The sequence below is a fragment of the Pseudomonas cichorii genome, assembly GCF_019719005.1.
Classification (GTDB): Bacteria; Pseudomonadota; Gammaproteobacteria; order Pseudomonadales; family Pseudomonadaceae; genus Aquipseudomonas; species Aquipseudomonas cichorii_E.
In genome coordinates this window covers 1-52,580 of the sequence record NZ_JAIGPJ010000039.1, presented here as the reverse complement: position 1 = coordinate 52,580, position 52,580 = coordinate 1, and the positions used below count along the sequence as shown (strand labels likewise).

47 protein-coding genes are annotated in these 52,580 nt (G+C 58.7%); 36 read left to right on the top strand and 11 right to left on the bottom strand.

The window, feature by feature from the left end; translation table 11 throughout:
• Window positions 1–114 precede the first annotated feature (114 nt).
• Entirely contained in the window at window positions 115–1,167 is a 1,053-nt protein-coding gene (locus K5D32_RS22110) for an NAD(P)-dependent alcohol dehydrogenase (protein WP_221601828.1), read from the bottom strand.
• Window positions 1,168–1,344: 177 nt separating this feature from the next.
• Between K5D32_RS22110 and K5D32_RS22105 the strand changes: the two genes are divergently transcribed.
• Window positions 1,345–2,250, top strand: coding sequence for an AraC family transcriptional regulator (locus K5D32_RS22105; protein WP_221601827.1), 906 nt, complete (start codon window positions 1,345–1,347; stop codon window positions 2,248–2,250).
• 86 nt (window positions 2,251–2,336) lie between these two features.
• Here K5D32_RS22105 and K5D32_RS22100 read toward each other — a convergent pair whose 3' ends face one another.
• Window positions 2,337–3,992 (bottom strand): electron transfer flavoprotein-ubiquinone oxidoreductase, encoded by a 1,656-nt coding sequence (locus tag K5D32_RS22100; protein ID WP_221594539.1) that lies wholly within the window; start codon window positions 3,990–3,992, stop codon window positions 2,337–2,339.
• Window positions 3,993–4,511: 519 nt separating this feature from the next.
• Between K5D32_RS22100 and K5D32_RS22095 the strand changes: the two genes are divergently transcribed.
• The 9 genes from K5D32_RS22095 (at window position 4,512) to K5D32_RS22055 (ending at window position 11,750) form a co-directional block, all read left to right on the top strand.
• Window positions 4,512–5,261: an electron transfer flavoprotein subunit beta/FixA family protein gene (locus K5D32_RS22095; RefSeq protein WP_221575978.1), complete on the top strand. Its 750-nt coding sequence runs from the start codon at window positions 4,512–4,514 to the stop codon at window positions 5,259–5,261.
• Complete coding sequence (locus tag K5D32_RS22090) at window positions 5,262–6,191, top strand: electron transfer flavoprotein subunit alpha/FixB family protein (protein WP_221575977.1); 930 nt, start codon at window positions 5,262–5,264, stop codon at window positions 6,189–6,191. It begins immediately after the preceding gene.
• Between the two features lie 104 nt (window positions 6,192–6,295).
• Complete coding sequence (locus tag K5D32_RS22085) at window positions 6,296–7,126, top strand: ABC transporter substrate-binding protein (protein WP_221575976.1); 831 nt, start codon at window positions 6,296–6,298, stop codon at window positions 7,124–7,126.
• 10 nt (window positions 7,127–7,136) lie between these two features.
• Window positions 7,137–7,490, top strand: coding sequence for a DUF4398 domain-containing protein (locus K5D32_RS22080; RefSeq protein WP_221575975.1), 354 nt, complete (start codon window positions 7,137–7,139; stop codon window positions 7,488–7,490).
• A complete protein-coding gene (locus K5D32_RS22075; RefSeq protein WP_025260642.1) occupies window positions 7,487–8,302 on the top strand; it encodes an OmpA family protein in 816 nt (271 codons plus the stop codon). The genes K5D32_RS22080 and K5D32_RS22075 overlap by 4 nt, the downstream gene beginning before the upstream one ends.
• Before the next feature lie 219 nt (window positions 8,303–8,521).
• Window positions 8,522–9,961, top strand: coding sequence for a PLP-dependent aminotransferase family protein (locus tag K5D32_RS22070; RefSeq protein WP_025260641.1), 1,440 nt, complete (start codon window positions 8,522–8,524; stop codon window positions 9,959–9,961).
• A 99-nt stretch (window positions 9,962–10,060) separates the two neighbouring features.
• On the top strand, window positions 10,061–10,711 hold the full coding sequence (locus K5D32_RS22065; RefSeq protein WP_221601826.1) for a translation initiation factor 2: 651 nt from the start codon (window positions 10,061–10,063) through the stop codon (window positions 10,709–10,711).
• Window positions 10,712–10,801: 90 nt separating this feature from the next.
• Window positions 10,802–11,059: a YkgJ family cysteine cluster protein gene (locus tag K5D32_RS22060; RefSeq protein WP_221575974.1), complete on the top strand. Its 258-nt coding sequence runs from the start codon at window positions 10,802–10,804 to the stop codon at window positions 11,057–11,059.
• An 85-nt stretch (window positions 11,060–11,144) separates the two neighbouring features.
• Window positions 11,145–11,750: an START domain-containing protein gene (locus K5D32_RS22055; protein WP_025260638.1), complete on the top strand. Its 606-nt coding sequence runs from the start codon at window positions 11,145–11,147 to the stop codon at window positions 11,748–11,750.
• Window positions 11,751–11,814: 64 nt separating this feature from the next.
• On the opposite strand, the gene gltA is transcribed toward K5D32_RS22055, so the two are convergent.
• A complete protein-coding gene (gene gltA / locus K5D32_RS22050; RefSeq protein WP_025260637.1) occupies window positions 11,815–13,104 on the bottom strand; it encodes a citrate synthase in 1,290 nt (429 codons plus the stop codon).
• Between the two features lie 364 nt (window positions 13,105–13,468).
• On the opposite strand from gltA, the gene sdhC reads away from it, so the two are divergent.
• The 10 genes from sdhC to brnQ all read left to right on the top strand — a co-directional run bounded on the left by sdhC (window position 13,469) and on the right by brnQ (window position 26,684).
• On the top strand, window positions 13,469–13,843 hold the full coding sequence (sdhC, locus tag K5D32_RS22045) for a succinate dehydrogenase, cytochrome b556 subunit (protein WP_025260636.1): 375 nt from the start codon (window positions 13,469–13,471) through the stop codon (window positions 13,841–13,843).
• The gene (gene sdhD, locus K5D32_RS22040; protein WP_025260635.1) at window positions 13,837–14,205 is read left to right on the top strand and encodes a succinate dehydrogenase, hydrophobic membrane anchor protein; all 369 of its coding nucleotides are present in this window, start codon (window positions 13,837–13,839) and stop codon (window positions 14,203–14,205) included. Before sdhC ends, sdhD begins: the two co-directional genes overlap by 7 nt.
• Before the next feature lie 3 nt (window positions 14,206–14,208).
• Window positions 14,209–15,981, top strand: coding sequence for a succinate dehydrogenase flavoprotein subunit (gene sdhA / locus K5D32_RS22035; protein WP_221575973.1), 1,773 nt, complete (start codon window positions 14,209–14,211; stop codon window positions 15,979–15,981).
• A gap of 11 nt (window positions 15,982–15,992) precedes the next feature.
• On the top strand, window positions 15,993–16,697 hold the full coding sequence (locus K5D32_RS22030; RefSeq protein ID WP_117164259.1) for a succinate dehydrogenase iron-sulfur subunit: 705 nt from the start codon (window positions 15,993–15,995) through the stop codon (window positions 16,695–16,697).
• A 259-nt stretch (window positions 16,698–16,956) separates the two neighbouring features.
• A complete protein-coding gene (locus K5D32_RS22025) occupies window positions 16,957–19,788 on the top strand; it encodes a 2-oxoglutarate dehydrogenase E1 component (protein WP_221575972.1) in 2,832 nt (943 codons plus the stop codon).
• Window positions 19,789–19,829: 41 nt separating this feature from the next.
• Window positions 19,830–21,062 (top strand): 2-oxoglutarate dehydrogenase complex dihydrolipoyllysine-residue succinyltransferase, encoded by a 1,233-nt coding sequence (gene odhB / locus K5D32_RS22020; RefSeq protein WP_221575971.1) that lies wholly within the window; start codon window positions 19,830–19,832, stop codon window positions 21,060–21,062.
• 169 nt (window positions 21,063–21,231) lie between these two features.
• Entirely contained in the window at window positions 21,232–22,668 is a 1,437-nt protein-coding gene (lpdA, locus tag K5D32_RS22015) for a dihydrolipoyl dehydrogenase (protein WP_221575970.1), read from the top strand.
• 208 nt (window positions 22,669–22,876) lie between these two features.
• Window positions 22,877–24,043, top strand: a complete 1,167-nt coding sequence (gene sucC / locus K5D32_RS22010) for an ADP-forming succinate--CoA ligase subunit beta (protein WP_025260629.1) — start codon at window positions 22,877–22,879, stop codon at window positions 24,041–24,043.
• Window positions 24,043–24,927 carry a succinate--CoA ligase subunit alpha gene (gene sucD, locus K5D32_RS22005; protein WP_221575968.1) on the top strand — a complete coding sequence of 295 codons (885 nt, stop codon included), beginning with the start codon at window positions 24,043–24,045 and terminating at the stop codon, window positions 24,925–24,927. Before sucC ends, sucD begins: the two co-directional genes overlap by 1 nt.
• Window positions 24,928–25,370: 443 nt before the next feature.
• A complete protein-coding gene (gene brnQ, locus K5D32_RS22000) occupies window positions 25,371–26,684 on the top strand; it encodes a branched-chain amino acid transport system II carrier protein (protein WP_221575967.1) in 1,314 nt (437 codons plus the stop codon).
• A gap of 109 nt (window positions 26,685–26,793) precedes the next feature.
• Here the strand turns inward: brnQ and K5D32_RS21995 are convergent, their stop codons facing one another.
• Window positions 26,794–27,051, bottom strand: coding sequence for a hypothetical protein (locus K5D32_RS21995; RefSeq protein WP_200995080.1), 258 nt, complete (start codon window positions 27,049–27,051; stop codon window positions 26,794–26,796).
• A gap of 356 nt (window positions 27,052–27,407) precedes the next feature.
• Between K5D32_RS21995 and htpG the strand changes: the two genes are divergently transcribed.
• Both htpG and K5D32_RS21985 read left to right on the top strand, forming a co-directional pair.
• Window positions 27,408–29,315, top strand: coding sequence for a molecular chaperone HtpG (htpG, locus tag K5D32_RS21990; protein ID WP_221575966.1), 1,908 nt, complete (start codon window positions 27,408–27,410; stop codon window positions 29,313–29,315).
• A gap of 82 nt (window positions 29,316–29,397) precedes the next feature.
• Window positions 29,398–30,126 carry a dienelactone hydrolase family protein gene (locus K5D32_RS21985; protein ID WP_221601824.1) on the top strand — a complete coding sequence of 243 codons (729 nt, stop codon included), beginning with the start codon at window positions 29,398–29,400 and terminating at the stop codon, window positions 30,124–30,126.
• 63 nt (window positions 30,127–30,189) lie between these two features.
• On the opposite strand, the gene K5D32_RS21980 is transcribed toward K5D32_RS21985, so the two are convergent.
• The 4 genes from K5D32_RS21980 to K5D32_RS21965 all read right to left on the bottom strand — a co-directional run bounded on the left by K5D32_RS21980 (window position 30,190) and on the right by K5D32_RS21965 (window position 35,014).
• Window positions 30,190–31,044: a pirin family protein gene (locus K5D32_RS21980; protein ID WP_221601823.1), complete on the bottom strand. Its 855-nt coding sequence runs from the start codon at window positions 31,042–31,044 to the stop codon at window positions 30,190–30,192.
• Window positions 31,045–31,143: 99 nt separating this feature from the next.
• Window positions 31,144–32,364: a beta-ketoacyl-ACP synthase I gene (gene fabB, locus K5D32_RS21975; RefSeq protein WP_198725206.1), complete on the bottom strand. Its 1,221-nt coding sequence runs from the start codon at window positions 32,362–32,364 to the stop codon at window positions 31,144–31,146.
• A 10-nt stretch (window positions 32,365–32,374) separates the two neighbouring features.
• The gene (gene fabA / locus K5D32_RS21970) at window positions 32,375–32,890 is read right to left on the bottom strand and encodes a 3-hydroxyacyl-[acyl-carrier-protein] dehydratase FabA (RefSeq protein ID WP_198725204.1); all 516 of its coding nucleotides are present in this window, start codon (window positions 32,888–32,890) and stop codon (window positions 32,375–32,377) included.
• A 222-nt stretch (window positions 32,891–33,112) separates the two neighbouring features.
• Entirely contained in the window at window positions 33,113–35,014 is a 1,902-nt protein-coding gene (locus K5D32_RS21965) for an ATP-binding protein (RefSeq protein ID WP_221601822.1), read from the bottom strand.
• 305 nt (window positions 35,015–35,319) lie between these two features.
• Between K5D32_RS21965 and K5D32_RS21960 the strand changes: the two genes are divergently transcribed.
• From K5D32_RS21960 to K5D32_RS21925, 8 genes are all read left to right on the top strand, one after another.
• Entirely contained in the window at window positions 35,320–36,345 is a 1,026-nt protein-coding gene (locus K5D32_RS21960; protein WP_221601821.1) for an NAD(P)H-dependent glycerol-3-phosphate dehydrogenase, read from the top strand.
• Between the two features lie 25 nt (window positions 36,346–36,370).
• Entirely contained in the window at window positions 36,371–36,715 is a 345-nt protein-coding gene (locus K5D32_RS21955) for a DUF4389 domain-containing protein (RefSeq protein ID WP_025260617.1), read from the top strand.
• Complete coding sequence (sixA, locus tag K5D32_RS21950; RefSeq protein WP_221575961.1) at window positions 36,712–37,167, top strand: phosphohistidine phosphatase SixA; 456 nt, start codon at window positions 36,712–36,714, stop codon at window positions 37,165–37,167. The genes K5D32_RS21955 and sixA overlap by 4 nt, the downstream gene beginning before the upstream one ends.
• A gap of 100 nt (window positions 37,168–37,267) precedes the next feature.
• Window positions 37,268–37,711 (top strand): hotdog fold thioesterase, encoded by a 444-nt coding sequence (locus K5D32_RS21945; RefSeq protein ID WP_221575960.1) that lies wholly within the window; start codon window positions 37,268–37,270, stop codon window positions 37,709–37,711.
• 121 nt (window positions 37,712–37,832) lie between these two features.
• A complete protein-coding gene (locus K5D32_RS21940; protein ID WP_221601829.1) occupies window positions 37,833–38,642 on the top strand; it encodes an alpha/beta fold hydrolase in 810 nt (269 codons plus the stop codon).
• On the top strand, window positions 38,639–39,493 hold the full coding sequence (locus K5D32_RS21935; RefSeq protein WP_221601820.1) for an alpha/beta hydrolase: 855 nt from the start codon (window positions 38,639–38,641) through the stop codon (window positions 39,491–39,493). Before K5D32_RS21940 ends, K5D32_RS21935 begins: the two co-directional genes overlap by 4 nt.
• A gap of 139 nt (window positions 39,494–39,632) precedes the next feature.
• On the top strand, window positions 39,633–40,451 hold the full coding sequence (locus K5D32_RS21930; protein ID WP_221601819.1) for a DUF4892 domain-containing protein: 819 nt from the start codon (window positions 39,633–39,635) through the stop codon (window positions 40,449–40,451).
• Between the two features lie 47 nt (window positions 40,452–40,498).
• The gene (locus K5D32_RS21925; protein ID WP_198725193.1) at window positions 40,499–41,551 is read left to right on the top strand and encodes an AI-2E family transporter; all 1,053 of its coding nucleotides are present in this window, start codon (window positions 40,499–40,501) and stop codon (window positions 41,549–41,551) included.
• Window positions 41,552–41,592: 41 nt separating this feature from the next.
• Here the strand turns inward: K5D32_RS21925 and xopAW are convergent, their stop codons facing one another.
• From xopAW to K5D32_RS21910, 3 genes are all read right to left on the bottom strand, one after another.
• Window positions 41,593–42,249, bottom strand: a complete 657-nt coding sequence (gene xopAW / locus K5D32_RS21920; RefSeq protein ID WP_221601818.1) for a XopAW family type III secretion system calcium-binding effector — start codon at window positions 42,247–42,249, stop codon at window positions 41,593–41,595.
• Window positions 42,250–42,362: 113 nt separating this feature from the next.
• Window positions 42,363–43,403 carry a cell wall metabolism sensor histidine kinase WalK gene (locus tag K5D32_RS21915; protein ID WP_221575956.1) on the bottom strand — a complete coding sequence of 347 codons (1,041 nt, stop codon included), beginning with the start codon at window positions 43,401–43,403 and terminating at the stop codon, window positions 42,363–42,365.
• Window positions 43,400–44,149: a response regulator gene (locus K5D32_RS21910; protein ID WP_221575955.1), complete on the bottom strand. Its 750-nt coding sequence runs from the start codon at window positions 44,147–44,149 to the stop codon at window positions 43,400–43,402. The genes K5D32_RS21915 and K5D32_RS21910 overlap by 4 nt, the downstream gene beginning before the upstream one ends.
• A gap of 370 nt (window positions 44,150–44,519) precedes the next feature.
• Here K5D32_RS21910 and kdpF point away from each other — a divergent pair, with 370 nt between their 5' ends.
• The 6 genes from kdpF to K5D32_RS21880 are packed head-to-tail and all read left to right on the top strand — an operon-like array spanning window position 44,520 to window position 52,420.
• Window positions 44,520–44,609 carry a K(+)-transporting ATPase subunit F gene (gene kdpF, locus K5D32_RS21905; protein ID WP_074569008.1) on the top strand — a complete coding sequence of 30 codons (90 nt, stop codon included), beginning with the start codon at window positions 44,520–44,522 and terminating at the stop codon, window positions 44,607–44,609.
• An 8-nt stretch (window positions 44,610–44,617) separates the two neighbouring features.
• Window positions 44,618–46,312, top strand: coding sequence for a potassium-transporting ATPase subunit KdpA (gene kdpA / locus K5D32_RS21900; protein ID WP_221575954.1), 1,695 nt, complete (start codon window positions 44,618–44,620; stop codon window positions 46,310–46,312).
• A gap of 10 nt (window positions 46,313–46,322) precedes the next feature.
• The gene (gene kdpB / locus K5D32_RS21895; protein ID WP_221601817.1) at window positions 46,323–48,389 is read left to right on the top strand and encodes a potassium-transporting ATPase subunit KdpB; all 2,067 of its coding nucleotides are present in this window, start codon (window positions 46,323–46,325) and stop codon (window positions 48,387–48,389) included.
• Window positions 48,390–48,431: 42 nt separating this feature from the next.
• Window positions 48,432–49,004 (top strand): potassium-transporting ATPase subunit KdpC, encoded by a 573-nt coding sequence (kdpC, locus tag K5D32_RS21890; protein ID WP_221575952.1) that lies wholly within the window; start codon window positions 48,432–48,434, stop codon window positions 49,002–49,004.
• 16 nt (window positions 49,005–49,020) lie between these two features.
• Window positions 49,021–51,675 carry a sensor histidine kinase KdpD gene (locus K5D32_RS21885; protein ID WP_221601815.1) on the top strand — a complete coding sequence of 885 codons (2,655 nt, stop codon included), beginning with the start codon at window positions 49,021–49,023 and terminating at the stop codon, window positions 51,673–51,675.
• A 55-nt stretch (window positions 51,676–51,730) separates the two neighbouring features.
• Window positions 51,731–52,420, top strand: a complete 690-nt coding sequence (locus K5D32_RS21880; RefSeq protein ID WP_221575950.1) for a response regulator — start codon at window positions 51,731–51,733, stop codon at window positions 52,418–52,420.
• Window positions 52,421–52,580 lie beyond the last annotated feature (160 nt).

Here is a 52,580-nt window from a genome sequence, read left to right as displayed (position 1 = left end):
GCAACCGGGTAGCGGTGTTCAAAAGCAAAGCGGGTTGACAGTGGGGGCGAGTCCATACATAGGAGCGAATTTATTCGCGAATAGGGTTCGCGAATGAATTCGCTCCTACGGGGGTTACGCTTTCAGGGTCGCCATATCAATCACGAAGCGGTACTTCACGTCACCCGCCAGCATGCGCTCGTAGGCCTCGTTGATATTGCGGATATCCAGCATTTCGATATCGCAGGTAATGTCGTTTGCCGCGCAGAAGTCCAGCACTTCCTGGGTTTCTGCTATTCCGCCGATCAGCGAGCCTGCGATCACGCGACGTTTCATGACCAGATGGGCGGCGTGGATTGGCGGCTCTACCGGCTCGATCAGGCCGACCAGAATATGCACGCCGTCAAAGCTCAGGGTTTCCAGGTAGGGGTTCAGGTCGTGCTGCACAGGAATGGTGTCCAGCAGGAAGTCGAAGCGACCTGCGGCGGCTTTCATCTGTTCGGCGTCGGTGGAGACGATCACATGATCGGCACCCTGACGGCGAGCTTCCTGGGCTTTTGAGGCCGAGCGGGTGAAGAGGGTGACTTCAGCGCCCATGGCCTTGGCGAACTTGATGCCCATATGGCCCAGGCCGCCCATGCCGAGAATCCCGACCTTGTCGCCGGCCTTGACGCCATAGTGCTTGAGGGGCGAGTAGGTGGTGATACCGGCGCAGAGAATCGGTGCGGCAGCAGCCAGGTCGAGTTTTTCCGGGATGCTGACCACGAACTCTTCGCGAACCACAATGCTGTTGGAATAGCCGCCCATGGTGTTGCTGCCGTCCACGCGATCAGGAGTGGCGTAGGTCATGGTCGGACCTTCCAGGCAATACTGCTCCAGATTCGACTGACAGGCCGAGCACTGTTGGCAGGAGTCGACCATACAGCCGACGCCCACCAGATCGCCCACTTTGTATTTGCCAGCGTTCGGGCCGGTGGCCGTGACCTTGCCGACAATCTCGTGGCCCGGCATCAGCGGGTAAACAGCGATGCCCCACTCGTTGCGTGCCTGGTGAATGTCGGAGTGGCAGACGCCGCAATAAAGGATCTCGATGGCGACGTCGTTGGCCCGCAGGCTGCGACGTTCAAAGGTCATGGGGGCGAGGGGCGCGGTGGCTGACTGGGCGGCGTAACCGATGGCTTTGTACATGGTGTTCCTCGCGGATCAAGGGTGAATAGTGGTGGCTATTTTCCGGGGACGGGCCGCTGAAGGCCATGAGCATTCCTCCGCGAGTCGTGCCTATTCCTCCGGATATGTTGGATCAGGCATGGCTGCAACGCTGATATCTGCGATGATGCGCATGTCTGATTCTCTACCCGGTGCTTCATGTCGCTACCTCATCCAGCAGATACCAATGCCACCCTTGTTTCCCTGATAAAGCCTCTGGCTACGCGCCCCGGATTCGTGCCGACGCTGTTGCCGGAGGTCAAGGTCGTCTCGGCTTATGAGTATGTGGCCAGCAGCCCGCAGATTTATGAGCCGAGCCTGATGATCGTCGCTCAGGGCGGCAAATTGGCCAGCCTGGGGTCGCGCACGCTGGATTACGGTGCCGGGCATTATCTGGTGCAGGCGCTTTCCGTGCCGTTCATGTGTGAAACCTTTGCCACGCCGCAAGCGCCGTTGCTCGGCGTTTCGGTGGCGATTGACCGGGTTGTGCTGGGCGAACTGGTGCAGTTGATGGGGCCGGTGCCTGATCACACCATCGAGGCGCAAACGCCGGAGTCCATGACCTCCGCGGTGCTGGATGCGTCAATGCGCGAGAGTGTCGAGCGATTGCTGCGCTGCCTGCATGATCCGCTGGATTGCCACGTCATGGGGCAGTCACGGTTACGGGAAGTGCTCTATGCGGCCCTGCGCGGCCCTCAGGCGGGTGTGTTGCGGGCGCTGGTTGCGCAGCAGAGCCATTTCGCCCGTGTCGCAGCGTCTCTGGCTTATCTGCACAGCCATTATGCCGAGCCTTTGAATATCGACATCCTGGCACGTCAGGCAAACATGAGCGCCTCGACCTTTCATGAGCATTTCAAGCGCAGCACCTTGCTGTCGCCAGTGCAGTACCTCAAACGCCTGCGCCTGCTCAAGGCCCAGCACATGCTGGTCGCCCAGGGCATGGGCGTGGCCCAGGTCGCGCACGCTGTCGGCTACCAGAGCACATCCCAGTTCAGCCGCGAATACAAACGCTACTTCGAGCGCAGCCCCGTCGAAGAAAGCACCTACCTGCGCATCCCCGCATAAACAAAAAAGCCCCCGAAGGGGGCTCTCTTGCAGCTTACCGCTTACAACTTGCAGCTTACCGCTTACAACTTGCAGCTTGTTGTTCCCTACATATTAGGATAAGTCGGCCCGCCAGCCCCTTCCGGCGTCACCCAGGTAATGTTCTGTGCAGGGTCCTTGATGTCGCAGGTCTTGCAGTGAACACAGTTCTGGGCGTTGATCTGGAAGCGTTTCTCGCCATCTTCCTGGGTAATCACTTCATAGACGCCAGCCGGGCAGTAGCGCTGGGCAGGTTCGTCATAGAGCGGCAGGTTGCTGGTGATCGGGATGCTCGGATCGGTCAGCTTCAGGTGGCAAGGTTGTTCCTCTTCATGGTTGGTGCTGGAGAGGAATACCGAGCTGAGCTTGTCGAAGCTGAGCTTGCCGTCGGGTTTCGGGTAGTCGATCTTCTTCGAGTCGGCAGCCAGCTTGAGGCAGGCGTAGTCCGGCTTGGTATCGTGCAGGGTGAACGGGATCTTGCCGCCGAAAATATTCTGGTCGATGAAGTTGAACGCGCCACCCACGACTGTGCCGAACTTGTGCAGCGCCGCGCCGAAGTTGCGGCTGGCGAACAGTTCTTCATGCAGCCAGCTGGCCTTGAAGGCGTCGACGTAAGAGGTCAGCACATCGCCGCCTTCCTTGCCGGCGAGCAGGGCGTCGGCTACGGATTCCGCAGCCAGCATGCCGGACTTCATGGCGGTGTGGCTGCCCTTGATCTTGGCGAAGTTCAGGGTGCCGAGGTCGCAACCGATCAGTGCGCCGCCTGCGAAAACCATCTTCGGCAGGGAGTTCAGGCCGCCCTTGCAGATGGCGCGGGCGCCGTAGCTGATGCGTTTGCCGCCTTCCAGGTACTGCTTGATGACCGGATGGTGCTTGTAACGCTGGAATTCGTCGAAAGGCGACAGGTAAGGGTTGCTGTAGGACAGGTCGACGATCAGGCCGACGACCACCTGATTGTTTTCCAGGTGATACAGGAAAGAGCCGCCCATGTTCTCGTCGTCCAGCGGCCAGCCAGCGGTATGCACCACCAGGCCTTGCTCGTGCTTCGCCGGATCGACTTCCCAGATTTCCTTCAGGCCGATGCCGTAGTGCTGGGCATCGGCTTCGCTGTCGAGGTTGAAGCGTTCGATCAGTTGCTTGCCGATATGGCCGCGGCAGCCTTCGGCGAACAGGGTGTACTTGCCGCGCAGTTCCATGCCGGGCGTGTACAGGCCTTCTTTCGGATTGCCTTCGCGATCAACACCCAGGTCGCCGGTCACGATCCCGCGCACTACGCCGTTTTCGTCGATCAAGGCTTCCTGGGCGGCAAAGCCCGGATAGATCTCGACACCCAGGTTTTCGGCCTGCTGGGCGAGCCAGCGGCACAGGTTGCCCAGGGAAATGATGTAGTTGCCCTGGTTGTGCATGGTCTTGGGCACGAACAGGTCCGGTACTTTCACGGACTTTTCGGCGCTGCGCAGCATATAGATGTCATCACGCTTGACCGGCGTGTTGAGCGGCGCGCCAAGTTCTTGCCAGTTCGGGAAGAGCTCGTTCAGGGCGCGAGGTTCGAATACCGCGCCGGACAGAATATGTGCGCCGACTTCGGAGCCTTTTTCTACCACGCAGACGCTGATTTCCTGGCCCGCTTCGGCTGCCTTCTGTTTAAGGCGGCACGCGGCAGAAAGCCCGGAAGGGCCGGCTCCGACGATGACGACGTCGAATTCCATGTATTCGCGTTCCACAGGCTATCTCCTACTCTCAAGGCTCACGGTATTTTTTTATATGAAGCGTACAGGCCGACGTGCGGAGGCGTGAGATGCCTGCCCGTCTTTATTAAGGAGCGCATTATATCTACACCACTTTGCAGGTCCAATACAAACGTTCGTTTGAATTGGCCGCAGGCCAGATAAATCAAAGACGCGAGACTCAGGACTGGCCGATCTGTCGTATTGACCGGAAAAGGCGTTGCGGTCAAGATACGGGCGGTTTTGCGCTCGCCGTAGGCTGAAGCGAGGTTCAATGAAACCTCCGAAAAGGTATCAGGTGAGCGTAGTGCAGGCAGTCCGGCCATCGCGCGCGGCGCATTTTACACACCCTTGAGGCGCTTGATGGGTGTGATCTGGCCTTGTATACGGTTTTTTGGCGGCTGTTCTGATAAACAGCCCCGATGCCTGCACTGAAGCGATTGCTTGTTGAGGACACACCTATCGATCGCCTGGTCATGCCGGGCGACTTTCTTTTCACCGGAGAGTGAGGAATCCATGAAGGTTCTTGTAGCTGTCAAACGAGTGGTCGACTACAACGTCAAGGTTCGCGTCAAGGCGGACAACTCCGGCGTCGATCTTGCCAACGTCAAAATGTCCATGAACCCCTTCTGCGAAATTGCTGTGGAAGAGGCTGTCCGCCTGAAAGAAAAGGGCGTGGCCAGCGAAATCGTCGTGGTCACCATCGGCCCGACCACGGCCCAGGAGCAACTGCGTACTGCCTTGGCGCTGGGTGCCGACCGTGCCGTGCTGGTCGAGTCCGCCGAGGACCTGACTTCCCTGGCCGTGGCCAAGCTGCTCAAGGCTGTGGTCGACAAGGAGCAGCCACAACTGGTGATCCTGGGCAAGCAGGCCATCGACAGCGATAACAATCAGACTGGCCAGATGCTGGCTGCCCTGAGCGGTTACCCGCAAGGCACCTTTGCTTCCAAGGTCGAAGTGTCGGGCGACAAGGTTGCCGTGACCCGCGAAATCGACGGTGGTCTGCAAACCGTATCCCTGAGCCTGCCGGCTATCGTGACCACAGACCTGCGTCTGAACGAGCCACGTTATGCTTCGCTGCCCAACATCATGAAGGCCAAGAAAAAGCCGCTTGAAACGCTGACCCCGGATGTACTGGGCGTCTCCACGGCCTCGACCAACAAGACTGTCAAGGTTGAAGCGCCGGCAGCACGTAGCGCCGGTATCAAAGTGAAGTCGGTGGCCGAACTGGTCGAAAAACTGAAAACCGAAGCGAAGGTAATCTAAATGACGATCCTGGTTATCGCTGAACATGACAATGCAGCTGTGGCTCCAGCCACGCTGAACACCATTGCCGCTGCCCAGAAGATCGGTGGCGATATCAATGTCCTGGTGGCCGGTTCCGGCGTGAGCGCTGTCGCCGCAGCTGCTGCCAGAATCGCGGGCGTTGCCAAGGTACTGGTTGCCGACAATGCTGCCTACGCGCATCAGTTGCCGGAAAACGTAGCACCGCTGGTTGTCGAGCTGGCAGCTGGTTATAGCCATGTTCTGGCGGCCGCGACCTCCAATGGCAAAAACATCCTGCCTCGCGTTGCAGCACAGCTGGATGTGGATCAGATTTCCGAAATCGTTTCGGTTGAATCGGCTGACACCTTCAAGCGTCCGATCTATGCCGGTAACGCCATCGCCACTGTGCAGTCGAGTGCGTCGGTCAAGGTCATCACCGTCCGTGCGACCGGTTTCGATCCGGTTGCTGCAGAAGGTGGTTCGGCTGCGGTCGAAGCGGTCTCCGCTGCTCATGATGCAGGCAAATCGTCCTTCGTTGGCGAAGAGCTGGCCAAGTCCGATCGCCCAGAATTGACCGCTGCCAAAATCGTCGTTTCCGGCGGTCGCGGCATGCAGAACGGCGACAACTTCAAGCACCTGTATGCCCTGGCGGACAAGCTGGGTGCAGCAGTGGGCGCATCCCGCGCTGCGGTCGATGCCGGTTTCGTGCCCAACGACATGCAGGTCGGCCAGACCGGCAAGATCGTTGCCCCTCAGTTGTACATCGCGGTGGGTATTTCCGGCGCGATCCAGCATCTGGCTGGCATGAAAGACTCCAAAGTGATCGTCGCGATCAACAAGGACGAAGAGGCACCGATCTTCCAGGTAGCCGATTACGGTCTGGTTGCGGATCTGTTCGAAGCTGTTCCTGAGCTGGAAAAGCTGGTTTAAACCGGCTGTCGAGAACCCGTTCAATCCGGCTGTGCACGCCTGTCTGTGACAGGGCGCGTGGCTTGAGTGAACGGGTTTTTTGTTGTGTTGAAAAAGGATTATCCATGGGTCAGCCAAGGCTGTGTGTGGCTTCGCTTCTTCTGGGGTTGATGGTGCTGCCGTCGTTTGTATCTGCAGCGGGCAAGTGCGAGCGACTGATCGTCACCGGCAGCCCGGATGCGCCGCCTTACCTGTGGCGCGATCCGCAGGACCCAAGGCACTTGATGGGTGCCAATGCCGACCTGCTCAGGCAGGCGGCCGATTCTCTGGATCTGGATGTCGAGTTTCTGTATGCGGGCAAGCGCAGCCAGGCGCTGGAAGAGGCGCGTACCGGTCGCATGGACATGCTGGTCGATGCGCCGCTGAATCAGGCTCAGCTTGATTCGTTCGACTATATCCAGCCGCCAATCACCCACAATGAAATCCTGGTCTGGACCCGTCACGATCGTGCCTTGCCCTTCAGTTCTCTCACCGACCTGCACGGGCGGTCGGGCGCTATCCCTGAAAGGACTCGTCTGACCCAGTCATTCGAGGCAGCGACTAAAGAGCACCTGACGCTGGAGCGCTTGCCCAATCTGACCCTGGCCTTTCAGAAACTGGCGTTGGGGCAGGTCGAATATGTACTGGCTGGACGCTATGCAGGCATGGTCATGATGCAGACGCTTGGCTTGTCGTCCGATCTTGTCGCTCAGCCTGAACCCCTTGATAAACCGGGTCTGTATCTGGCGTTATCGGCGAATTCGGCCTGCAACGATCCATGGTTGCGCGGACAGTTGGTGAAAAAGATGACAGAATTGGCGGCTTCGGGCCTTGCGGGTGAAGCCATCCAGCGCAATCTGGATGTGTGGAAAGCCCAGTTGCTGCAACCTGCCAGCACCAGCGCCCCAAACAAGTAGGAATGTTTTTGTGAGTATTCGCCCTTTAATTGCATTCATGGCTATCGCCACGTTGGTCGGTTGTGCCAGCGATCCGGCACCGACCGAACAGTTCAAGCTGACCGAGCAGGCTCTGGAGCAGGCCAAGGCCGTCGGCGCCAACGATGAGCAGCCCGAGCTGGTCAATGCGCAATCCGCATTTGCCCAGGCACGTGCCGACATGGCCGATAAATCCTACAAGGATGCGCGCATGAACGCCGAGCGTGCCGAGCTTGATGCGCGCCTGGCGGAAGCGCGGGTATTGACCCTGAAAAGTCAGGAGCAGATCAATCAGTTGAATGTTCGCCTCAATCGTCTGCGCAAACAGTTGGGGGAAGCTCAATGAACCGTGTTACCCGTGTATTGAGCGGATGCCTTTTGCTGGGCGTTGCAGGCTTGTCTGGTTGTGCGAGTCATCAGGACAGTGAGCAGGCGCTGCGTCAGGCCGGTACAGATTTTCAGAAAGTGAAAGAAGACCCGAATGTACTGCGCAGTGCGCCCAAGGACGTGATCCGTTCAGGTGAATCGCTGGCGAGGGCAGAGCGCCTGTCGAGTTATCTTGGCAGCGGAGCCGATGTCAGTCATTACGCTTACCTGAGTACCCGGTACAGCGAGATTGCCCGTGAGCACAGCAACCTGATGCTGGCCCAGGAACAACTGGCCAAACTGGAGATGGAGCGTCAACGCCTGCAACTGGCGTTGCGCGAGGCCAAGCTGGCCAGTGCGCAGCAGCATGGCAAGTGGCTGGAAGATCAGATACTCAGCCTTGCGACCACTCAGACCGACCGTGGTCTGGTCATGACCCTGGGCGATGTGCTGTTCGATCCGGGTCATGCCGAACTGAAAAGCTCTGCCAATCGCACGGTGCTCAAAGTCGTACAGTTCCTGTTGCTCAATCCTCGCCGCACGGTAAGGATCGAAGGCTACACCGACAGTACCGGTGACCGGCAGGAAAACCTGAAACTGTCCCGTGATCGCGCACAGTCGGTCGCCGATGTGCTGATCGACCTGGGTGTTGACGACAAGCGCATTCAGGTGGAGGGTTATGGTCAGCAATATCCGGTCGATGTGAATGCCTCCGAGCGTGGGCGAGCACAAAATCGTCGTGTAGAAATCGTCTTTTCCGACGACAAGGGCCAGCTAGGCGCTGCCCGGTAAGCAAAAATCTGAAAAAAAGCCCGGCGTCGGAAACGGCTCCGGGTTTTTTTTGGCTTAAAAAGCCGTGAACTTGGCATCTTTACCTGACAATATTTCTTGTCAGAGCGCACAATGATGGGCCTGAAGAGAAACTGTCCCCGTACACTTTTCGACTGTTCCGGTCTTTAGGCTATCATCTCCCCTACAAAAACAAATTGCGGGTCGGTTCGAGGCTGTGTCATGACCAATCTTTTGCTTTATCAACGCATCGCTCAGCAGTTGGCGGAAGACATCCGTCGGGGCGTCTATCAGCCCGGCGAGCGTGTGCCATCGGTCCGCAAAATGAGCTCGCAGCTCAATGTCAGCCATGCAACGGTATTGCAGGCCTACGCCAATCTTGAAGATCAAGGCCTGATCCGGGCTCGCCCGCAATCCGGGTATTACGTGCATCAGACACCTGCGCTGACGGCATCGACGCCGGATATTGCGCGAGTGGAGCGTCCAGGTCTGGTGACCCGTAGCAGCATCATCCAGCAGGTGCTTGAAGAATCTCGTCGTGAAGGTGTGTTTGCCCTCGGGGCGGCGGTGCCGCACGTGGATTATCTGCCGGTCCGCGCCCTGCATCAGCAATTGGCCAAAGTGACGCGCTTTCACAGCCCTCGTGCATTCAGTTACATGTTCAGCCCCGGTTTTGAGCCATTGCGCAGACAGGTTGCCATCCGCATGCGTGATGCGGGCGTTGTGGTAGATCCTTATGAAGTGGTGATTACCCACGGTTGCGTCGATGCTCTGCAAATGGCCCTGCGGGTGCTGACGCAGCCTGGCGACCTGATCGCGGCCGAGTCACCGGCTTATTACGGCCTGCTGCAACTGGCGGATCTGCTGGGGCTCAAGGTCATCGAGATTCCCAGTGACCCATCGACGGGCATCAGTCTGGAAGCTCTGCAGTTGGCAGCCAACCAGTGGTCGATCAAGGCTCTGGTGCTGACCGCCCGCTTGAGTAATCCGCTGGGTGGCACCATGCCGGAAGAGCGGCAGAAGAATCTGCTGCGACTGGCATCGGACTTTGATATCCAGATCGTCGAAGACGATGTGTACGGCGAACTGATGTTTGAAGTAGGGCGTACCAAGGCCTTGAAAGCCTTCGATCGCCTGGGTCGAGTGATTTATTGCTCCAGTTTTTCCAAGACCCTGTCGCCGGGTGTGCGCATCGGCTGGATGATTGCCGGGAAGTATCAGGCGGAAATCCAGCGCCTGCAGACCTTCAGTACTCATTCAGCCTGTAGCGTGACGCAGATGGCTATCGCGGCTTACCTGGAAAACGGTGGTTATGACCGGCATTTGCGTTTTATTCGTCTGGAGTATCGCAAGAATCTGAGTGCTTTCCAGTTGGCGGTGCAGCAGTTCTTCCCCGAGGGGACTCAGATGAGTCGTCCCGTGGGTGGCTTTATTCTCTGGGTCAGCCTGCCGGGGCGCGTCAATACCCAGGAATTGCATGTGCGGGCGCTGGAGCAGGGGATCAGTATCGCGCCGGGTCTTATTTTCAGTAATACAGAACAGTTCAATCACTGTATTCGTCTGAACTGTGGCATGCCCTGGAACCGTGAAGCGGAGCGTGCGCTGATGACATTGGGCATGCTGGCCAAACAATTGTGTCAAGAAACTGTGCCGGCTTATTGAGCGCACATGTTTTTTTGTCTGATCGCTGGAACTCTTGTCTTGTCAGGTGTGCCTCAAAGGGACAGCATGTGACCTCTATGCCTCAGCCATTTACTTATTATGAATAATGCGTTTCGTTGTCTCGGATTGTTCGTCGTTGTGTTGTTGAGCGCTTGCGACTCTCAAGACGCGCCGGTTCCAAAGCCGAAGGTTGAGGCTAGCGTGGCTGCGCCTGCTGCTCCCGCTATTCAGCCGCCAGCTGCCGCCGTCGAGCCGGCAGCGGCCAAACCTGCTGCGCCAGTGCATGAGTTGAAGCCTGGCGTCCCGGTTGTTCCTGTGGTTGCGGGTAAGGGGGAAGTAACGCCGCCGCGCCCTGTTTCTGTCGCTAAATCGCCTGCTTCCAGGGAGGCTGCGAAGGCTCCAGTGGCCAAGGCTGCTCCTGCTAAAGAGAAGGCCGTTGCTGCTACCGCCAGTCGCGAAAAGAGCAAGACGGCTAAAACTTCGGTCAAGGATGTCCGGCTGCCTCAGCCCAAGCTTGATTTGAGCCTGCCGCCAGAAATGGTCAAAGAGCTTTCTCCTCCTGCCAATGTCATCACTGCCAAGCGCAAGCCTTTGCTACCGCAGATGTTTGGCAGCAAGGGTTCATCATCTGATCCCAGTCCTTTCGAGCTCAATGGGCGCCTGCTGAGCAATGAAATGCAACTGCAAATGCGCAACGAAAGTCGTCGCGATATCGAAGGGGCCGCGCTGGATTTCAAATTCAAGCAGTAAGGCCCTCTTTCTCGTCTGATATGGCATTTTGAAACGTCCGTTTTAGCCGCTAAAATCTTCCTTTTAATATTCAGCAAGGGTGTCTTGGTCATGGACTGCCGCTCCGGTTGTGGTGCTTGCTGCATCGCTCCCTCCATTACTTCTCCCATTCCGGGCATGCCAGATGGCAAGCCGGCCGGAGAGCGTTGCCTGCATTTGTCTATCGAGTTGCTCTGTGGCCTGTTTGGCATGGCCGAGCGGCCTGCTGTGTGCAGTCAGTTCAAGGCGGCGGAAGATGTTTGTGGCGTGGATCAGGCCGAGGCTATTCGTCTGATTGGCTGGTGGGAAAAAGCAACTGCGGTTGCATGAGCTGCAACTGAGTCAGATGCAGTTGAATCAAGAGTGTCGCTGGGCGGAATTGCTTTATCAGAATATCAACAACAAGGAATAAACAATGAATACGCTGCATCGCATGGCTGTTGTCTGTGGGTTGACTGTGTTGCTGACAGGTGTGGCCCAGGCTGAAGATTGGCAGGTGGCCAAGGACGAGGAGGGGATCAAGGTCTCCCTGAGTGATGTGCCGGGCTCCAAATACAAGGCTTATCGCGGTGTGACGACCATCAATGCCAGTGTGGCCAAGCTGCGCGCCCTGCAGGAGGATGTTGTGGGGGCCTGCGCCTGGATTCATGAATGCCAGTCACAGAAGTTGCTCAAGCATGAAGGCAACAAGGCCTGGACCTACACGCGATTCAACACGCCATGGCCCGTAACGCCCCGTGATTCGATTCTGCTGATTACCAGCGAGGAGGGCGCAGATGGCAGCCTGACCCGCAATATCGATGAACAATCAAGCTATTTGCCTGAGGAAAAGGGCTTTGTGCGGGTCGCCGAGGTCAAGGGTTTCTGGAAGCTGGTGCCCAAAGGCCCGAATCTGACAGAAGTCACCTATCAGGTGCATACCGACCCGGGCGGCAGTGTACCGTCCTGGGTGGCCAACAAGTTTGTCGTGGATGCGCCGTTCAATACGCTGAAGGCGCTGAAGGAAAGGTCGCAGAAGTAGATTTTCTTTTGATCGCGCAATAAAAAAGGGCTGCCATTGGCAGCCCTTTTCATTGGCCGGTCGCTTACTTGCGATCTTCCAGTGGAACGATGTCGCGTGTCACGTTGCCGGTGTACAGCTGGCGTGGGCGGCCAATCTTGTACGGGCTGGAGAGCATTTCTTTCCAGTGCGAGATCCAGCCGACAGTCCGTGCCAGGGCGAAGATCACGGTGAACATGCTGGTTGGAATGCCGATGGCCTTCAGGATAATGCCCGAGTAAAAGTCGACGTTCGGGTACAGCGAGCGCTCGATGAAGTACGGATCGGTGAGGGCGATCTCTTCCAGGCGCATGGCCAGTTCGAGTTGTGGGTCATTGGTGATGCCCAGTTCGCGAAGTACTTCGTCACAGGTCTTTTTCATGACCGTAGCGCGTGGATCGCGGTTTTTATAGACGCGATGTCCGAAGCCCATCAGCTTGAACGGATCGTTCTTGTCCTTGGCCTTGGCGATGAACTTGTCGATGTTGGAAACATCGCCGATTTCATCGAGCATGGTCAGTACGGCTTCGTTGGCACCGCCGTGAGCCGGGCCCCAGAGTGCAGCGATACCGGCTGCGATACAGGCGAACGGGTTTGCACCCGACGAGCCGGCCATGCGCACGGTAGAGGTCGAAGCGTTCTGCTCGTGATCGGCATGCAGGATGAAGATCTTGTCCATGGCCTTGGCCAGCACCGGGCTGATCGGTTTGATCTCGCAAGGTGTGTTGAACATCATGTGCAGGAAGTTTTCGGCGTAGCTGAGGTCGTTACGCGGGTACATCATGGGTTGGCCCATGGAGTACTTGTAAACCATCGCTGCCAGGGTTGGCATCTTGGCGACCAGGCGTACTGCCGAGATTTCGCGGTGCTGCGGGTTATTGATGTCCAGCGAGTCGTGGTAGAACGCGGACAGGGCACCGACTACGCCACACATGACGGCCATCGGGTGGGCGTCGCGGCGGAATCCGTTGAAGAAGCTCTTGAGCTGCTCGTGGACCATGGTGTGGTTCTTGACCACGGCAACGAACTGGGCTTTCTGTTCGCTGGTTGGCAGTTCGCCGTTGAGCAGAAGGTAGCAGGTTTCCAGATAATCGGACTGTTCGGCCAGTTGCTCGATCGGATAACCGCGGTGCAGCAGAATGCCGTTATCACCATCAATGTAGGTGATCTTCGACTCGCAAGAGGCGGTCGACATGAATCCAGGGTCGAATGTGAAGCGGCCGGTGGCGGTAAGTCCGCGCACGTCGATCACGTCAGGACCCACGGTGCCGGTCAGTATGGGCAGCTCGACGGGGGCTGTGCCCTCGATGATCAACTGCGCTTTTTTGTCAGCCATGTGGCCTCCTATTTATGCTTCAAATCATCAGACAGGCCCCCCACGCAGGGCCCGCACCACTATAGTTAGATAAATTCTAAAGTCAATTTGCCTAAAGTCGTGTTCCGCAAGGCCTTTATGTCGATGTTTCTTCAAGCCATTGCTGCCGTTTACGCCTTTTATTCAATCCGCGCAATCCGCTATTGGCTGCAAGTATGCGCGTTGTCATTAGTTCCCTAACTGTCTATACTCGGCGTCCGACCGCCAAGGGCTTTTTGGCCCGTTTTGAGGGGGTTGTCACTTCCTGGGTGGTGGGTACCTGACCAGTGCACTTCCCAACAACTTGCCCTGATTGTTAGGGGCTCTTCAGTGTGAAAAAAAAGCCGTGAAAAGCCAACGACCTGTAAATCTAGACCTAAGGACCATCAAGCTCCCAGTCACTGCTTACACGTCCATCCTTCACCGTATCTCCGGTGTCATCCTCTTTGTCGGTATTGCAATCATGCTGTATGCAATGGACAAGTCGCTGGCCTCCGAAGAAACCTTCGGTGAAGTAAAAGCGTGTCTGACCAGCCCGCTGGCCAAGTTTGTAATCTGGGCGCTGCTGTCTGCCCTGCTGTATCACCTGGTGGCGGGTGTTCGTCACCTGATCATGGACGCGGGTGTCGGTGAAACGCTGGAAGGCGGGAAACTGGGCTCGAAAATCGTTATCGCCGTCTCCGTGGTGGTGATCATCCTGGCGGGAGTATGGATATGGTAACCAACGTCACTAACCTGTCGCGTTCGGGCCTCTATGACTGGATGGCGCAGCGCGTTTCAGCGGTCGTTCTCGCGGCTTATTTCATTTTCCTGATCGGCTACCTCGTCGCTCACCCTGGCCTGACCTATGCCCAGTGGCATGAGCTGTTCTCGCACAACGGGATGCGTATCTTCAGTCTGTTGGCCTTCGTTGCCCTTGGCGCTCACGCCTGGGTCGGCATGTGGACCATCGCGACCGACTACCTGACGCCAATGGCGCTGGGCAAGTCCGCGACTGCAGTTCGTTTTCTCTTCCAGGCAGTCAGCGGCGTTGCGATGTTCGCTTACTTCGTCTGGGGCGTGCAGATTCTTTGGGGTATCTGATTCATGGCTAACACAAATACACTTTCCTTCGACGCCATCATCATCGGTGGCGGCGGCGCTGGCATGCGCGCTGCCTTGCAGCTGGCTCAAGGTGGTCACAAGACCGCTGTTGTCACCAAGGTATTCCCGACTCGCTCGCACACCGTTTCGGCACAGGGCGGCATCACCTGCGCAATCGCTTCGGCCGATCCGAACGATGACTGGCGCTGGCACATGTACGATACCGTCAAGGGTTCCGACTACATCGGTGACCAGGACGCTATCGAATACATGTGTTCCGTAGGTCCGGAAGCGGTCTTCGAGCTCGAGCACATGGGCCTGCCATTCTCCCGTACCGAACAGGGTCGCATCTACCAGCGTCCTTTCGGTGGTCAGTCCAAGGACTTCGGTAAAGGTGGTCAGGCTGCACGTACCTGCGCCGCTGCCGACCGTACCGGTCACGCTCTGCTGCACACCCTGTATCAGGCCAACCTGAAGGCTGGCACCGTATTCCTGAACGAATACTATGCAGTGGATCTGGTGAAAAACCAGGATGGCGCCTTTGTCGGCATCATCGCTATCTGCATCGAAACAGGTGAAACCTCCTACATCCGCGCCAATGCAACCGTACTGGCGACCGGTGGTGCAGGTCGTATCTACTCGTCCACCACCAACGCCCTGATCAACACCGGTGACGGTGTCGGCATGGCCCTGCGTGCCGGTGTTCCTGTCCAGGACATCGAAATGTGGCAGTTCCACCCGACCGGTATCGCCGGCGCAGGTGTACTGGTTACCGAAGGTTGCCGTGGTGAAGGTGGTTACCTGATCAACAAGCACGGCGAGCGTTTCATGGAGCGTTATGCTCCGAACGCCAAGGACCTTGCCGGTCGTGACGTTGTTGCCCGTTCCATGGTTAAAGAGATCATCGCCGGTAACGGTTGTGGTCCGGATGGCGACCACGTGATGCTCAAGCTCGATCACCTGGGTGAGGAAGTGTTGCACAGCCGCCTGCCGGGCATCATGGAGCTGTCCAAGACCTTTGCTCACGTCGATCCTGCTCTGGCTCCGATCCCGGTTGTTCCGACCTGCCACTACATGATGGGCGGCATCGCCACCAACATTCATGGTCAGGCGATCACCCAGGACGCTGCTGGCACTGATCAGATCATTCCTGGTCTGTTCGCTGTGGGTGAAGTGGCTTGCGTATCCGTGCACGGTGCCAACCGTCTGGGTGGCAACTCGCTGCTCGACCTGGTGGTCTTCGGTCGTGCTGCCGGCCTGCACCTTGAGCAGAGCCTGCGTGAAGGCGTCGACTACCGTCGTGCATCCGAGTCCGACGTTGATGCTGCCCTGGCGCGTCTGTCCGGTCTCAATGAGCGCACCACCGGTGAAGACGTTGCTTCGCTGCGTAAAGAACTGCAAAGCTGCATGCAGAACTACTTCGGTGTATTCCGTACCGGCGAATACATGCAGAAGGGTATTGCCCAGCTGGCTGGCCTGCGTGAGCGCATCGCCAACGTCAAGATCAACGACAAGAGCCAGGCGTTCAACACTGCCCGTATCGAAGCGCTTGAACTGCAAAACCTGCTGGAAGTTGCCGAAGCCACGGCGATTGCTGCAGAACATCGTAAGGAATCGCGCGGCGCCCACGCCCGTGAAGACTTTGAAGATCGCGATGACGAAAACTGGCTGTGCCACACCCTGTACTTCCCGGGTGACAAGCGCGTAGCCAAGCGTGCCGTGAACTTCTCGCCAAAAACTGTTCCGACTTTTGAGCCTAAGATTCGGACTTATTAAGGGTGACCGATATGTTGCAAGTCAGTGTTTATCGTTACAACCCTGATCAGGACGCTGCGCCGTTCATGCAGGAGTTCCAGGTCGATACCGGTGGCAAGGACCTGATGGTTCTTGACGTGCTGGCTCTGGTCAAGGAACAGGATGAAGGTTTCTCGTACCGTCGCTCCTGCCGCGAAGGCGTGTGTGGTTCCGACGGCATGAACATCAACGGCAAGAACGGTCTTGCCTGCATCACTCCACTGTCTTCCGTGGTCAAGAATAACAAGCTGGTAGTGCGTCCATTGCCTGGTTTGCCGGTTATTCGTGACTTGGTAGTGGATATGAGCATCTTCTACAAGCAATACGAGAAGGTGAAGCCTTTCCTGCAGAACGATACTCCGGCTCCGGCCATCGAGCGTCTGCAGTCTCCGGAAGAGCGCGAAAAGCTGGATGGTCTGTACGAGTGTATTCTGTGCGCTTGCTGCTCGACTTCCTGCCCGTCCTTCTGGTGGAACCCGGACAAGTTCCTCGGTCCAGCTGCACTGCTGCAAGCCTATCGCTTCCTGGCTGACAGCCGTGACACCCGGACTTCAGAGCGTCTGGCTTCGCTTGATGACCCGTTCAGTGTTTTCCGCTGCCGCGGGATCATGAACTGCGTGAACGTTTGCCCTAAAGGTCTCAACCCGACCAAGGCAATCGGCCACGTACGTAACATGCTTCTGCAAAGCGGCGTCTGATTTATCGCAGTACCGCAACACCGTTGCACGTAAAGTAGCTGCGGCGCAGGCTTCAACCGGCGTCGTGGCTTTAACCTGAGCAGTGGCTCGCAAGGCTGCCGCTCTTATTTTGAAGAAATGAGACCAGCAGGGGCATCCGGGCTGGTACCCGGGCTATCTGCGTGATCCTTAGTGACTTGATATGGTCGCTGCACACGACTGTTTCATGTTTGCTATGGCGTCTTCGCCGGTGGTGTCCCCTTACCGAGGGTGACCAAGCATGCAAGAAAGCGTGATGCAGCGCATGTGGAACAGTGCCCACCTTTCCGGTGGTAACGCTGCCTATGTGGAAGAGCTTTATGAGCTCTACCTGCACGACCCTAACGCTGTGCCAGAAGAGTGGCGCACCTACTTTCAGAAGTTGCCAGCAGACGGCAACTCTGCCACCGATGTATCGCATTCCACGATTCGCGATCATTTCGTGTTGCTGGCCAAAAACCAGCGCCGCGCCCAGCCGGTATCTGCCGGAAGCGTGAGCAGCGAGCACGAGAAGAAGCAAGTTGAAGTATTGCGACTGATCCAGGCATATCGTATGCGCGGCCATCAGGTTGCCCAGCTCGATCCGCTGGGTCTGTGGCAGCGTCCTGCCCCGGCCGATCTGTCGATCAATCACTACGGCTTGACCAATGCCGATCTTGATACGACTTTCCGTGCCGGCGACCTGTTCATCGGCAAAGAGGAAGCGAGCCTACGCGAAATTCTCGAAGCGTTGCAGCAGACATATTGTCGCACCATCGGTTCGGAGTTCACGCACATCGTTGATTCCGAGCAACGCAACTGGTTCATGCAGCGTCTTGAAAGCGTGCGTGGCCGTCCTGCGTTCTCTGCTGAAATCCAGGGTCATCTGCTTGAGCGTGTTACGGCCGCTGAAGGTCTGGAAAAATACCTGGGCACCAAATACCCAGGCACCAAACGCTTTGGTCTGGAAGGCGGCGAAAGCCTGATTCCGATGCTGGACGAGCTGATCCAGCGCTCCGGCTCCTATGGCACCAAGGAAGTCGTGATCGGCATGGCCCACCGTGGCCGTCTGAACGTGCTGGTCAACACCTTCGGCAAGAACCCGCGCGAGCTGTTCGACGAGTTCGAAGGCAAGAAGAAAGTGGAGCTGGGCTCCGGTGACGTTAAATATCACCAGGGTTTCTCTTCCAACGTAATGACCGCAGGCGGTGAAGTTCACCTGGCCATGGCATTCAACCCGTCCCACCTGGAAATCGTTTCTCCGGTGGTCGAGGGTTCCGTGCGTGCGCGTCAGGATCGTCGCAACGATCCGAACGGTGACAAGGTTCTGCCGATTTCCCTCCACGGTGACGCTGCGTTCGCAGGTCAGGGCGTGGTCATGGAAACCTTCCAGATGTCGCAGACCCGCGGCTTCAAGACTGGCGGCACGATCCATATCGTCATCAACAACCAGGTTGGTTTCACCATCAGCAACCCGCTGGACTCGCGTTCCACCGAGTACGCCACCGACGTTGCCAAGATGATCCAGGCTCCGATTCTCCATGTGAATGGCGATGACCCGGAAGCCGTGGTGTTCGTGACCCAGCTGGCTATCGATTACCGCATGCAGTTCAAGCGTGACATCGTGATCGATCTGGTTTGCTACCGTCGTCGCGGTCACAACGAAGCGGACGAGCCTAGCGGTACCCAGCCGTTGATGTACCAGCAGATCACCAAGCAGCGCACGACTCGCGAGTTGTACGCCGAGCAGTTGATCAAGACCGGTGTTCTCACTGAAGAGCGTGTGCAGGCCAAGATCGACGACTATCGCAATGCGCTGGACAATGGTCAGCACGTTGTGAAAAGCCTGGTCAAGGAGCCGAACAAGGAACTGTTCGTCGACTGGCGTCCGTATCTGGGTCATGCCTGGACTGCGCGTCATGACACGCGTTTCGACCTCAAGACCTTGCAGGAACTGTCTGCCAAACTGATGGAGCTGCCAGAAGGCTTCGTCGTTCAGCGTCAGGTCCAGAAGATCTACGAAGACCGTCAGAAGATGCAAGCCGGCGGCCTGCCGATCAACTGGGGTTACGCCGAAACCATGGCGTATGCGACCCTGGCGTTCGAAGGTCACCCGATCCGCATGACGGGTCAGGACATCGGTCGCGGTACGTTCTCGCACCGTCATGCTGTCCTGCACAACCAGAAAGACGCAAGCACTTACATTCCTCTGAAGAACCTGTTCGCCGGTCAGCCGCGTTTTGACCTGTACGACTCGTTCCTCTCCGAGGAAGCGGTACTGGCTTACGAATACGGCTACTCGACCACTGAGCCTAACGCTCTGGTCATCTGGGAAGCCCAGTTCGGCGACTTCGCCAACGGCGCGCAAGTGGTCATCGACCAGTTCATCACCAGTGGCGAGCACAAGTGGGGCCGTCTGTGCGGTCTGACCATGCTGTTGCCTCACGGTTATGAAGGGCAGGGGCCTGAGCACTCGTCCGCACGTCTTGAGCGTTATCTGCAACTGTGTGCCGAGCACAACATTCAAGTGTGTGTGCCGACCACTCCAGCGCAGATCTACCACTTGCTGCGTCGTCAGGTCATCCGTCCGCTGCGCAAGCCGCTGATCGTGCTGACGCCAAAGTCGCTGCTGCGCCACAAACTGGCGATCTCGACCCTGGAAGAACTGGCTGAAGGCTCGTTCCAGACCGTGATCCCGGAAGTCGATGCGCTCGATCCGGCCAAAGTGACCCGTCTGGTTCTGTGTGGCGGCAAGGTTTACTACGACCTGCTGGAAAAACGCCGTGCCGAAGGCCGCGAAGACATCGCAATCGTACGTATCGAACAGCTGTATCCGTTCCCTGAAGACGATCTCATGGAAGCGATCGCGCCTTACACCAACCTGCAGAACGTAGTGTGGTGTCAGGAAGAACCGATGAACCAGGGTGCCTGGTACAGCAGTCAGCACCACTTGCGTCGCAGCATGAGCAACCATAACCGCAGCCTCGTTCTCGAGTATGCCGGTCGTGATGCTTCTGCAGCGCCAGCTTGTGGTTATGCTTCGATGCATGCCGAGCAGCAGGAAAAACTCCTGCAAGATGCCTTCACTGTTTAACGCCTTCGAGCATTAGAAACCGAATTAAGGAATTACAGATAATGGCTATCGAGATCAAAGCCCCCTCTTTCCCGGAATCCGTTGCCGACGGCACCATTTCCAAGTGGCACAAGCAACCGGGCGAAGCGGTAAAACGTGACGAGCTGCTGGTCGATATCGAGACTGACAAGGTTGTACTTGAAGTCCTGGCCGAAGCTGACGGCGTGCTGGCATCGATCGTGAAAGGCGAGGGCGACATCGTCCTGTCCAACGAAGTGATTGCGACCCTGGATGCCGGTGCTACCGCATCTGCTGCTCCTGCGCCTGCCGCCGCGGCTCCTGCTGCTGCACCGGCCCAGGCCGCTGCGTCGGCTGCTGACGAAGATGCAATCGCAGCACCTGCTGCTCGCAAGCTGGCTGAAGAAAACGGCATCAACCTGGCCAGCATCAAAGGCACTGGCAAGGACGGTCGCGTCACCAAGGAAGACGTGGTTGCCGCTGTTGAAGCCAAGAAATCCGCACCGGCCGCTGCTCCTGCTGCCAAGCCTGCTGCAGCCGCTGCTGCAGCTGCTCCTGTGCTGGCTGCTGGCGATCGCGTCGAGAAGCGTGTACCGATGACTCGTGTACGTGCCACCGTTGCCAAGCGTCTGGTTGAAGCCCAGTCGAACATGGCGATGCTGACCACGTTCAACGAAGTGGACATGACCGAAGTCATGGCCCTGCGCTCCAAGTACAAGGACCTGTTCGAGAAGTCTCACAATGGCGTGCGCCTGGGCTTCATGTCGTTCTTCGTCAAGGCAGCTACCGAAGCGCTGAAGCGCTTCCCGGCAGTCAACGCTTCGATTGATGGCAACGACATCGTTTACCACGGTTATTCCGACATCGGTGTTGCCGTTTCCAGCGATCGTGGTCTGGTCGTACCGGTTCTGCGTAACGCCGAGCTGATGAGCCTGGCTGAAATCGAAGGCGGCATCGCAACCTTCGGCAAGAAGGCCCGTGACGGCAAGCTGTCCCTGGACGAGATGACAGGTGGTACCTTCACCATCACCAACGGTGGTACCTTCGGTTCGATGATGTCGACTCCGATCGTCAACCCGCCACAGGCCGCGATTCTGGGCATGCACAACATTCTGCAGCGTCCTATGGCGGTCAATGGTCAGGTCGTGATTCGTCCGATGATGTATCTGGCTCTGTCGTACGATCACCGTTTGATCGACGGTAAAGAAGCGGTAACCTTCCTCGTTACCATCAAGAACCTGCTGGAAGATCCGGCTCGTCTGCTGCTGGATATCTGATGGAGCAGCTCCGGGCTGCAAGCGGCAAGCTGCAAGAAAAAGCAGTTTGGCGTATGGCCCGGGGCTCGCAGGTAGCATCTAATGAAGGGCTGCAAGCCGGTTTCGTGGAAAGCCACTGATCGGTTTGCAGCTTGCAGCTTGAAGCTCGCAGCTAAAAGGAATCTTTTTTATGTCCCAGAAATTCGACGTGGTAGTGATTGGCGCAGGCCCTGGCGGTTATGTTGCCGCCATCAAGGCTGCGCAACTTGGTTTCAAGACTGCCTGCATCGAGAAGTATCAGGACAAGGAAGGCAAACTGGCCTTGGGCGGTACCTGCCTGAACGTTGGTTGCATTCCTTCCAAGGCTCTGCTGGACAGCTCCTGGAAATTCTACGAAGCCAAGAACGGCTTCGGCGTTCACGGTATTTCGACTTCTGACGTCACCATCGACGTTCCTGCAATGGTTGGCCGCAAGTCCACCATCGTCAAGAACCTGACTGGCGGCGTTTCCAGCCTGTTCAAGGCCAACGGCGTGACCACTCTGCAAGGCCACGGCAAACTGCTGGCCGGCAAGAAAGTCGAGCTGACCGCTGCTGACGGCACCGTTGAAATCATCGAAGCCGAGCACGTGATCCTGGCTTCCGGTTCGCGTCCGATCGACATTCCACCGGCTCCGGTCGACCAGAAAGTCATCGTCGACTCCACCGGCGCCCTGGAATTCCAGGCAGTACCAAAGCGTCTGGGCGTGATCGGCGCTGGCGTTATCGGTCTGGAACTGGGCTCGGTATGGGCTCGTCTGGGTGCTCAGGTAACTGTCCTGGAAGCTCTGGACAAGTTCATCCCGGCCGCTGACGAAGCTGTTTCCAAGGAAGCGCTGAAAACCTTCACCAAGCAAGGCCTGGACGTAAAACTGGGCGCTCGCGTGACCGGTTCCAAGGTCAATGGCGAAGAAGTCGTGGTCAGCTACACCGACGCCGCTGGCGAGCAGTCGATCACTTTCGACCGCCTGATCGTTGCTGTTGGTCGTCGTCCTGTGACCACCGACCTGCTGGCTGCTGACAGCGGCGTGGACCTGGATGAGCGTGGTTTCATCTATGTCGACGACTACTGCACCACCAGCGTACCGGGCGTTTACGCCATCGGTGACGTGGTTCGTGGTCTGATGCTGGCGCACAAGGCGTCGGAAGAGGGCATCATGGTTGTCGAGCGCATCAAGGGTCACAAGGCCCAGATGAACTACAATCTGATTCCTTCGGTTATCTACACTCACCCGGAAATCGCATGGGTTGGTAAAACCGAGCAGACCCTGAAGAGCGAAGGCGTTGAAGTCAACGTCGGCACCTTCCCGTTCGCAGCCAGTGGCCGTGCCATGGCAGCCAACGACACCGGCGGTTTCGTCAAGATCATCGCCGATGCCAAGACCGACCGCGTATTGGGCGTTCACGTCATTGGCCCAAGCGCTGCCGAGCTGGTACAGCAGGGCGCGATTGCAATGGAATTCGGTAGCAGTGCAGAAGACATCGGCATGATGGTCTTCTCGCACCCGACTCTGTCCGAAGCGCTTCACGAAGCGGCCCTGGCTGTGAATGGCGGTGCCATCCACATCCAGAACCGTAAAAAACGCTAAGACAACAAGAGAAACCACGACGGACTGCCCGTCGTGAGCCTTGCGAGCAAGACTCACCGCGGAAAGTCCGTCGGACTCGACCTCTCAGGCGGCTCCAGGGTGTTGAATGACACCCCTGGGGTCATCCAGGAGTAGCGGTCACAGGTGGTGCGGCACAATGAATGTGCAGCACCGAATGCGCAGTACTTAAACGAAGACGGTAATAAGCATGAATCTTCACGAGTATCAGGGTAAGCAGCTGTTCGCTGAATACGGCCTGCCAGTATCCAAAGGCTACGCAGTCGACACCCCGGAAGCAGCAGCAGAAGCTTGCGACAAGATCGGTGGTACCGAGTGGGTCGTCAAGGCCCAGGTTCACGCTGGTGGTCGCGGTAAAGCGGGCGGCGTCAAGCTGGTTCGCAGCAAAGAAGACGCAGCAGCTTTCGCACAGCAATGGCTGGGCAAGCGTCTGGTGACTTACCAGACCGACGCCAACGGTCAGCCAGTGACCAAGATCCTGGTTGAATCCTGCACTGACATCGCCAAAGAGCTGTACCTGGGCGCTGTAGTCGATCGTTCCAGCCGTCGTATCGTGTTCATGGCTTCCACCGAAGGTGGCGTGGACATCGAGAAGATCGCTCACGACACTCCTGAAAAGATTCTCAAGGCCACTATCGATCCACTGGTTGGCGCTCAGCCATTCCAGGGTCGCGAGCTGGCTTTCCAGCTGGGTCTGGAAGGCAAGCAGGTTGCCCAGTTCGCCAAGATCTTCATCGGTCTGGCCAAACTGTTCCAGGATCACGATCTGGCCCTGCTGGAAGTGAACCCGCTGGTGATCAAGGCTGACGGCGATCTGCACTGCCTGGACGCCAAGATCAACATCGACGCCAACGCCATGTACCGTCAGCCAAAGCTGAAGGCTTTCCACGATCCATCCCAGGATGATCCGCGCGAAGCTCACGCTGCCAAGTTCGAACTGAACTACGTAGCGCTGGAAGGCAACATCGGCTGCATGGTCAACGGTGCCGGTCTGGCCATGGGTACCATGGACATCGTCAACCTGCATGGCGGCAAGCCAGCCAACTTCCTTGACGTTGGTGGTGGTGCTACCAAAGAGCGCGTTACCGAAGCGTTCAAGATCATTCTGTCCGACACCAATGTCGCAGCAGTACTGGTCAACATCTTCGGCGGCATCGTTCGTTGCGACATGATTGCCGAAGGCATCATCGGTGCAGTGAAAGAAGTCGGCGTTAAAATCCCGGTTGTTGTTCGCCTTGAAGGCAACAACGCTGAGCTGGGCGCTAAAGTACTGGCAGAAAGCGGTTTGAACATCATCGCGGCTACCAGCCTGACCGACGCTGCTCAACAAGTTGTCAAAGCTGCGGAGGGCAAGTAATGAGCGTTCTGATCAATAAAGACACCAAGGTTATCTGCCAGGGTTTCACTGGTTCGCAAGGTACCTTCCACTCCGAACAAGCCATTGCCTACGGCACCAAAATGGTTGGTGGCGTGACCCCAGGCAAAGGTGGCACCACTCACCTGAACCTGCCAGTGTTCAACACTGTGAAAGAAGCTGTAGCGGCTACCGGCGCTGACGCATCGGTCATCTACGTTCCGGCTCCTTTCTGCAAGGACTCCATCCTTGAAGCAGCTTTCGGCGGCATCAAGCTGATCGTCTGCATCACCGAAGGCATTCCTACCATCGACATGCTGGAAGCCAAGGTCAAGTGCGACGAGCTGGGTGTAATCCTGATCGGCCCTAACTGCCCAGGCGTTATCACTCCAGGCGAGAGCAAGATCGGCATCATGCCAGGTCACATTCACTTGCCAGGCAAGGTCGGTATCGTGTCGCGTTCCGGCACCCTGACCTACGAAGCTGTGAAGCAGACCACTGACGCCGGTTTCGGTCAGTCCACCTGCGTCGGTATCGGTGGTGACCCGATCCCGGGCTCCAACTTCATCGACATCCTGAAACTGTTCCAGGAAGACCCGAAGACCGAAGCGATCGTCATGATCGGTGAGATCGGCGGTTCGGCTGAAGAAGAAGCGGCTGCCTACATCAAGGCAAACGTGACCAAGCCGGTTGTTTCCTACATCGCTGGTGTGACTGCTCCTCCGGGCAAGCGCATGGGCCACGCAGGTGCAATCATCTCCGGCGGTAAAGGTACTGCAGACGAGAAATTCGCTGCACTGCAAGACGCTGGCGTGAAAACCGTGCGTTCCCTGGCAGACATCGGCAAAGCCCTGGCTGAGCTGACTGGTTGGGAAGTCAAGAAGTAAGCTTCGGCTGACTGATTGATGCTTCAGCAAAGGCCACCTTCGGGTGGCCTTTGTGCGTCTGGGCGGTCATACCGCCAAGTAGGAGCGGACTTGTCCGCGAGACGGCATTCCAGGCGATGCATGTCTTTGGGGTGTACCGTCCTTTTCGCGACTGAAGTCGCTCCCACGAAAAATACGTTCCTAGCTGTTTGTCATATCTGGCTTTCGCGAGTTTCATGCACGAATGAATCGTAAATCGCTACATTCAAGTGCGGCTCGTCACTCCTGCGCTCTTTTCTAGTGCGTTTTATTGCCCGTTTCGTTAGGCTAGCAACCTTTTAGCGTCGTCCGTTTCCCACAAGGAAACCTGGCGCCTGTTGCCAGCCTTAAAAGGGTAGGCATTGTTTCCCTGACCCTCGGGAATCCTCTCTTTTAATCCTGATTTGGCAGTGTGGTTTTCCTCGATGAAAGTGTTGAAAGGCCAGGACGTCCTGGCACTGGGTTTCATGACATTCGCCCTGTTTGTGGGCGCCGGTAATATCATCTTCCCGCCTATCGTCGGTCTGCATGCCGGACCCCATGTGTGGATGGCTGCGCTGGGCTTTCTGGTCACGGCTGTAGGCTTGCCGGTCGTCACCGTCATTGCCCTGGCCAAGGTCGGTGGTGCGATGGATGACCTCAGCAGCCCTATCGGCAAGGTGGCCGGAGGCATTCTGGCAGCGGCCTGTTATCTGGCTGTCGGTCCGCTCTTTGCGACCCCGCGTACAGCCACCGTGTCCTTTGAGGTCGGTCTGGCACCTTTGACAGGGGAGAGCCCGCTGGCGCTGTTCCTCTACAGCCTGATTTATTTTCTGGTGGTGTTCTGGGTTTCCATGTACCCAGGTCGTCTGCTGGACACCGTTGGCCGTTTCCTGGGCCCTCTGAAGATCATTGCGCTGGCGGTGCTCGGTGTTGCAGCCTTCATGCTTCCGGCGGGTGATGTCGGGCCGGCTGAGGCGGCCTATGTAGCTGCACCTTTTTCCCAGGGCTTCATCAATGGCTACCTGACCATGGATACGCTTGGGGCTCTGGTGTTCGGCATCGTCATCGTCAATGCCATCCGTTCGCGAGGCGTCGAGTCGCCACGTCTGATTACCCGCTATGCAATCATTGCCGGTCTAATCGCTGGCGTGGGTCTGGCGCTGGTTTACATCAGCCTGTTCCGCCTGGGTTCCGGCAGCCATGCGGTGGCTGCGGGTGCGACCAATGGCGCGGCTGTGCTGCATGCTTATGTGCAACATACCTCGGGCTCGTTGGGCAGTGGTTTCCTGGCGGTGCTGATTTCGTTGGCCTGTCTGGTGACTGCCGTGGGTCTGACCTGTGCCTGTGCCGAGTATTTCAGCCGCGTTCTGCCGCTGTCCTACAAGACGCTGGTCATCCTCCTGGCGCTGTTTTCCCTGCTGGTGTCCAACCTTGGCCTGACCAATCTGATCCAGTTCTCGATTCCGGTGCTCACGGCGATCTATCCGCCGTGCATCGTGCTGGTCGGTCTGAGCTTCTCCAAAGGGCTATGGAACAGTCAGGGGCGTGTCATCGCTCCGGTCATGCTGGTTTCCCTGCTGTTCGGCATTATCGATGCCCTCAAGGGTGCCGGACTTGCCGAGTACCTGCCGGGTGTACTGGCAAATCTGCCGCTGAGCGAGCAGGGGCTGGCCTGGCTGGTGCCTTCGGTGATTACCCTGTTCGGTGCTGTGGTATTCGATCGCATCGCCGGCAAGCGCAGTGAAGCGTTGGCATGATGCTGTAAGGAGTTAATACGCTGGTGTAATGACTGTTTTACAGTCGCACATAATAAAGCCCGTTGAATAACGGGCTTTATTGTTTCTATTGGAGACCCTCGGGCGTGCCTTATTTGGCTGGTGCTGTCTCTGGCGCCTGGGCAGGAGCTTCAGCGGCGCGCTGTTGTGCGGCTTCCGCATTCTTCTGGGCAGCTTCCTGGCTTTCCTTGGCCGCATCATTCACTTTTTCCTGAGCCTTCTCCATCGACTCCTGGGATTGTTGAGCTGCCTTGTTGGCTTCTTGCTGAGTGTTTTCGGATTTTTTGTCGCAGGCGGCAAGACCCAGGGTGGCAGAAAGCATCAAGGCATAGGCTAAAGATTTACGCATGGGGTATTTCTCCTTATTGATTAACTACTTGCCTGAGAGCACAGGCGTGTAAGTTAAGTTCCAACGGATTATCGGAATATCCAATGCACCTGTTTCGTCCCCCTTACAGGCATGAGTTCGCTGTCGACGAGCCGGGATTCCATTGGCAGAGGTGGCTGTCTTGCCGATGAGACGGCCGCTTGCCCATACCTTGCGTCGACGCTTTTGCAAGGACGTCTTCGTAGAGAAGAATTGCCGTTGATGTTTTTGCGCTCTTGAAATCCTGCCTCCAGCCCCCACTTTGATGACTACCCGCTGCCACGCAGGCCTTGGTCTGGATGTGGCGGCTTATATCATCCACTTGGAGTTTGATGACCATGAGTGTGGAAACTCAAAAGGAAACCCTGGGCTTCCAGACCGAGGTAAAGCAGCTGCTTCACCTCATGATCCATTCGCTGTATTCAAACAAGGAAATCTTCCTTCGCGAATTGATCTCGAACGCCTCCGACGCGGTCGACAAGCTGCGCTTCGAAGCCCTGTCCAGTCCGGAGTTGCTGGAAGGTGGCGCTGAGCTGAAGATTCGCGTGACCTTCGACAAGGACGCCAAGACCGTCACCCTCGAAGACAACGGCATCGGTATGAGCCGTGACGATGTGATTACCCATCTGGGTACCATCGCCAAATCCGGTACCGCAGATTTCATGAAAAACCTGTCGGGCGACCAGAAGAAGGATTCGCACCTGATCGGTCAGTTCGGTGTGGGTTTTTACTCGGCATTCATCGTGGCCGATCAGGTTGAAGTATTCAGCCGCCGTGCAGGCTTGCCTGCCAGCGAAGGCGTGCATTGGTCCTCCAAAGGTGAGGGCGAATTTGAAGTCGCTACCCTCGAGAAGGCCGAGCGCGGTACCCGTATCGTTCTGCACCTGAAAAACGGTGAAGACGAGTTCGCTGATGGCTACCGTCTGCGCAACATCATCAAGAAGTATTCCGACCACATCGCCTTGCCGATCGAGCTGCCTAAAGAGCAGGCTCCGGCTGCCGAAGGTGAAGAGGCTCCTGAGCTGGAGTGGGAAACCGTTAACCGTGCCAGTGCGCTCTGGACCCGTTCCCGTTCCGATGTGAAGGACGAGGAATACCAGGAGTTCTACAAGCACGTTGGTCACGACTACGAGAATCCGCTGAGCTGGAGCCACAACAAGGTCGAAGGCAAGCTGGAATACACCTCGCTGCTGTACGTCCCGGCGCGTGCGCCGTTCGATCTGTACCAGCGTGAAGCGCCTCGCGGCCTGAAGCTGTATGTGCAGCGCGTATTCGTCATGGATCAGGCCGAGTCCTTCCTGCCCTTGTACCTGCGCTTCATCAAGGGCGTGGTCGACTCCAATGACCTGTCGCTGAACGTATCCCGTGAAATCCTGCAGAAAGATCCGATCATCGATTCGATGAAGTCCGCACTGACCAAGCGCGTGCTGGACATGCTGGAGAAACTGGCCAAGAACGAGCCTGAGCAATACAAGGGCTTCTGGAAGAACTTTGGTCAGGTGCTGAAAGAAGGCCCGGCCGAAGACTTCGCCAACAAGGAAAAAATCGCCGGCCTGCTGCGTTTCGCTTCCACTGGCGACGACAGCGGCGAGCAGAGCGTTTCCCTGGCCGAATACCTGGCTCGCGCCAAGGAAGGTCAGGACAAGATCTACTACCTCACCGGTGAATCCTACGCTCAGGTCAAGAACAGCCCGCACCTGGAAGTCTTCCGCAAGAAAGGCATCGAAGTGTTGCTGCTGACCGACCGTATCGACGAGTGGCTGATGAGCTACCTGAGCGATTTCGATGGCAAGGGTTTTGTCGATGTAGCGCGTGGTGACCTGGATCTGGGCAAGCTTGATTCCGAAGAGGACAAGAAGGCTCAGGAAGAGATCGCCAAGGAGAAGGAAGGCCTGATCGAACGCCTCAAGGCTGCCCTGGGCGAGTCCGTGAGCGAAGTCCGGGTTTCCCATCGCCTGACCGACTCTCCAGCGATTCTGGCCATCGGCGAGCAGGACCTGGGTCTGCAAATGCGTCAGATCCTGGAAGCCAGCGGCCAGAAGGTCCCGGATTCCAAGCCGATCTTCGAGTTCAACCCGTCTCACCCTCTGATCGGCAAGCTCGATCAAGAGCAGAGCGAAGAGCGTTTCGGCGACCTGTCGCACATCCTGTTCGATCAGGCGGCCCTGGCCGCAGGCGACAGCTTGAAAGATCCGGCTGCCTACGTGCGCCGTTTGAACAAGTTGCTGGTCGAACTGTCGGTTTGATCGCCGGTTGAAAGAAAACCCGCTTCGGCGGGTTTTCTGATTTTACGGTTTATCACTTCCCTTCAATGAGCAGGAGTCAGCAATGAGCAGCACTATTACTGTCCGTTCCGTGGTTTATCAGATTGATGGCCAGCCCTATGAGAGCCGTCTGGTATACGACGCGGCTGCAACCTCTGCGCGCCCGGGATTATTGATGGCACCCAACTGGATGGGCGTCAGCCAGGGCGCTGAAACCATCGCCAGGTCGGTTGCCGAACAGGGTTACGTCGTCTTGTTGGCCGACTTGTATGGCCAGAGCATTCGTCCGTCAAACAATGACGAGGCGGGCGCCGCCATGACGCCGCTCAAGAATGATCGCGCCTTGCTGCGCAAACGCATGCAGGTTGCTCTCGACCAGTTGCTGGCCCAGGGCGATGTTTCGCTGGATAAGAGCCGGATCGCAACCTTCGGCTTCTGCTTTGGTGGCTGCTGCTCCCTTGAGCTGGCGCGTACCGGCGCAGAACTGAAAGCGGCCATCTCCTTCCACGGCACCCTGGACACCCCGAACCCTGCCGATGCGAACAACATCAAGGGCGCAGTACTGGTATTGCACGGTGCTTCCGACCCGTTGGTGGCCAAGGAGCAATTGCCTGCATTCGAGGAAGAAATGAACGTTGCTGGCGTGGATTGGCAGTTGCACAGCTACGGCGGCGCCTTCCACTCGTTCACCGACCCGCACGCCAACGTGCCAGGCATGATGATGTACGACGCCAAAGTCTCGAAGCGTGCGTTCACTACCATGCATAACCTGCTGGATGAAGTGTTCGGTTAAGTCATACAGGGTTTTTCGCGACTGGAGTCGCTCCTGCCCGAGGAACGACTTCAGTCGCGAACCTCATCCAGGCAGTTCAATCCTGCCAGTTTCCCCCGGCACGATCGGCCAGTCTCCGCTGGCCCAGCGTGCTTTTGCCTGTTCTATCAGAGCCTTGTCGCTGGCCACGAAGTTCCAGTTCATACGGCGTGGTCCGTCAAGCGGTGCGCCTCCAATCAATACCGCATGGCAGTCGCTTTCTGCGCAGAGGTGCACTTCCTTGCCTGGGTCCAGCACCACGAGGCTTCGGGCTGTAACAGGCTCTCCATCCAGCGATGCTTCTCCCTCCAGCACGTACAGCGCTCGCTCCTCATGCTCGGCAGGGATCAGCAGGGTCGTGGCATTCTGCAGATGCAATTCGGCGTACAGGGTCGGTGAAAGCACGGCTACAGGCGAGGTCAGGCAAAAGCCTTTGCCCGCGATCATGCGGATGCTGATTCCTGGCGTCTCGCTGCATGGCAGGCTCTGCGCCGGGTAATAGCCATAATGGCCATTTCCCTGCTCGTGCTCTCTGGGCGATGCCAGCCAGGCCTGCAAGCCATGCAGGCGCGAGCCACTGACCATCAGGGAGGAGGGTGTGCGTTCGATATGGGCGATGGCGCTGCCGGAGGTCATCCAGCTGACATCGCCGGGGCCGACCAACTGGTCGCTGCCCAGACTGTCCTTGTGTTGTAGCTGGCCTTCAAACAGATAGGTCAGGGTCGAAAGGCCTATATGCGGATGCTGGCGAATATCCATGCCGCTGCCAGGCGCATAATCGGTTTCCAGCATGTGATCGAAAAATACGAAGGGGCCGACGCTTCTGCATCCGGCTGAGGGCAGTGGGCGCAGGATCGGTTGGCCTTCCACGTCTTCGGCACGTGGCTTGATGGTGAGCATTGGGCTTGTCTCTGCTGATCAGGGCAATGCCCAAGCATATCGCAGGCATGAAAAAGGCGCCTCGAAAGGCGCCTTTTCTATCACGTGGCGATGGGCGTATTACTTGCCCTGCCAGCGCTTCAAGACCAGCGTAGCGTTGGTGCCACCAAAGCCGAAGCTGTTGCTCATGACCAGATCGAGCTTGGCATCTTCGCGAGTCTTGAGCAGGATCGGCATGTCGGCGACAACCGGGTCCAGCTCGTCGATGTTGGCGGAACCGGCGATGAAGTTGTTTTCCATCATCAGCAGGCAGTAGATCGCCTCGTGTACACCGGCAGCACCCAGGGAGTGACCGGACAGGCTCTTGGTCGAACTGATGGCTGGAGCGTCGGTGCCGAAGACTTCACGAACACCTTCCATTTCCTTGGCATCGCCGACCGGAGTCGAGGTGCCGTGGGTGTTGAGGTAGTCGATCTTGCCGTCAACGGTGGACAGAGCCATCTGCATGCAGCGGATGGCGCCTTCGCCACTCGGAGCAACCATGTCGTAGCCATCGGAAGTCGCGCCGTAGCCAACGATTTCAGCGTAGATCTTGGCGCCACGTGCCAGAGCGTGTTCCAGCTCTTCGACAACTACCATGCCGCCACCGCCGGCAATGACGAAACCGTCACGCTTGGCGTCGTAGGCGCGCGAGGCCTTTTCCGGGGTTTCGTTGTACTGGGTGGACAGAGCGCCCATGGCGTCGAACAGGAACGACTGAGTCCAGTGCTCTTCTTCGCCGCCGCCAGCAAAAACGATGTCCTGCTTGCCCAGCTGGATCTGCTCGACTGCGTTACCGATGCAGTGGGCGCTGGTGGCGCAGGCGGACGAGATGGAGTAGTTCACGCCCTTGATCTTGAACGGAGTGGCCAGGCACGCGGAAACGGTGCTGCCCATGGTTCGGGTGACGCGGTAAGGGCCAACACGCTTGACGCCTTTTTCGCGCAGGGTGTCCAGGGCTTCCATCTGGTTCAGAGTGGAGGCGCCGCCGCTACCGGCGATCAGGCCGGTGCGCACGTTGGAAACCTGATCTTCGCTCAGGCCGGAGTCGGCAATGGCGTCTTTCATCGCCAGGTAGGCATAAGCTGCCGCGTGGCCGACGAAGCGGTAGATCTTGCGATCGATCAGTTCTTCGAGGTTGAGGTCGATGGAGCCGGAAACCTGGCTGCGCAGACCCATTTCGGCATATTCCGGGTTGAACCGGATACCAGGGCGGTTGGCACGCAGGTTGGCGGTGACGGTCTCTTTGTCATTGCCCAAGCAGGAAACAATGCCCAGACCAGTGATAACGACGCGGCGCATGCGATTACCCTTAGAAGTTTTCAGTGGAAGTGAAGACGCCGACCCGCAGGCCTTCGGCGGTGTAGATCTCGCGACCGTCGACAGTGACCGAGCCATCGGCAATGGCCAGGTTCAGCTTGCCTTTGAGGACGCGCTTGATCTGAATGTTATAGGTGACTTTCTTGGCGGTCGGCAGGACCTGGCCGAAGAACTTCACTTCGCCCGAGCCCAGAGCACGGCCACGGCCTGGCAGACCCTGCCAGCCCAGGAAGAAGCCGACCAGTTGCCACATGGCATCGAGGCCCAGGCAGCCCGGCATGACCGGGTCGCCTTCAAAGTGACAGGCGAAGAACCACAGGTCTGGATTGATATCCAGCTCAGCGACCAATTCACCTTTGCCGTACTTGCCGCCTTCCTCGCTGATGTGGGTGATGCGATCAACCATCAGCATGTTGGGGGCGGGCAGTTGCGCGTTACCTGGTCCGAACAGCTCGCCGCGACTGCAGCGCAGCAGGTCTTCCCGGGTAAAGGCGTGTTGTTTGGTCATGCGAGCTCCTCAATAATCTTTGTGCGGCAAGATGGGGCGCCACTGGCCCTATCGCCAGTCCTGGCGGACTAATTCGCCAGGACTCTGTCCGGCAGCCTACTCATAGACTGTTGCGTTGAAGTGAAAGTCACAGCGCAAGGGAAAATCAAGGTACACCTGTGCACTGAAATACGTCATCCGACCGATATCACTGGGCGGTTCGATCCCCAAGACTGCCGCAATTTAGCATTTATCGCCAGTCGCAGCCGCCCGAAAGGATAGCCAACGTTGTAAAACCTGCTGTAAATCAGCATGTTTGAAGGGTTTTGCCAGGTAGTCATTCATGCCCGCCTGTAAACAGGCGTCGCGGTCACCCTGCAGGACATTAGCTGTCAGTGCGATGATCGGCAACTCGCCGAGCCCCGAAAGTTGCCGGATTCGCCGGGTTGCCTCATAACCATCCATGACCGGCAGTCGGCAATCCATGAGAATCAGCGCGTAATTTCCTGCGGCGGCCTTGATGACGGCCTGTGCGCCGTCGAGCGCGATATCCACCTTGCAGCCCATGTTGTGCAGCATGGCCGTGACCACGGTGCGGTTGACCGGGTTGTCCTCCACCAGCAATACACAGCGTTCCTTGTTGCAAGAGTCGATACCCGGCAATGGCTGCGCCTTGGTTGCGGTCGTCATGCTGCACAGCGGCAGCGGGATCTGCAGGGTAAAGATGGAACCTGTGCCTTCTTCGCTCTGTGCCTGCAGAGTGCCGCCCATGCGCTCGGCAAGTGTACGGGCAATCGGCAGGCCCAGCCCGGTGCCGCCATAACGCCGGGAAATGGAACTGTCGGCCTGCTTGAAGGCATCGAACATGGACTCCAGTCGATCCGCATGAATGCCGATCCCGCTGTCGCGCACGGTGCATATGAAGCGCACCTGATCGTTGCCCAGGTTTTCCCAGCTCACTTCAATGCGCACGCTGCCGACTTCGGTGAATTTCAGGGCGTTGCCAATGAGATTGACCAGAATTTGTCGGATCCGGGTGGGATCGCCCACGACATTCAGCGACTCCAGGCCTGGCTGTATCTGCCGCTCCAGCAGCAGGTTGCGTTGCTGGGCGCTATGGATGAAGGCCTGTATCGAGGCGTTGACCAGCTCGGCGAGGTTGAAGGTGATGCCTTCGATCTGCAGGGCATCGCGTTCGATACGGGAGAAGTCGAGGATGTCATTGATGACCCGCAGCAGATGTTCTGTGGACTCGGTAGCCAGCGCCGAATATTCGGCCTGCTCATCAGTCATGCGGGTGGTTTCCATCAATTGCAGCATGCCCAGCACGCCATTCATGGGGGTGCGCAGTTCATGGCTCATCATCGCCAGAAAGTCCGATTTGGCCCGGTTGGCCTGTTCGGCTTCTTCCCGGGTCTGGATCAACTGGGCCATGGAGCGTTGTTGTTCGGTACTCGCTTTGTCCAGGTTCGAGGCCAGATTGTTGATGTGGCTGGCCAGCGCCCCCAGCTCGGCATCGTCACTGACGGGCAGAGGCGTGTGGTAATCGCCTTTCTGGATCGCCTTGAGGGCTTCGCCCATGTCGCTGATCGGTTGCGACAGGCTCAGGGCCAGCCGCCTGGCCAGCAGAAAGGTAAACAGAAGAGCGAACAGCGCCAGTATACCGGCCTTGAGCAGGATCTCCTGCTGGCGATGGCTGAACGCCTCGCTGGACATGCCCACCAGTACCCGGCCCAGATAGCTTTCCGAGGTCGCGATATTGTGGTTCGCGCCTGCGTGTTGCGAGTGAATGGGGGCCTGGAAGGTTTCCGTCTGCAAGGAGTGATTGGCGCTCTGATGCGGTTGCTCGATGTAGATCAGCACGTTGTTGTCGCTGTCCTGAATCTCCACATAGCGGACATTGGGCATGGACAGTGTGGCGCGCATCAGGCTTTTAAGGGTTTCGAGATCCCCGAGAATCACCCCGGTTTCCGACGCAGGCGCCAGCTGGTTGGCGATCAGTTGCCCGATATGATTGAGTTCCTGACGCAGGTCCTGAATCCGCACGAAGGTAAAGAAGCTGACCAGCAGGAATGTCAGGATCAGTGCAGGGCCCAGGCTGATGATCTGGGTACGGGTATTGATGTCCCAGTGACGCAGTTTCATTGGCTGCGTGCCTTCTGGGCCGTGTGGCAATCCAGGAAGTGGAGTGTGGCGTCCATGCTTCTGCGCTCTGTGGTTCGGGTCATAGCATTTGCATCGGCACAGCATAAAAGCCGTTTGCCACGATAATCCATGCTGCATCGGCGCATGTTAACCGAGATGACAGCGATTTCCATGGAACTTGTGTGACTTCAATGTGCTCAGGTCAATGATTGATGGTGTTTCTGAAAACGTTTGTCGCTGGCCGATGCGTCAGCGCTCCGTATAATGCGTCATCGCCAGTTGAATGGCCCTGGATGGATTGGTTTATGACCATACAGCAACCTGTAGCGGTTCTTGGTGGCGGCAGCTTCGGCACTGCCATTGCAAACCTGTTGGCACAGAACGGTCATCAGGTGCGTCAATGGATGCGCGACCCGGAGCAGGCTCAAGCGATTCGCGACAACCGTGAAAACCCTCGTTACCTCAAGGGCATCAAGGTCAGGCCTGAAGTCGAGCCTGTCACCGATCTCACTGCAACCGTCGAAGCGTGCGAGCTGATTTTCGTCGCGCTGCCTTCAAGTGCCTTGCGCACCGTGCTGGCGCCCCATGTCGAGCGTTTGAACGGCAAGATGCTGGTGAGCCTGACCAAGGGCATCGAGGCCCAGACGTTCAAGCTGATGAGCCAGATTCTCGAAGAAATCGTTCCCGATGCCCGCATCGGTGTGTTGTCCGGTCCCAACCTGGCCCGGGAAATCGCCGAGGATGCGCTGACTGCGACGGTGGTCGCCAGCGAAGACGAAGCGCTGTGCCAGCGGGTTCAGGCCGCGTTGCATGGCCGTACCTTTCGGGTCTATGCCAGTAACGACCGGTTTGGCGTCGAACTGGGCGGTGCGTTGAAAAACGTCTATGCAATCATCGCCGGTATGGCCGTGGCGCTGGGCATGGGTGAAAACACCAAGAGCATGCTGATTACCCGCGCCCTGGCTGAAATGACCCGCTTTGCGGTCAGCCAGGGTGCCAACCCCATGACGTTCCTGGGGCTGGCCGGTGTCGGTGACCTGATCGTGACCTGTTCCTCGCCCAAGAGCCGCAATTATCAGGTCGGTTTTGCGTTGGGCCAGGGCTTGACCCTGGACGAGGCCGTGAGCCGGCTGGGTGAAGTGGCCGAGGGCGTGAACACCCTCAAGGTGCTCAAGGTCAAGGCGCAGCAGGTTCAGGTCTATATGCCGTTGGTCGCGGGCCTGCATGCAATTCTTTTTGAAGGTCGTACGCTCAATCAGGTCATCGAAGCGCTGATGCGCGCAGAGCCAAAGACAGACGTCGACTTCATTTCCACCACGGGTTTCAACTGAATTCCATTTCATCAGGGAGAAGAGCTTGAACGAATCCAAAATCCAGAAGAACGAGTCGATCCTGTTGCGCATTCTGTGGATGCTGCTGTTCGTCATCGCCTGGCAGGTCGCGGAGATTGTCCTTGCAGGTGTTGTGCTGGTGCAGTTGGTCTATCGCCTGATTTATGGCGCACCCAGTGGCAGCCTGATGAACTTTGGTGACAGCCTGAGCCAGTTTCTGGCGCAGATCGGCCGTTTCGGGACTTTTCACAGCGACCAGAAGCCCTGGCCATTCGCCGACTGGCCGACGCCGCGTGCTCCGGATGGCGAGGCTGCGCATCGTGTCGATCCTGCACCGCATCCGGTGCGCGATGAAGAGCCAAAACTGTGAAGGTCTGGGTACTGCGCCATGGAGAGGCGCAATCCCGGGCGCGCAGTGATGCCGAGCGTGAGCTGACGGCCCATGGCCGCGAAGAGGTGCTGAAGAGCGCTGTGCATCTGCAAGGCAAGCCGCTGCAACGAATCGTCGCCAGCCCTTACGTGCGGGCGCAACAGACTGCCGAACTGGTTCGCCATGCGCTGGGTTTCAGCGAGCCGATCGTGACCGTACCCTGGCTGACTCCCGACAGTGATCCGCGTCAGGTCCTGAGTCATCTTGACCTTCAGGCTGACGACGACGTCCTGCTGGTCAGTCACCAGCCTCTGGTTGGCGCCTTGATCGGTTTACTGGAGCAGGGGAGCTATCAACACGCCCAACCCATGAGCACCGCCAGCCTTGCTGAACTGGAAGGCGAGTTTGCAACGGCGGGTGGCATGAGACTGTTGAGTGTTCGTCACGTTTGAATCACGGAGGTGTGTGGGAGCAAATTTATTCGCGAACAGCCCGTTTCGCGAATAAATTCCCACACAGCATGATTGAGTGCATCTATAAAAAGGATTGAACATGACCCTATGGCGTGAAACCCCCAATCTCGAAAGCCTCAATGCAGGCCAGAAGAACACCATTGGCGAAGTGCTGGATATTCGCCTCGACTCGTTTACCGAAGATTCCCTGACCGGCAGCATGGTGGTCGATCAGCGTACCCATCAGCCTTTCGGCCTGCTGCATGGCGGAGCGTCGGTGGTGCTGGCGGAATCCCTTGGGTCCATGGCCAGTTTTCTGGTGGTCGACAGCAGCAAGTTCTTTTGTGTGGGGCTGGAGGTCAACGCCAACCACCTGCGTGGCGTGCGAAGTGGTCGTGTAACGGGCGTAGTGCGTCCTGTTCATCTCGGTCGCACGACCCATGTCTGGGATATCCGCATCAGTAACGAGGAGGGCAAGCTGTGCTGCATCTCCCGCCTGACCGTCGCGGTCGTTCCCCATGGGCAGGAACCGCCTGCACGTTGAATGCCGACACTCCGGCCAGTTTTATGGCCGGAGTGTCACCTTCGATGGCACTTCCAATCGTTGCCGTAGCCCTGACGGGGTGCGCACAATCGTCACAGATTCGGCCATCGAGTGCGTCGGCATGTCGCAACATATCTTCTTTGCTCACGCCAACGGTTTTCCGTCGGCGACCTACGGCAAGTTGTTCTCCGCGCTGGCACCGGAGTACTCGGTTGCCCATCTGGAGCAGCATGCCCACGACCCGCGTTTCCCGGTCGATGACAACTGGCTGAATCTGGTGGATGAACTGATCCACCATTTGCGCGAACAACCGTCGCCAGTCTGGGGTGTCGGGCATTCACTGGGTGGTGTGCTGCACTTTCATGCGGCATTGCGCTGCCCGGAGCTGTATCGAGGTGTGGTGATGCTCGATTCGCCGGTCCTGAGTCTGGTGGATCAATGGATGATTCGCGCCGCCAAGCGTTTCGGTTTCATCGATCGCATCACGCCCGCAGGTCGTACCCTGGGGCGTCGCGAAGCCTTCAGCAATGCTGAAGCAGCCCGTGATTATTTCGCCAGCAAGACGTTGTTCCGCCGTTTTGATCCGGACTGTTTCGATGCCTATCTGCAGCATGGCCTGCAAGCCGATGGCGAACAGTTGCGTCTGCGTTTCGATGCGGCAACGGAAATCAGCATCTATCGCAGTATTCCGCACACCAGCCCCAAGCCGTCGCGACAGCTCAGCGTGCCGCTGGCCATGGTGCGCGGCAAGCACAGCCGGGTGGTATTGCCCCATCATGGTTATCAGGCCAGGCGTCTGCGAGACGGTGAATACCTGTCGATGCCAGGCGGGCACATGTTTCCTCTGGAGCGGCCCACCGAAACAGCGCAGATGCTCAAGTTATTGTTTACCCGTTGGGACGCCCGACGCATTGAGGTCACTGGCCCATGAGCCATGCAGTAGAAGAAGTTCGCCTGAGTCTGGGGCATATCGAACTGGCCGCTCATCTGTTCGGACCTGAAGACGGGCAGCCGGTGATCGCCTTGCACGGCTGGCTCGATAACGCCAACAGCTTTGCCCGGCTGGCTCCGCGGCTTGAAGGTCTGCGCATCGTTGCGATGGACCTGGCAGGCCATGGTCACTCCGATCATCGTCCGGCAGGGGCGAGCTACAATCTGGCTGATTATGTAGTTGATGTGCTGCAGGTGGCTGAGCAGTTGGGCTGGCAGCGCTTTTCCCTGCTGGGGCATTCGCTGGGGGCAATCATTTCGGTAATTCTGGCGGCTTCGATGCCTGAACGAGTGCAGCGTCTGGCCCTGATCGACGGGTTGCTGCCGCTGACCGGCGAAGCCGACGAGGCAGTGAATCGCATGCGCATGGCCATCGAGGCGCAACTGGCCTTGCCCGGCAAGCAAAAGCCGGTGTACCCGGATCAGGACCGCGCAGTAGAAGTGCGTATGAAAGGCATGGTGGCCGTCAGTCGTGAAGCGGCGCAATTGCTGGCCCAGCGTGGACTGATGCCGGTGCCCGGCGGTTACACCTGGCGCAGCGACAGTCGCCTGACCTTGCCCTCGGCCATGCGCTTCAGTCATCAGCAGGCCATGAATTTTGTCGCTGGAATCCAGTGTCCGACACAATTGGTAATGGCTGAAGACGGAATGCTGGCCAGGAATCGGGAGCTGTTGTCAGGGCTGCCATTTCAGGTCAAAAGCTTGCCCGGCGGGCATCATCTGCACTTGAATGACGAAGAGGGCGCAGGCTCTGTTGCAGACTGTTTCAATCGCTTCTTCGCTGCGCCTTGACTTGCAACAGGCAACTGTCGACGCTGCAAGGATCGAAACAGGAGTCAGTCATGATGGACCAACCTATTGCCTTGTATATTCGCCTCAGTGGCGACGTTGTCCATTCCATTTCATCCCTTGCAAGTTGATGAGAGCATCCATGCGTTTATCCCGTGCTCCATTTGTCATGCTGGGAGCTTCACTGTTCAGCGCTCTGGTGTCTGCCGCGGATGTGCCGGACAGCCACGATCTGAGCATCGTGCCGCGTCTGGCTGACGCGGAAATAGTCGATTACCGGCCTGCTGCCGAACTGGAACGTGTCTACCCGATGGGGTCGATCCGCAAGATCAGCGGCCAGTTGCGTTTTGACGGTCAGGTCAACACCCGTGGCAGCCTTACCTCGGTTACCTATCAGTTGCCTGTCGAACACACGTCCGATGAAGCCTTCACGGCTGCCCGTGAAGCCTTGCAGCAGAAGGGTGCCGAGCTGTTGTTCTGGTGTCAGGCCCGCGATTGCGGCGAAAGCAGCCTGTGGGCCAATGATGTTTTTGGCAACTCCAAGCTTTATGGTGCCGATGACAGGCAAGCCTATCTGCTGCTGAGACTGGCCGAGCCTGACAGCGAAACCCTGGTGGCCCTGTACGGCATCACTCGTGGCAATCGCCGCGCTTACCTGCATGTCGAGCAATTCACGGCCGCCGCACCTCTGGGCGAATTACTGCCGACGTCCGCCACCTTGCTACGCCAGCTCAGAAGCACCGGCAGGCTGGATCTGCCACGGCTTGGTGGCGAGCCCGAAGAGCGCTGGGTCACTCTACTGTCTCGCGGCCTGAATCTGGACAGCACCTTGCGTGCCACGGTTTCGGGTGCCCATGCCGATGCATGGCGCGAAGCACTGGTTGCCAAGGGCGTGCGCACGGCACGATTGGAGACGGGGAGTGTCGATAAGGCAGGGCTTGTGATCGAAGTGATCCGCTAGTCTCTCTGTACAAGCCGTTCGCTTTCTCGTTTTCATAGGTGTCCTCCATGTTCAATAACGACCGCCTGCTGGTGCAGATCCTGTTGTTGGTGCTATTGGGTGCCTGTCTCTGGGTAATGGCCCCGTTCTGGTCGGCACTGGTCTGGGGTGCTGTGCTGGCGTTTGCCAGCTGGCCGCTGATGCGTTTGCTGACTCACTGGTTCAAGGGCCGCGAATCCCTGGCCGCTCTGGTGATGAGTCTGTGCTGGCTGCTGCTGGTGGCCGCGCCGCTGGTGTGGCTGGGGTTCAACCTCGCCGATCATGTGCGCGATGCAACGGCGTTCATCAAGGATGTTCAGGTCGACGGGCTGCCCGATCCTCCGGCCTGGCTGGCGGGGATTCCGCTGGTGGGCGAGCGGCTGGTCGGTATGTGGAACACCATCGATCAGCAAGGTGCGGCATTGATTACTGCTGCCAGGCCTTATCTGGGGGAAGTCGGCAACTGGCTGCTGGCCCGTAGCGCACAGATCGGTGGCGGTATTCTCGAGCTGACCCTGAGTATCGTGTTCGCATTTTTCTTCTATCGCGACGGTCCGAGGCTGGCGGCCTTCGTGCTCAGCCTGCTGGAGCGTCTGATCGGTGACCGGGCCCAGTATTATCTGGATCTGGTGGCTGCTACCGTGCAACGTGTGGTCAATGGCGTGATCGGCACCGCGGCAGCCCAGGCCATCCTGGCCCTGATCGGCTTCCTGATCGCAGGCATTCCCGGTGCTCTGGTGCTGGGCATCCTGACCTTCCTGTTCAGCCTGATTCCCATGGGGCCGCCACTGGTCTGGATTCCGGCCACTGCCTGGCTGGTCTGGCAGGGGGAATATGGCATGGCGGTGTTCATGGGTCTGTGGGGCACCTTCATCATCAGTGGCGTGGACAACGTCCTCAAGCCGTACCTGATCAGCCGTGGCGGCAACCTGCCGTTGGTGATCGTGCTGCTGGGAGTATTTGGCGGTTTGCTGGCGTTCGGTTTTATCGGCCTGTTTATCGGGCCGACGCTACTGGCGGTTGCCTACAGCCTGTTGACCGACTGGGTCGCCGGTGAGCGAATCATCAAGAATCATCGCTAGAAGATTCCGCCGCATGACGCCTGTCAGCGGCGGTTTTCCGGTCAGGCTGCGGTGTCGAGGTATTTGCCGACAGGCTTGCTGCCTTCGGTGTCATAACGTTCGCCCAATGCGGCAATCATCTTGCTCAAGGCCTGGGCAGTCACCTGACTGGCGCTGGTCTGCTCGCTGTCGATGCTGCTGACATTGGCATTCTGTGCAGGCGGCGGGCCGGCGGGTGGCTGTTGAGGTTGCAGGCTGGCGGTCAGTTCTTCAAGACTGACAGTGCCGTCCTCATTGGTGTCCAGTGCATCGAACACTTTAGTGCTGTCTGCCGTACTGCCCGCATTGGTAAGGCCGGTGGTCAGCTCGTCGCTGTTGATCGAACCGTCGCCGTCAGTGTCCAGCGAGCTGAGCAGGTCTTCTGCCAGGTCCGTTGCGGGTGGAGGCGGCGGTGGAGTCAGCGCTGCCAGTTCATCGGCATCCAGGCTGTCATCATCGTTACTGTCCAGGCTGCTGAACGCTTCGCTCAGGCTGACGGTAATTCCGTCTTTCTTGTCGGAGGAAAGCGCCGAGCTCAGTTCGTCCTTGTTGATGCTGCCATCACCGTCGGTATCGAGCTTTGCCAGCAACTCTTCCTGAAATTTCTTGCTGTTGGTGCCTGAAGTCAAACTGGTCGAGCTGGTGTAGCTCGAATAACTGCTGCTGATGCCACTGATCATTGGACTGACTCCCTGAGGTTTATAGAGCCGATGGCGGTGCACCGGCTTATGAAGCCTCGGGGTGGCAGTTGTCGTGGGGATGTGGGATTTGTATCGGGTGGGATACGCGGTCGTCAGACTCGTGGCAGATCAAGCACTACCGTCAGGCCGCCGCCCGGCGTCTGGGTCAGATACAACTCGCCGCCCATGCGCAAGGCTGCTTCCCGGGCGATGGTCATGCCCATGCCGACACCACCTGAGTTGCGATTGCGCGAGCCTTCCAGTCGATAGAAGGGCTCGAAAACCGTCTCGTGAAACTCGGGGGCGATACCCGGCCCATGATCGATGACCGAGATCTTCACGCGACCGGGCTGATCCTCGATATCGATGCGCACACTGCCTGCATAGCGCAGGGCATTGTCGATGAGGTTGTGCAGGCAGGAGCGCAGCGCCATGGGCTGGATTCTGAGTGGCTTGCACTGGCCCTGGTACTGCACGTCGTCGCCATTGTCCTGAGCGTTCTCGGCCAGTGATTCGATCAGTGCCTGCAGGTCCAGCTGTTGCAGTTCTTCGCTCTTGCGATGCTCATTGAGGTAACTCAGGGTCGCGTCGAGCATGTTGATCATGTCATCCAGATCCTGGGTCATCTGGTCGTGCAGCTTGAGGTCATCGATCTTTTCGACGCGCAGCTTCAGGCGTGCCAGCGGTGTGCGCAGGTCGTGGGAGACAGCTGCCAGCATGCGTCCGCGTTGTTGCATCTGCTCGCGGATCTTCTGCTGCATCAGATTGAAGGCATGAGCTGCATTGCGCGCCTCCAGGGGGCCGGTGAGTTCCAGAGGCGGGCTGTCGAGGTTTTCGCTCAGGCGCTCGGCGGCTTCGCTCATGCGCTGCACGGGACGGCTCAGGGCCTTGGCCCCGAACCAGGCGGCGATCACCAGTGTGACTAACTGAAAGCCCATGACCGTCAGCGGGCCACGCCAGAACGAGGGTCTGCGGCGCTCACGATCCTGAGGCGAGTCATTGGCCTGCTGCTGCGCCGAGGGCGCTACTTCCCGCGGAGGAGGCGGTGGCCCGTATTGGGTGAACCAGATAAATGCCAGTACATGCCCTAGCAGGATCGCAATCAGCGCGCCGCCAAAAAGTCGTGCGAAGAGTGTATCGGCTGATCTTATCAAGCGAGTTCCTTGGCATCGAAGAGGTAGCCTTCGCCGCGCACCGTCTTGATCAACTGGGGATTCTTGGGATCGTCTCCCAGTTTCTGGCGTAGACGCGAGACCAGCAGATCGATGCTGCGGTCGAAGGCTTCGATGGAGCGGCCACGGGCGGCATCGAGCAGTTGCTCGCGGCTGAGCACGCGGTGCGGACGTTCCAGAAATACCCGCAGCAGTCGGAACTCGGCGTTGGAGAGCGGCACCACCAAGCCATCGGCAGCAATCAGTTGGCGCAGGACGCTATTGAGTCGCCAGGCATCGAACCGGACGGTGGTGCGCTGTTCGCTGCGTTCGTCACGCACACGGCGCAAGACCGTCTGGATACGCGCCACCAGTTCGCGAGGTTCGAAGGGCTTGGCCATGTAGTCGTCGGCACCCAGCTCAAGGCCGATGATACGGTCGGTGGGTTCGCAGCGGGCGGTGAGCATCAGGATCGGAATATCCGACGTGCTGCGCAGCCAGCGGCACAGCGAAAGACCGTCTTCGCCGGGCAGCATCAGGTCCAGCACCACGACATCGAAGGTTTCTTCGGTCAGGGCCTGACGCATCTGCGTACCATCGGTGACGCCTCTGGACTGGATATTGAAACGGGACAGGTAATCGCAGAGCAGTTCACGAATGGCCACGTCGTCATCGACGATCAATGCACGGGTGTTCCAGCGCTGTTCGGATGAGGATTGATCGGTGTTGCTGTCTGGGATGGGGTGCATAGTGCGACTGCTGCCTTGTGATGCCGCCATCACTGGCCGCTGTTGAGGATCAACGCTCCCGTCATGCTACTTCGCCACGGGGCGCGGCGAAAGGGTGTCGCGGGAGAATGTCGTGGGCATGTCCTGAATGTATTGATCTTGGTACAAAAGAGCGGAGCCTGCCTGTAATACTTTTTGCCGCCGACGCGGCCAATGCCAATCCATCGCCTTCAATAACGTCTCGTGAATGAATTCGCTCCCGCCGCAGTGCTGCCGCGCCATTCTTTACGCCGTCTTTACGCCCCTCGTTACCTGTTGCTCTCGTTCCTTTACACCCCTCCTGAGGACAATTGCTCCCAAGCGGCAACCGCCGTAGCGACGGAGAATCTTGATGAGCGTTCTGGATGGGGTGTCACTGCTGTTGGCAGTCGGGCTGTTCATTTACTTGCTGGTTGCGCTGCTGCGCGCAGGCCGGAACTAGGAGCTGCCATGCACAGTTATGACTATCTGTTGATTCTGGCTTTTCTGGTGCTGGTCGTATTGCCCGCGCCTTTGCTGGGGCGTTTCTATTATCGGGTGGTGGAAGGCGAGCGCACCTGGCTCAGCCCGGTGCTGGGGCCGGTGGAGAATATCTGCTATCGCCTGTCGGGCATCGACCCCAAGGTCGAGCAGAACTGGAAGGCCTATCTGTGGGCCTTGCTGGCGTTCAACCTGGCCGGTTTCGTGCTGCTGTTCGCGATGTTGTTGGGGCAGGGTGCATTGCCGCTCAACCCGCAGCAATTGCCGGGCATGGAGTGGTCGCTGGCGTTCAATACCGCGATGAGTTTCGTCACCAACACCAACTGGCAGAGCTATAGCGGCGAAGCGTCGCTCAGTTACCTGAGCCAGATGGTCGGCCTGACCGTCCAGAACTTTGTCAGCGCTGCCACCGGTATTGCCGTGTTGCTGGCGTTCTGTCGCGGCATCAGCCGTCGCTCGACCGAAAATCTCGGCAACTTCTGGACCGACATGACCCGCGTCACCCTGTACGGCCTGTTGCCGCTGTGCATCGTGCTGGCCTTGTTGCTGGTCTGGCAGGGCGTGCCGCAAAGCTTTGCCCACTACATCGATGCCGTCACCCTGCAAGGTGCTGACCAAAGCCTGCCCATGGGGCCTGCCGCCAGCCAGATCGCAATCAAGCAACTGGGCACCAACGGTGGTGGCTTCTTTGGTGTGAACTCGGCGCATCCGTTCGAGAACCCCACTGCCTTGAGCAACCTGCTGCAACTGGTGTCGATCCTGCTGATTCCGGCGGCGCTGGTGTTCACCTTCGGCCATTACGTCAAGGACATGCGTCAGAGCCGCGCCATCATGGCCTGCATGCTGATCATGCTGCTGATCGGCGGCGCTGTTTCGCTGTGGGCCGAGTATCAGCCCAACCCGGCGCTGAACATTGCCGGTGTCGAGCAGACTGCACCGCTGGAAGGCAAGGAAAGCCGTTTCGGCACCACTGCCACTGTGCTCTGGGCGACGGCGACCACTGCCGCGTCGAACGGCTCGGTCAACGCCATGCATGACAGCCTCAACCCGCTGACCGGCATGGTCACGCTGGTCAACATGATGGTCGGCGAGGTGATCTTCGGTGGCGTGGGTGTCGGCCTTAACGGCATGCTGCTCAACGTGCTGATCGCCGTCTTCCTGGCCGGTCTGATGATTGGCCGCACCCCGGAATACCTGGGCAAGAAGCTGCAAGCGACAGAGATCCGCCTGCTGGTCGCGACCCTGTTGGTCATGCCGGTCGGCGTGCTGGTGCTCGGTGCCGTGGCGGCAAGCCTGCCAGGGCCGCTGGCCTCGGTGAGCAACCCCGGCCCCCATGGCTTCAGCCAGTTGCTGTACGCCTACACCTCGGCCACGGCCAACAACGGCTCGGCGTTCGGTGGTTTCAGCGCCAATACCGTGTTCCACAACCTGATGCTCAGCGTGGCGATGTTCCTGGGGCGTTTCGGCTACATCGTGCCGGTTCTGGCACTGGCGGGCAGCCTGGCGATGAAAAAGGCCGCGCCGCAGGGCCTCAACAGCTTCCCGACCCATGGCCCGCTGTTCGTGACCTTGTTGACCGTGACCATTTTGCTGGTCGGTGGCCTGACCTTCCTGCCAACCCTGGCACTGGGTCCGATTGCCGAACATTTGAGCCTGGGCTTCTGAGGAGCCGATGATGAATATGCAGATTCCTGTGACAAAGCCGTCTGAAACGCCAGCAGTGGCCGATCCGGCGAAAACCAGCTTCTCGTCGCTGTGGCGCGGTGCGCTGGTGCAAGCCTTCGTCAAACTCGACCCTCGCCAACTGGCCCGCTCGCCAGTGATGCTGGTGGTGGAACTGACCGCCATCCTGACCACGGTTCTGTGCCTGATCCCCGATCCGGCTGTATCGACCGGCGTTGCGGTGCAGATCGCCCTGTGGCTGTGGTTCACCGTGTTGTTCGCCAACTTTGCCGAAGCCCTGGCCGAAGGGCGCGGCAAGGCGCGTGCCGACAGCCTCAAGGCGGGAAGCGAAGGGCTCAAGGCGCGTCGTCGCGATGAGTCCGGCGCGTTCAGCATGGTCAACGCCAGCGCCTTGCGCAAAGGCGATGTGGTGCGCGTCGAGGCCGGGGAAATGATCCCCGGTGACGGTGAAGTCATCGAAGGCATTGCTGCGGTCAACGAAGCGGCGATTACCGGCGAATCGGCTCCGGTCATCCGTGAGTCCGGCGGCGACCGTTCGGCCGTGACCGGCAATACCCGCTTGGTGTCCGACTGGCTGCTGATACAGATCAGCACCAACCCCGGCGAATCGACCCTGGACCGCATGATTGCCCTGGTCGAAGGTGCCAAACGCCAGAAAACGCCCAACGAAGTGGCACTGGATATCCTGCTGATCGGCCTGACCCTGATCTTCCTGCTGGTGGTCGTGACCCTGCAACCGTTCGCCCGTTTTGCCGGTGGCAGCCTGCCGCTGGTGTTTCTGGTGGCGCTGCTGGTGACGTTGATCCCGACCACCATCGGTGGCCTGCTGTCGGCCATCGGTATTGCCGGCATGGACCGTCTGGTGCGCCTCAATGTGATCGCCAAATCCGGGCGCGCGGTTGAGGCTGCCGGTGATGTGCACGTGCTGCTGCTGGACAAGACCGGCACCATCACGTTCGGCAACCGTCGTTGCAGCGCGCTGTATTCCGCAGCGGGCGTGACAGCCAAGGAAATGAGCGACGGCACCTTGCTGGCGTCCCTGGCCGATGACACCGCTGAAGGTAAATCCATCGTCGAATACCTGCGTAATCTGCACCCGATCAGCGAGCCAAAACCTTCGGAACTGACGGCTGTGCCTTTCAGCGCCGAAACCCGTTTGTCCGGCGTGGATTATCAAGGTCACCAGTACCGCAAGGGTGCCGTGGATTCATTGCTGGCCTTTGTGGATCTGCAACGTCGCGACCTGCCTGCTGCCCTGGCCCGGGAAATCGACAATATCGCCAAGACCGGCGGTACGCCGTTGCTGGTGTGTGTCGACAAGAAACTGCTGGGCGCGATTCACCTCAAGGACGTGGTCAAGCCGGGCATTCGCGAGCGTTTCGCCGAACTGCGCAAGCTGGGTATTCGCACCGTCATGGTCACCGGCGATAACCCGTTGACCGCTGCGGCCATTGCCGCCGAAGCCGGTGTGGATGACGTGCTGGCCGAGGCTACGCCGGAGAAGAAACTGGAGCGTATTCGCGCCGAGCAGAACGAAGGGCGTCTGGTCGCGATGTGTGGTGACGGTGCCAACGATGCGCCTGCACTGGCTCAGGCGGACGTCGGCATGGCGATGAACGACGGCACCCAGGCTGCGCGTGAAGCAGCGAACATGGTGGATCTGGACAGCGATCCGACCAAATTGCTGGACGTGGTGCAGATCGGTAAGGAACTGCTGGTGACTCGCGGCGCACTGACGACCTTCTCCATCGCCAACGACATCGCCAAATACTTCGCGATCCTGCCAGCCTTGTTCGCGGCGATCTATCCGCAACTGGGCGTGCTGAACATCATGCAACTGGCCAGCCCGCAAAGCGCGATTGTCTCGGCCATCGTCTTCAACGCCTTGATCATCGTGCTGCTGATTCCGCTGGCCCTGCGCGGCGTACGGGTCCAGGCCGCCAGCGCTGCCCATCTGCTGCGCCGCAACCTGCTGATCTACGGAGTGGGCGGGATTATCGTGCCGTTCGTGGGCATCAAGTTGATCGACATGCTGCTGGTTGGATTGGGGCTGGTGTAAAACCGGACCCAATGTGTTGCAACTCACTATGAGGAACTGATGATGTCCACTGTATTGCGTCCGGCCTTGAGCCTGATTGTGTTGATGACTGTGCTGACCGGTGTGGCTTATCCATTGGCCGTGACCGGTGTGGCTCAGGTGGCTTTCCCCGAGCAGGCCAATGGCAGCCTGGTTTACGACGCCAGCGGCAAGGTGCAAGGCTCGGAACTGATTGCCCAGGCCTTCACCGGAGATGAATGGTTCCAGTCGCGTCCTTCGGCGGGTGCCTTCGCCACGGTCTCCAGCAGCGCGAGCAACCTGGCCCCAAGCAACCCGGCCCTGGTGACCCGTGTCACTGACGATGCCGCCAAACTGGCGGTCGCGGGGCAGGGCGCGGTGCCTTTGGCCTTGCTGACCACTTCCGGCAGTGGCCTTGATCCGCATTTGCCGCCGTCCGCCGTGGTTTATCAGGCCGCACGGGTCGCGACAGCGCGCAATCTGCCGCTGGCGCAGGTGCAGGCGTTGATCGAGGCCAATACCGAGCGATCCCTGATTGGCCCGCCCGTGGTTAATGTGCTGGACTTGAATCGTGCCCTGAATCAGTTAACGTCTGCGCAACGTCAGGCACAACTTTGAGTGAGTAGTACCAACCATGAGTGATTCCGGCCGTGCCGATGCCTTGTTAGCCGATATGCCCAGAGCCGGGCGTGGGCGTTTGAAAGTGTTTCTGGGCGCTGCGCCTGGCGTCGGCAAGACCTACGCCATGCTGCAGGCCGCCCATGGCCAGTTGCGTCAAGGCGTCAAAGTGCTGGCCGGTGTGGTTGAAACCCATGGTCGCGCAGAAACCGAGGCATTGCTGGGCGGTTTGCCGCAACAGCCTTTGCTGCGCTCTCAATACCGTGGCGTTACGCTGGAAGAAATGGACCTCGACGGCCTGCTCAAACAGCGCCCGGAACTGGCGCTGGTGGACGAACTGGCCCACAGCAACGCGCCGGGCAGTCGCCACGCGAAACGCTGGCAGGACATTCAGGAACTGCTGGCCGCAGGCATCAATGTCTACACCACCGTCAATGTGCAGCACCTGGAAAGCCTCAACGACCAGGTGCGCGGTATTACCGGCGTACAGGTGCGCGAAACCCTGCCTGACTGGGTGTTGCAGGAAGCCTATGAACTGGTGCTGATCGACCTGCCGCCCCGCGAGCTGCTGGAGCGTCTGCGCGACGGTAAGGTCTATGTGCCGGAGCAGGCGCGGGCCGCCATCGATGCGTTCTTTACCCAGACCAACCTCACGGCCTTGCGTGAGCTGGCAATGCAGACGGCAGCGGCCCAGGTGGATAACGATCTGGCCCAGGGCTACCGCCAGTTGGGGCAGGACGCACCTGCGGTGCGCGGGCGGTTGCTGGTCTGTGTGGATGGCGACATGCATGCCGAGCGTCTGGTGCGTCATGCCAGCCGTGTTGCCCAGCGTCGGCATTTGCCCTGGACGCTGGTGCATGTGGACAATGGCCGGCCTTTCGACGAACAGTCCCGCGCCCGCCTGCAACGTGCCCAGCAACTGGCCGAGCGGCTGGGCGGGGAAGTGGTGCAACTGCGTGCAGGCGAAGTGGCCAGAACCCTGATTCAGCATGCGGCCGAGCGCCGGGCCAGCGTTGTTCTGGTTGGCCAGTCGCAACCGCGCCTGCGTCGTCGCCTGTTCGGCGGCGGGGTTGCCGAGCGCCTTTTGCGTGAGGCCCATGGTCTTGAAATCAGTGTGCTGGACAGCGAGCCATTGCCGGATCAGCCACGGGTTCGCTCGTCCCGGCCTGCGCCATGGTTCGATTATTTCCTGGCCCTGATTGCGACCGTACTGGCCAGTGCCGTGGCCTGGGCGGTGTCGAACGTACTGGATCTGCCGAATATCTCGCTGGTGTTTCTGGCGGCTGTCCTGCTGGTGGCGATACGCACCAGCATGGGCCCGGCGCTGGCCTGTTCAGTCTTGTCGTTCCTGGCCTATGACTTTCTGTTCATGCCGCCGAGTTTTTCTCTGGTCATCCAGCGCGAAGAAGACGTGCTGACCTTGCTGTTCTTTCTGTTGATGTCTGCCCTGACCGGCAATCTGGCCGCCCGCCAGCGTCGGCAACTGGAAGCCTTGCGCGATACTCAGGAACAGACCAGCGAATTGCTGGACCTGTCCCGCAAGATGACTGCCGCGACGGATCGTCAGGCCGTGCTCAGCGCTGCCGAACATCATTTGAATGGCTGGCAGGAACTGCAAGTCTGCCTGCTGGACCGCGACGGGCAGGGTGGCTGGAAACTCAGCGACGATATTGCGCCACTGTCCGAATCGGAGCGTGCGGCGGCAGACTGGGCCTGGCAGCATGATCAGGCGGCGGGCTACGGCACCGGCACCTTGCCGTCCGGGCGCTGGTGGTGGTGGCCATTGTCCGGTGAAAACGGGCCGCTGGCCTTGCTGGGCGTGTGCCCGCGCGATGGTCAGGAATTCACTGCCCAGCGTCGCCGTCTGTTGATCGCTCTCAGCCAGCCACTGGCCCAGGCGCTGGCCCGTGCGCGACTGGCCGAGGATCTTGAAGCCGCACGCCTGCATGGGGAAACCGAACAACTGCGCAGCGCCTTGCTGGCGTCGGTGTCCCATGATTTGCGCACGCCCCTGACTTCCATGCGCGGCAGCATCGACAGCCTGCTGGCGCTGGGCGAGGCCATTTCTCTGGAGGATCGCCGAGAACTGCTGGAAGGCACCCGGGACGAGGCCGAGCGTCTGGACCGCTATATTCAGAACCTGCTGGACATGACCCGTCTGGGCCACGGCGCACTGAAACTGTCCCGGGACTGGGTATCGCCCGGCGATATCGTCGGCAGTGCCCTCAGTCGCTTGCGTGCGGTGATGGCTCCATTGCAGGTCGAGGCTCAGGTGTCTGCCGAACTGCCGCTGCTGTATGTGCATGCCGCGCTGATCGAGCAGGCGCTGGTCAATGTGCTGGAAAACGCGGCGCGCTTTTCGCCGCTCAATGGCCGTTTGCAGGTTGCGGTCACGGTGGAGAACAGCGAACTGGTCTTTGCCGTGAGTGATGAAGGGCCGGGGATTCCCGAGAGCGAGCGGGCGAAGATTTTCGACATGTTCTACACCGCTGCCCGGGGTGATCGTGGCGGGCAGGGCACGGGGCTGGGTCTGGCGATCTGTCAGGGCATGGTCGGTGCCCATGGCGGCCGGGTCAGTGTGGGCGCTGGCATTGACGGGCAAGGCACCTGCATCACCTTGCACCTGCCACTGCAAACACAGCCCGAAGCCGAAACGGAGTCGTTGCCTTGAGGGCGCTTTACGTTAGGCTTGTGGCCAATCCGGCCATTGCACACTCAGGGACATCATGAGTCAGACCTCGACCATTCTGGTGATCGACGACGAACCGCAGATTCGCAAGTTCCTGCGCATCAGTCTTGTCTCGCAGGGATACAAAGTGCTTGAGGCAGCCACCGGCATCGACGGCCTGAGCCAGGCCGCCTTGAGCAAACCGGACTTGCTGGTGCTCGACCTGGGGTTGCCGGATATGGACGGCCAGCAGGTACTGAGCGAGTTTCGTGAGTGGTCGAGCGTGCCGGTGCTGGTGCTGTCGGTCCGTGCCAGTGAAACCCAGAAGGTCCAGGCGCTGGATGCCGGTGCCAACGATTACGTGACCAAACCCTTTGGCATTCAGGAGTTTCTGGCGAGGGTTCGGGCGTTGCTGCGTCAGGTGCCGGTCGGCGACAAGACGGAATCGGCACTCAATATCGGCCCGCTGACCGTGGACCTGGCGTATCGTCGTGTGCTGCTGGACGGTGTCGAGGTGGCGCTGACCCGCAAGGAATACGCGGTGCTTGCACAGCTGGCGCGTTATCCGGGGCGGGTCATTACCCAGCAGCAATTGCTCAAGGACATCTGGGGGCCGACCCACACCGAAGACAGCCACTATTTGCGGATCGTGGTAGGGCACCTGCGCCAGAAACTGGCCGATGACCCCGCCGCCCCGCGCTTTATCGTGACCGAAGCCGGGGTTGGGTACCGTCTGATGGGCACCTGACCCAGTAGGAGCGAATTCATTCGCGAATGGATCCAAAGAAAATGGATCGCCTGAAATGCCGTCTCGCGAATAAATTCGCTCCTACATCATGAACTGCCCCCCAAAAGTTGGACGGTTTCAGCCAGCAGCCTGAGCCCTGTAGTCGACAGGGCTCAGGCCA

Bases quoted from the DNA above. Each gene is read 5' to 3' on its own strand.
- K5D32_RS22110 (WP_221601828.1), bottom strand. From the start codon at position 1,167: ATGTACAAAGCCATCGGTTACGCCGCCCAGTCAGCCACCGCGCCCCTC.
- K5D32_RS22105 (WP_221601827.1), top strand. From the start codon at position 1,345: ATGTCGCTACCTCATCCAGCAGATACCAATGCCACCCTTGTTTCCCTG.
- K5D32_RS22095 (WP_221575978.1), top strand. From the start codon at position 4,512: ATGAAGGTTCTTGTAGCTGTCAAACGAGTGGTCGACTACAACGTCAAG.
- K5D32_RS22090 (WP_221575977.1), top strand. From the start codon at position 5,262: ATGACGATCCTGGTTATCGCTGAACATGACAATGCAGCTGTGGCTCCA.
- K5D32_RS22085 (WP_221575976.1), top strand. From the start codon at position 6,296: ATGGGTCAGCCAAGGCTGTGTGTGGCTTCGCTTCTTCTGGGGTTGATG.
- K5D32_RS22075 (WP_025260642.1), top strand. From the start codon at position 7,487: ATGAACCGTGTTACCCGTGTATTGAGCGGATGCCTTTTGCTGGGCGTT.
- K5D32_RS22070 (WP_025260641.1), top strand. From the start codon at position 8,522: ATGACCAATCTTTTGCTTTATCAACGCATCGCTCAGCAGTTGGCGGAA.
- K5D32_RS22065 (WP_221601826.1), top strand. From the start codon at position 10,061: ATGAATAATGCGTTTCGTTGTCTCGGATTGTTCGTCGTTGTGTTGTTG.
- K5D32_RS22060 (WP_221575974.1), top strand. From the start codon at position 10,802: ATGGACTGCCGCTCCGGTTGTGGTGCTTGCTGCATCGCTCCCTCCATT.
- K5D32_RS22055 (WP_025260638.1), top strand. From the start codon at position 11,145: ATGAATACGCTGCATCGCATGGCTGTTGTCTGTGGGTTGACTGTGTTG.
- gltA (WP_025260637.1), bottom strand. From the start codon at position 13,104: ATGGCTGACAAAAAAGCGCAGTTGATCATCGAGGGCACAGCCCCCGTC.
- sdhD (WP_025260635.1), top strand. From the start codon at position 13,837: ATGGTAACCAACGTCACTAACCTGTCGCGTTCGGGCCTCTATGACTGG.
- sdhA (WP_221575973.1), top strand. From the start codon at position 14,209: ATGGCTAACACAAATACACTTTCCTTCGACGCCATCATCATCGGTGGC.
- K5D32_RS22030 (WP_117164259.1), top strand. From the start codon at position 15,993: ATGTTGCAAGTCAGTGTTTATCGTTACAACCCTGATCAGGACGCTGCG.
- K5D32_RS22025 (WP_221575972.1), top strand. From the start codon at position 16,957: ATGCAAGAAAGCGTGATGCAGCGCATGTGGAACAGTGCCCACCTTTCC.
- odhB (WP_221575971.1), top strand. From the start codon at position 19,830: ATGGCTATCGAGATCAAAGCCCCCTCTTTCCCGGAATCCGTTGCCGAC.
- lpdA (WP_221575970.1), top strand. From the start codon at position 21,232: ATGTCCCAGAAATTCGACGTGGTAGTGATTGGCGCAGGCCCTGGCGGT.
- sucC (WP_025260629.1), top strand. From the start codon at position 22,877: ATGAATCTTCACGAGTATCAGGGTAAGCAGCTGTTCGCTGAATACGGC.
- sucD (WP_221575968.1), top strand. From the start codon at position 24,043: ATGAGCGTTCTGATCAATAAAGACACCAAGGTTATCTGCCAGGGTTTC.
- brnQ (WP_221575967.1), top strand. From the start codon at position 25,371: ATGAAAGTGTTGAAAGGCCAGGACGTCCTGGCACTGGGTTTCATGACA.
- K5D32_RS21995 (WP_200995080.1), bottom strand. From the start codon at position 27,051: ATGCGTAAATCTTTAGCCTATGCCTTGATGCTTTCTGCCACCCTGGGT.
- htpG (WP_221575966.1), top strand. From the start codon at position 27,408: ATGAGTGTGGAAACTCAAAAGGAAACCCTGGGCTTCCAGACCGAGGTA.
- K5D32_RS21985 (WP_221601824.1), top strand. From the start codon at position 29,398: ATGAGCAGCACTATTACTGTCCGTTCCGTGGTTTATCAGATTGATGGC.
- K5D32_RS21980 (WP_221601823.1), bottom strand. From the start codon at position 31,044: ATGCTCACCATCAAGCCACGTGCCGAAGACGTGGAAGGCCAACCGATC.
- fabB (WP_198725206.1), bottom strand. From the start codon at position 32,364: ATGCGCCGCGTCGTTATCACTGGTCTGGGCATTGTTTCCTGCTTGGGC.
- fabA (WP_198725204.1), bottom strand. From the start codon at position 32,890: ATGACCAAACAACACGCCTTTACCCGGGAAGACCTGCTGCGCTGCAGT.
- K5D32_RS21965 (WP_221601822.1), bottom strand. From the start codon at position 35,014: ATGAAACTGCGTCACTGGGACATCAATACCCGTACCCAGATCATCAGC.
- K5D32_RS21960 (WP_221601821.1), top strand. From the start codon at position 35,320: ATGACCATACAGCAACCTGTAGCGGTTCTTGGTGGCGGCAGCTTCGGC.
- K5D32_RS21945 (WP_221575960.1), top strand. From the start codon at position 37,268: ATGACCCTATGGCGTGAAACCCCCAATCTCGAAAGCCTCAATGCAGGC.
- K5D32_RS21940 (WP_221601829.1), top strand. From the start codon at position 37,833: ATGTCGCAACATATCTTCTTTGCTCACGCCAACGGTTTTCCGTCGGCG.
- K5D32_RS21935 (WP_221601820.1), top strand. From the start codon at position 38,639: ATGAGCCATGCAGTAGAAGAAGTTCGCCTGAGTCTGGGGCATATCGAA.
- K5D32_RS21930 (WP_221601819.1), top strand. From the start codon at position 39,633: ATGCGTTTATCCCGTGCTCCATTTGTCATGCTGGGAGCTTCACTGTTC.
- K5D32_RS21925 (WP_198725193.1), top strand. From the start codon at position 40,499: ATGTTCAATAACGACCGCCTGCTGGTGCAGATCCTGTTGTTGGTGCTA.
- xopAW (WP_221601818.1), bottom strand. From the start codon at position 42,249: ATGATCAGTGGCATCAGCAGCAGTTATTCGAGCTACACCAGCTCGACC.
- K5D32_RS21910 (WP_221575955.1), bottom strand. From the start codon at position 44,149: ATGCACCCCATCCCAGACAGCAACACCGATCAATCCTCATCCGAACAG.
- kdpF (WP_074569008.1), top strand. From the start codon at position 44,520: ATGAGCGTTCTGGATGGGGTGTCACTGCTGTTGGCAGTCGGGCTGTTC.
- kdpA (WP_221575954.1), top strand. From the start codon at position 44,618: ATGCACAGTTATGACTATCTGTTGATTCTGGCTTTTCTGGTGCTGGTC.
- kdpB (WP_221601817.1), top strand. From the start codon at position 46,323: ATGAATATGCAGATTCCTGTGACAAAGCCGTCTGAAACGCCAGCAGTG.
- kdpC (WP_221575952.1), top strand. From the start codon at position 48,432: ATGTCCACTGTATTGCGTCCGGCCTTGAGCCTGATTGTGTTGATGACT.
- K5D32_RS21885 (WP_221601815.1), top strand. From the start codon at position 49,021: ATGAGTGATTCCGGCCGTGCCGATGCCTTGTTAGCCGATATGCCCAGA.
- K5D32_RS21880 (WP_221575950.1), top strand. From the start codon at position 51,731: ATGAGTCAGACCTCGACCATTCTGGTGATCGACGACGAACCGCAGATT.